Origin of the sequence: Tepidimonas ignava (assembly GCF_004342625.1) — a bacterium.
Taxonomy (GTDB): Bacteria; Pseudomonadota; Gammaproteobacteria; order Burkholderiales; family Burkholderiaceae_C; genus Tepidimonas; species Tepidimonas ignava.
Window position 1 is genome coordinate 56,097 of sequence record NZ_SMAH01000010.1, and the last position, 54,114, is coordinate 110,210.

The 54,114-nt window shown below is 69.6% G+C and carries 53 protein-coding genes, 2 tRNA genes and 1 pseudogene (2 of these 56 running past the window's edge); 29 read left to right on the forward strand and 27 right to left on the reverse strand.

Features of this window, described 5'->3' with window-relative positions; genetic code table 11:
* Positions 1-128: the 3' portion of an Asp-tRNA(Asn)/Glu-tRNA(Gln) amidotransferase subunit GatB gene (gene gatB, locus EDC36_RS08740; protein WP_132962877.1), read on the forward strand. Its footprint begins 1,366 nt before the window's first position; only the last 128 of its 1,494 coding nucleotides appear in the window; its start codon lies beyond the left edge, outside the window; its stop codon occupies positions 126-128.
* Between the two features lie 22 nt (positions 129-150).
* Here gatB and EDC36_RS08745 read toward each other — a convergent pair whose 3' ends face one another.
* The 6 genes from EDC36_RS08745 to EDC36_RS08770 form a co-directional block, all read right to left on the reverse strand.
* On the reverse strand, positions 151-780 hold the full coding sequence (locus tag EDC36_RS08745) for a DUF4124 domain-containing protein (RefSeq protein ID WP_165902841.1): 630 nt from the start codon (positions 778-780) through the stop codon (positions 151-153).
* 114 nt (positions 781-894) lie between these two features.
* Entirely contained in the window at positions 895-1,611 is a 717-nt protein-coding gene (gene pyrE, locus EDC36_RS08750) for an orotate phosphoribosyltransferase (RefSeq protein ID WP_132962879.1), read from the reverse strand.
* Between the two features lie 54 nt (positions 1,612-1,665).
* Positions 1,666-2,049 (reverse strand): fluoride efflux transporter CrcB, encoded by a 384-nt coding sequence (gene crcB / locus EDC36_RS08755; RefSeq protein WP_390616985.1) that lies wholly within the window; start codon positions 2,047-2,049, stop codon positions 1,666-1,668.
* The gene (locus EDC36_RS08760) at positions 2,046-2,972 is read right to left on the reverse strand and encodes a 5'-nucleotidase (RefSeq protein ID WP_132962880.1); all 927 of its coding nucleotides are present in this window, start codon (positions 2,970-2,972) and stop codon (positions 2,046-2,048) included. The genes crcB and EDC36_RS08760 overlap by 4 nt, the downstream gene beginning before the upstream one ends.
* 31 nt (positions 2,973-3,003) lie before the next feature.
* Positions 3,004-3,780 carry an SAM-dependent methyltransferase gene (locus EDC36_RS08765; protein WP_132962881.1) on the reverse strand — a complete coding sequence of 259 codons (777 nt, stop codon included), beginning with the start codon at positions 3,778-3,780 and terminating at the stop codon, positions 3,004-3,006.
* Positions 3,777-4,379: a Maf family nucleotide pyrophosphatase gene (locus EDC36_RS08770; protein WP_132962882.1), complete on the reverse strand. Its 603-nt coding sequence runs from the start codon at positions 4,377-4,379 to the stop codon at positions 3,777-3,779. The genes EDC36_RS08765 and EDC36_RS08770 overlap by 4 nt, the downstream gene beginning before the upstream one ends.
* A 34-nt stretch (positions 4,380-4,413) precedes the next feature.
* Here EDC36_RS08770 and EDC36_RS08775 point away from each other — a divergent pair, with 34 nt between their 5' ends.
* The 8 genes from EDC36_RS08775 to EDC36_RS08810 all read left to right on the forward strand — a co-directional run bounded on the left by EDC36_RS08775 (position 4,414) and on the right by EDC36_RS08810 (position 12,282).
* Positions 4,414-4,836: a Rieske (2Fe-2S) protein gene (locus tag EDC36_RS08775; RefSeq protein ID WP_132962883.1), complete on the forward strand. Its 423-nt coding sequence runs from the start codon at positions 4,414-4,416 to the stop codon at positions 4,834-4,836.
* Positions 4,833-5,843: a S49 family peptidase gene (locus EDC36_RS08780; protein ID WP_132962884.1), complete on the forward strand. Its 1,011-nt coding sequence runs from the start codon at positions 4,833-4,835 to the stop codon at positions 5,841-5,843. Before EDC36_RS08775 ends, EDC36_RS08780 begins: the two co-directional genes overlap by 4 nt.
* On the forward strand, positions 5,834-7,084 hold the full coding sequence (locus EDC36_RS08785; RefSeq protein ID WP_243646538.1) for an FAD-dependent monooxygenase: 1,251 nt from the start codon (positions 5,834-5,836) through the stop codon (positions 7,082-7,084). Before EDC36_RS08780 ends, EDC36_RS08785 begins: the two co-directional genes overlap by 10 nt.
* A gap of 2 nt (positions 7,085-7,086) precedes the next feature.
* Positions 7,087-8,088, forward strand: a complete 1,002-nt coding sequence (locus EDC36_RS08790; RefSeq protein WP_132962885.1) for a Bug family tripartite tricarboxylate transporter substrate binding protein — start codon at positions 7,087-7,089, stop codon at positions 8,086-8,088.
* Between the two features lies 1 nt (position 8,089).
* Positions 8,090-9,709 (forward strand): thymidine phosphorylase family protein, encoded by a 1,620-nt coding sequence (locus tag EDC36_RS08795; protein WP_132962886.1) that lies wholly within the window; start codon positions 8,090-8,092, stop codon positions 9,707-9,709.
* 2 nt (positions 9,710-9,711) lie between these two features.
* Positions 9,712-10,617 (forward strand): ribose-phosphate diphosphokinase, encoded by a 906-nt coding sequence (locus tag EDC36_RS08800; RefSeq protein WP_132962887.1) that lies wholly within the window; start codon positions 9,712-9,714, stop codon positions 10,615-10,617.
* A gap of 76 nt (positions 10,618-10,693) precedes the next feature.
* Positions 10,694-11,245, forward strand: coding sequence for a peptide-methionine (S)-S-oxide reductase MsrA (msrA, locus tag EDC36_RS08805; RefSeq protein WP_132962888.1), 552 nt, complete (start codon positions 10,694-10,696; stop codon positions 11,243-11,245).
* A 74-nt stretch (positions 11,246-11,319) separates the two neighbouring features.
* Entirely contained in the window at positions 11,320-12,282 is a 963-nt protein-coding gene (locus EDC36_RS08810; protein WP_132962889.1) for an AEC family transporter, read from the forward strand.
* Positions 12,283-12,343: 61 nt separating this feature from the next.
* Here the strand turns inward: EDC36_RS08810 and EDC36_RS08815 are convergent, their stop codons facing one another.
* Together EDC36_RS08815 and EDC36_RS08820 are read right to left on the reverse strand one after the other, a co-directional pair.
* On the reverse strand, positions 12,344-12,802 hold the full coding sequence (locus tag EDC36_RS08815) for a hypothetical protein (RefSeq protein WP_132962890.1): 459 nt from the start codon (positions 12,800-12,802) through the stop codon (positions 12,344-12,346).
* Between the two features lie 5 nt (positions 12,803-12,807).
* The gene (locus tag EDC36_RS08820) at positions 12,808-13,368 is read right to left on the reverse strand and encodes a GNAT family N-acetyltransferase (RefSeq protein WP_132962891.1); all 561 of its coding nucleotides are present in this window, start codon (positions 13,366-13,368) and stop codon (positions 12,808-12,810) included.
* Positions 13,369-13,476: 108 nt separating this feature from the next.
* On the opposite strand from EDC36_RS08820, the gene rpsP reads away from it, so the two are divergent.
* From rpsP to rplS, 4 genes are all read left to right on the forward strand, one after another.
* Positions 13,477-13,752, forward strand: coding sequence for a 30S ribosomal protein S16 (gene rpsP, locus EDC36_RS08825; RefSeq protein WP_132962892.1), 276 nt, complete (start codon positions 13,477-13,479; stop codon positions 13,750-13,752).
* A gap of 16 nt (positions 13,753-13,768) precedes the next feature.
* On the forward strand, positions 13,769-14,359 hold the full coding sequence (gene rimM / locus EDC36_RS08830) for a ribosome maturation factor RimM (RefSeq protein WP_132962893.1): 591 nt from the start codon (positions 13,769-13,771) through the stop codon (positions 14,357-14,359).
* Positions 14,360-14,398: 39 nt separating this feature from the next.
* Complete coding sequence (gene trmD, locus EDC36_RS08835) at positions 14,399-15,202, forward strand: tRNA (guanosine(37)-N1)-methyltransferase TrmD (RefSeq protein WP_132962894.1); 804 nt, start codon at positions 14,399-14,401, stop codon at positions 15,200-15,202.
* Between the two features lie 132 nt (positions 15,203-15,334).
* Positions 15,335-15,691 (forward strand): 50S ribosomal protein L19, encoded by a 357-nt coding sequence (gene rplS / locus EDC36_RS08840; protein WP_132962895.1) that lies wholly within the window; start codon positions 15,335-15,337, stop codon positions 15,689-15,691.
* 81 nt (positions 15,692-15,772) lie between these two features.
* Here the strand turns inward: rplS and EDC36_RS08845 are convergent, their stop codons facing one another.
* Both EDC36_RS08845 and EDC36_RS08850 read right to left on the reverse strand, forming a co-directional pair.
* A complete protein-coding gene (locus EDC36_RS08845; protein ID WP_132962896.1) occupies positions 15,773-17,566 on the reverse strand; it encodes a putative bifunctional diguanylate cyclase/phosphodiesterase in 1,794 nt (597 codons plus the stop codon).
* 18 nt (positions 17,567-17,584) lie between these two features.
* Positions 17,585-18,901, reverse strand: coding sequence for a PAS domain S-box protein (locus EDC36_RS08850; protein ID WP_165902842.1), 1,317 nt, complete (start codon positions 18,899-18,901; stop codon positions 17,585-17,587).
* A gap of 129 nt (positions 18,902-19,030) precedes the next feature.
* Here EDC36_RS08850 and EDC36_RS08855 point away from each other — a divergent pair, with 129 nt between their 5' ends.
* Positions 19,031-20,377: a DUF3422 family protein gene (locus EDC36_RS08855; protein WP_132962898.1), complete on the forward strand. Its 1,347-nt coding sequence runs from the start codon at positions 19,031-19,033 to the stop codon at positions 20,375-20,377.
* 61 nt (positions 20,378-20,438) lie between these two features.
* On the opposite strand, the gene EDC36_RS08860 is transcribed toward EDC36_RS08855, so the two are convergent.
* The 4 genes from EDC36_RS08860 to ftsY form a co-directional block, all read right to left on the reverse strand.
* On the reverse strand, positions 20,439-21,068 hold the full coding sequence (locus EDC36_RS08860; RefSeq protein WP_243646540.1) for a c-type cytochrome: 630 nt from the start codon (positions 21,066-21,068) through the stop codon (positions 20,439-20,441).
* Positions 21,069-21,200: 132 nt separating this feature from the next.
* A complete protein-coding gene (locus EDC36_RS08865) occupies positions 21,201-22,484 on the reverse strand; it encodes an NAD(P)/FAD-dependent oxidoreductase (protein WP_132962933.1) in 1,284 nt (427 codons plus the stop codon).
* Positions 22,485-22,503: 19 nt separating this feature from the next.
* Positions 22,504-22,803 (reverse strand): c-type cytochrome, encoded by a 300-nt coding sequence (locus EDC36_RS08870; protein WP_132962899.1) that lies wholly within the window; start codon positions 22,801-22,803, stop codon positions 22,504-22,506.
* Between the two features lie 202 nt (positions 22,804-23,005).
* Positions 23,006-24,169: a signal recognition particle-docking protein FtsY gene (gene ftsY / locus EDC36_RS08875; protein ID WP_132962900.1), complete on the reverse strand. Its 1,164-nt coding sequence runs from the start codon at positions 24,167-24,169 to the stop codon at positions 23,006-23,008.
* 31 nt (positions 24,170-24,200) lie between these two features.
* Between ftsY and EDC36_RS08880 the strand changes: the two genes are divergently transcribed.
* Genes EDC36_RS08880 through EDC36_RS08900 form a run of 5 tightly spaced genes read left to right on the forward strand, consistent with a single transcriptional unit; the run spans position 24,201 to position 28,399 of the window.
* On the forward strand, positions 24,201-25,649 hold the full coding sequence (locus EDC36_RS08880; protein ID WP_243646541.1) for a M16 family metallopeptidase: 1,449 nt from the start codon (positions 24,201-24,203) through the stop codon (positions 25,647-25,649).
* Positions 25,646-26,998 carry a M16 family metallopeptidase gene (locus EDC36_RS08885; protein WP_132962901.1) on the forward strand — a complete coding sequence of 451 codons (1,353 nt, stop codon included), beginning with the start codon at positions 25,646-25,648 and terminating at the stop codon, positions 26,996-26,998. Before EDC36_RS08880 ends, EDC36_RS08885 begins: the two co-directional genes overlap by 4 nt.
* Entirely contained in the window at positions 26,995-27,606 is a 612-nt protein-coding gene (gene rsmD, locus EDC36_RS08890) for a 16S rRNA (guanine(966)-N(2))-methyltransferase RsmD (RefSeq protein ID WP_185971221.1), read from the forward strand. The genes EDC36_RS08885 and rsmD overlap by 4 nt, the downstream gene beginning before the upstream one ends.
* Positions 27,603-28,106 carry a pantetheine-phosphate adenylyltransferase gene (gene coaD, locus EDC36_RS08895; protein ID WP_132962903.1) on the forward strand — a complete coding sequence of 168 codons (504 nt, stop codon included), beginning with the start codon at positions 27,603-27,605 and terminating at the stop codon, positions 28,104-28,106. The genes rsmD and coaD overlap by 4 nt, the downstream gene beginning before the upstream one ends.
* A 23-nt stretch (positions 28,107-28,129) precedes the next feature.
* Positions 28,130-28,399 (forward strand): YfhL family 4Fe-4S dicluster ferredoxin, encoded by a 270-nt coding sequence (locus EDC36_RS08900; RefSeq protein ID WP_132962904.1) that lies wholly within the window; start codon positions 28,130-28,132, stop codon positions 28,397-28,399.
* 6 nt (positions 28,400-28,405) lie between these two features.
* Here EDC36_RS08900 and pth read toward each other — a convergent pair whose 3' ends face one another.
* From pth to EDC36_RS08935, 7 genes are all read right to left on the reverse strand, one after another.
* Positions 28,406-29,032: an aminoacyl-tRNA hydrolase gene (pth, locus tag EDC36_RS08905; protein WP_132962905.1), complete on the reverse strand. Its 627-nt coding sequence runs from the start codon at positions 29,030-29,032 to the stop codon at positions 28,406-28,408.
* Between the two features lie 100 nt (positions 29,033-29,132).
* Positions 29,133-29,759, reverse strand: a complete 627-nt coding sequence (locus tag EDC36_RS08910) for a 50S ribosomal protein L25/general stress protein Ctc (protein ID WP_132962906.1) — start codon at positions 29,757-29,759, stop codon at positions 29,133-29,135.
* 93 nt (positions 29,760-29,852) lie between these two features.
* The gene (locus EDC36_RS08915) at positions 29,853-30,848 is read right to left on the reverse strand and encodes a ribose-phosphate pyrophosphokinase (RefSeq protein ID WP_132962907.1); all 996 of its coding nucleotides are present in this window, start codon (positions 30,846-30,848) and stop codon (positions 29,853-29,855) included.
* Between the two features lie 28 nt (positions 30,849-30,876).
* A tRNA-Gln gene (locus EDC36_RS08920) sits at positions 30,877-30,953 on the reverse strand.
* Between the two features lie 92 nt (positions 30,954-31,045).
* Positions 31,046-31,912 carry a 4-(cytidine 5'-diphospho)-2-C-methyl-D-erythritol kinase gene (locus EDC36_RS08925; RefSeq protein ID WP_132962908.1) on the reverse strand — a complete coding sequence of 289 codons (867 nt, stop codon included), beginning with the start codon at positions 31,910-31,912 and terminating at the stop codon, positions 31,046-31,048.
* Between the two features lie 15 nt (positions 31,913-31,927).
* Entirely contained in the window at positions 31,928-32,422 is a 495-nt protein-coding gene (locus tag EDC36_RS08930) for a lipoprotein insertase outer membrane protein LolB (RefSeq protein ID WP_132962909.1), read from the reverse strand.
* Positions 32,419-33,846, reverse strand: a complete 1,428-nt coding sequence (locus tag EDC36_RS08935; RefSeq protein ID WP_132962910.1) for a tetratricopeptide repeat protein — start codon at positions 33,844-33,846, stop codon at positions 32,419-32,421. Before EDC36_RS08935 ends, EDC36_RS08930 begins: the two co-directional genes overlap by 4 nt.
* Positions 33,847-33,867: 21 nt before the next feature.
* Here EDC36_RS08935 and mutM point away from each other — a divergent pair, with 21 nt between their 5' ends.
* Complete coding sequence (gene mutM / locus EDC36_RS08940; protein WP_132962911.1) at positions 33,868-34,677, forward strand: bifunctional DNA-formamidopyrimidine glycosylase/DNA-(apurinic or apyrimidinic site) lyase; 810 nt, start codon at positions 33,868-33,870, stop codon at positions 34,675-34,677.
* Positions 34,674-35,780 carry an A/G-specific adenine glycosylase gene (gene mutY, locus EDC36_RS08945; RefSeq protein ID WP_132962912.1) on the forward strand — a complete coding sequence of 369 codons (1,107 nt, stop codon included), beginning with the start codon at positions 34,674-34,676 and terminating at the stop codon, positions 35,778-35,780. The genes mutM and mutY overlap by 4 nt, the downstream gene beginning before the upstream one ends.
* Here the strand turns inward: mutY and rapZ are convergent.
* The 3 genes and pseudogenes from rapZ to EDC36_RS08960 form a co-directional block, all read right to left on the reverse strand.
* A pseudogene (gene rapZ, locus EDC36_RS08950) lies at positions 35,765-36,628 on the reverse strand (RNase adapter RapZ); the annotation flags it as partial. The gene mutY and the pseudogene rapZ overlap by 16 nt on opposite strands.
* On the reverse strand, positions 36,625-38,271 hold the full coding sequence (gene recN / locus EDC36_RS08955) for a DNA repair protein RecN (protein WP_132962914.1): 1,647 nt from the start codon (positions 38,269-38,271) through the stop codon (positions 36,625-36,627). The gene recN and the pseudogene rapZ, both read right to left, overlap by 4 nt.
* Before the next feature lie 25 nt (positions 38,272-38,296).
* Positions 38,297-39,211: an NAD kinase gene (locus EDC36_RS08960; RefSeq protein ID WP_132962935.1), complete on the reverse strand. Its 915-nt coding sequence runs from the start codon at positions 39,209-39,211 to the stop codon at positions 38,297-38,299.
* A 45-nt stretch (positions 39,212-39,256) separates the two neighbouring features.
* Between EDC36_RS08960 and hrcA the strand changes: the two genes are divergently transcribed.
* The 4 genes from hrcA (at position 39,257) to EDC36_RS08980 (ending at position 44,043) form a co-directional block, all read left to right on the forward strand.
* Complete coding sequence (hrcA, locus tag EDC36_RS08965; RefSeq protein ID WP_132962936.1) at positions 39,257-40,282, forward strand: heat-inducible transcriptional repressor HrcA; 1,026 nt, start codon at positions 39,257-39,259, stop codon at positions 40,280-40,282.
* A gap of 33 nt (positions 40,283-40,315) precedes the next feature.
* Positions 40,316-40,392: transfer RNA gene (locus tag EDC36_RS08970), tRNA-Ile, on the forward strand.
* Between the two features lie 375 nt (positions 40,393-40,767).
* Positions 40,768-41,913, forward strand: coding sequence for an ADP-ribosylglycohydrolase family protein (locus EDC36_RS08975; protein WP_132962915.1), 1,146 nt, complete (start codon positions 40,768-40,770; stop codon positions 41,911-41,913).
* A 240-nt stretch (positions 41,914-42,153) separates the two neighbouring features.
* Positions 42,154-44,043: a GmrSD restriction endonuclease domain-containing protein gene (locus EDC36_RS08980; protein ID WP_132962916.1), complete on the forward strand. Its 1,890-nt coding sequence runs from the start codon at positions 42,154-42,156 to the stop codon at positions 44,041-44,043.
* 266 nt (positions 44,044-44,309) lie between these two features.
* Here EDC36_RS08980 and miaB read toward each other — a convergent pair whose 3' ends face one another.
* From miaB to EDC36_RS08995, 3 genes are all read right to left on the reverse strand, one after another.
* Positions 44,310-45,638: a tRNA (N6-isopentenyl adenosine(37)-C2)-methylthiotransferase MiaB gene (gene miaB, locus EDC36_RS08985; RefSeq protein WP_132962917.1), complete on the reverse strand. Its 1,329-nt coding sequence runs from the start codon at positions 45,636-45,638 to the stop codon at positions 44,310-44,312.
* Between the two features lie 109 nt (positions 45,639-45,747).
* Entirely contained in the window at positions 45,748-48,453 is a 2,706-nt protein-coding gene (locus EDC36_RS08990) for a cation-translocating P-type ATPase (protein WP_132962918.1), read from the reverse strand.
* 69 nt (positions 48,454-48,522) lie between these two features.
* Positions 48,523-50,055, reverse strand: a complete 1,533-nt coding sequence (locus EDC36_RS08995; RefSeq protein WP_132962919.1) for a CYTH and CHAD domain-containing protein — start codon at positions 50,053-50,055, stop codon at positions 48,523-48,525.
* 44 nt (positions 50,056-50,099) lie between these two features.
* On the opposite strand from EDC36_RS08995, the gene argB reads away from it, so the two are divergent.
* The 4 genes from argB to EDC36_RS09015 form a co-directional block, all read left to right on the forward strand.
* Positions 50,100-51,002 (forward strand): acetylglutamate kinase, encoded by a 903-nt coding sequence (argB, locus tag EDC36_RS09000; protein ID WP_132962920.1) that lies wholly within the window; start codon positions 50,100-50,102, stop codon positions 51,000-51,002.
* 118 nt (positions 51,003-51,120) lie between these two features.
* Entirely contained in the window at positions 51,121-51,792 is a 672-nt protein-coding gene (locus EDC36_RS09005) for a TetR/AcrR family transcriptional regulator (protein WP_132962921.1), read from the forward strand.
* A gap of 39 nt (positions 51,793-51,831) precedes the next feature.
* Positions 51,832-53,640: an acyl-CoA dehydrogenase C-terminal domain-containing protein gene (locus EDC36_RS09010; RefSeq protein WP_132962922.1), complete on the forward strand. Its 1,809-nt coding sequence runs from the start codon at positions 51,832-51,834 to the stop codon at positions 53,638-53,640.
* A gap of 28 nt (positions 53,641-53,668) precedes the next feature.
* Positions 53,669-54,114 carry the 5' portion of a DUF2147 domain-containing protein gene (locus tag EDC36_RS09015; protein WP_390617001.1) on the forward strand. The gene runs 1 nt beyond the window's last position, so only the first 446 of its 447 coding nucleotides appear in the window; it begins with the start codon at positions 53,669-53,671; the stop codon is cut by the window's right edge — 2 of its three bases fall inside, at positions 54,113-54,114.

Below are 54,114 nucleotides of genomic sequence, written 5' to 3' on the forward strand. Positions count from 1 at the left end.
CCGAATACCGGGCGGGCAAAGACAAGGCGCTCAACGCCTTGGTGGGCCAGGTGATGAAGGCCACGCAAGGCAAAGCCAACCCGCAGCAGGTCAGCGAGCTGCTGCGCCAAGCCCTGGCCCAAGGCTGACCGCGCCGCCCGCGCTTAGTCGTCAGCGTGCCGGCGCCAGGGCGTCCGTGGGCGGTGCTGCCCACAGGCGCCGCAGCGTAGCCAGCTCGTCGTCGAAGCGTTGCACCACGCGGGCGTGCTCGCGCTGCAGGTCATCGATGTACTGCTGTTGCTGCTGGCGCTGGGTGGCGTTGTCGGCCAGGCGGCGCTTGAGGGCCGCCGGCGCACGCGTCGGGTCCTTACGGTAAAATTCCATCTCTTGCTGCAAACGCTGGGCTTCGTTGTCCAGCCGCTGCAGCTGTTGCTGGGCGGCCTGCAGGCTGGCCTGCAGCTGCGCCAGCGACGCTTCGCGGGCGCGTTGGTGGGCGGCCTCGTCGGGGTAGCGCATCAGCAGCAACTGCTCGCGCCGCTGCTGTTCGGCGGCTCGGGCCGCGGCTTCAGCCTGGGCGCGCTGCTGGGCCGCCAGCCGCTCGCGCTGCTCGGGTGTGGGGGGCGGCTCGATGACGCGGCGCACCGTGCCGCTGGGGCCCAGCTCGCGTTGCGCTCGGTCGCTGCATTCCGGGATCGGTCGATCCGACGACAGCAGCCGGCCCTGGGCGTCGGTGCAGGTGTAGATGGGCGTGCGTGTCGCGGCCGGGGCGTTTTGCGCCTGCACCGTGGGGGCTGCCAGCACCGCCGTGCCCACAAGGGCGACAGCGCGCCAGGCAACGCGGGGTGGCACGGGGGACGGGCGGCGTGACGGCATGGCAGCGGCAGCGTGGACCCGGCCATGCTCACGGGGGCTCCCTCACCCCACACCGTAGCGCGCGCGGTACTGCAGGACGCGCTCGCGGTGCTGCGCCATGTCCGGGTGTTGTTGTGTTTGCAGATACTGCAGCAAATCGTCCAGTCTGGCAATGGCGCACACGGCCAGGCCCAGCTCGCGCTGCACGTACTGCACGGCGCTGTAGGGTACGTCGCGCACGGTGCCGTCGGGCGCCACCTCGGTGGCCATCTCCTGTCGGTCCAGCGCGATGGCCAGCGCATGCGGTGTGGCGCCAGCGCCACGGATCAGCGCGATCGATTCGCGCGCCGCGGTGCCCGCGCTCATGACGTCGTCGACGATCAACACCCGGCCCTGCAGGGGCGCGCCGACCAGGGTGCCGCCTTCGCCGTGGTCCTTGGCTTCCTTGCGGTTGTAGGCAAACGGCTTGTTGTGGCCGCGGCGCGCGAGCTCCACCGCCAGCGCCGCCGCCAGCGGGATCCCTTTGTAGGCGGGGCCAAAAATCATGTCAAACGCCACGCCGCTGGCCAGGATGCGGTCGGCGTAAAACGCCGCCAATTGCCCGAGCTTGGCGCCGTCGTCAAACAGCCCGGCGTTGAAAAAGTACGGGCTCAGGCGGCCGGCCTTGGTTTTGAACTCGCCAAAGCGCAGCACGCCGCAGGCCAGCGCGAACTGCACGAAGCGCTGCGCCAGCGGGTCGGGGTTGGCGTGGGGGGCGCTGGGTGGGGTGGAGGTGGTCATGGTCGTGTCGGCACGGGGGGCAACGGGCCGCCATTGTAGGCAGGCGCCACGCCGTCAGCCGCGCAGGGTGGCGTAGGTGGTCCAGCCCAGTGCCGTCAACAGCAGCGAGCCGCCCACGTGCAGGCCGATGGCGGCCAGCGCCCACGGCAGGCGGCCCTGTTGCAGCAGCGTCACGACTTCGATCGAAAAGCTGGAAAACGTCGTCAACCCCCCCAGCAGGCCGGTGACGACGAACAGGCGCCACGGCGGCGCGATGGCCGGGTGGTGCATGAAAAAAGCCACCGCCACCCCGATCACGTACGCCCCGATCCAATTGGCCGCCAGCGTGCCCAGCGGGAGGTGCGGCAGCACCGCGTTGAGCGCCAGCCCCAGCCACCAGCGCAGCAGCGCCCCCAAGGCGGCCCCCGTGGCCACGGCGACGATCGAGGCGGTGATCATGCCGTGCCCTCCCGCGGCGCCGCAGGGGGCGGGTTGGCCACACCACCCGCGACGTGGCCGGCCGGCACGTGCTCGGCGGCGCTGGCCACGTGGCGCGTTTGGTCGTCGAAGAAAAAGTCGGGCTCGAACTCGCGCAAAAATGGGCCTTTGTCCAGGCCGCCCAGGAACATCGCCTCGTCGACCTCGATGTTCCAGTCCATCAGGGTGCGGATGGCGCGTTCGTGCGCCGGGGCGCTGCGCGCCGTCACCAGCGCGGTGCGGATGCGCATGGTGGCGCTGCCCGCTTGTTGCAGCCGGTGCAACGCCTGCAGCAAGGGCTTGAAAGGGCCGCCGGGCAGCGGCACGCTGGCGTGGCGTTGTTCGTGGTCTTGGAAGGCGTGCAGGCCCTGGGTTTGGTACACGCGCTCGGCTTCGTCAGAAAACAGCACCGCGTCGCCGTCGAAGGCAATGCGCACCTCGCGCGGGTGGGCGTCGCTGGCGCGGGGCGCGTGCGGGTACACCTGCGCGGCCGGAAAGCCCGCCGCCAGCGCCGCGCGCACATCCTCGATGTTGGCCGACAGAAACAGGTGCGCCCCCAGCGGGCGCAGGTAGCGCCACGGCGGCGCGCCGCGCGTGAACACGCCGCGTTGGATCGGCAGCGCGTCGTGCCCCGCGGAGCGAAACACCCGCAGGCCCGACACCGGGTCGTTGCGCGACAGGATCACCACCTCCACGCGCGTCACGCCATCGGCGTTGAACGCCAGCAGCTTGCGCACCAGCGAATGCGCCACGCCGGGTTGCGCCGGCTGCTGCAGGCGCTGCAACTGCAGCGCCATGTAAGCGCGGTCGTCGCCTTGCTCGAAGACGCGGTTTTCTTCTTCGAAGTCGAACAGCGCGCGCGACGAGATCGCGACGACCAGACACTCGGCAGGCAGCGTGCTCATGGTCGCGATTCTGGCACGGCTGGCCGCTGCCTCACGCCCCCAGCACAAACACCGCCGGCTGCTGCAGCGGCAGGGTCGGGGGATGGCGGCGCCACTGGGCCACGGTGGCGGCGTGCACGGCCTGCTGCGGCAGGCCCAGCGCGCAGGCCACCGCCAGCCGGGTGTCGGGGCGCAACGTCTGCAGCGCCACCTGCAGCAGCGCCGCGTTGCGGTAGGGGGTTTCGATGAAGATTTGCGTCTGGCGCTGCCGCGCCGCGGTGGCCTCCAGCGCACGCAGCGCCCGCACGCGCTGCGCTGCGTCGATCGGCAGGTAGCCGACGAACGCGAAGTGCTGACCCGGGCAGCCGCTGGCGGCCAGCGCCAGCATCAGCGACACCGGCCCGACGAGCGGCTCCACCCGCAGCCCCAGTCGATGCGCGGCACGCACCACGGCGCTGCCCGGGTCGGCGATGGCGGGCATGCCCGCCTCGCTCAGCAGCCCCACGTCGTGGCCTTGCAGGGCCGGCGCCAGCAGCGCCTCGGCGGCGGTGTCGGCGCTGCGGTCGGCGTCGCCGTGCTTGTGCCAGGCGCGCGGCAGCTCGGTGATGCATTGCTGCTGCAACGGGGCGGCCAGCGGCACCACGGCGTCGACCCGCTTCAGAAACGCGCGGGCGCTGCGTGCGTTTTCGGCCAGCCAGTGCGTCAGCCCCGCGGCGCGCTGCAACGTGGCGATGGGCAGCGCGGCCCGGATGTCCGGCGGCGGCGCGCAGCCCAAGTCCAGCGGCGTGGGCACGAGCACCAAGGCGCCGGGCCTGCGCGGCGCGCTCATGGCAGCACCACCCCGGCGCCACGCAGCAGCCGCGCGGTGCGGATCAGCGGCAGCCCCACCAGCGCCGTGGGGTCGTCGCTGACGATGGCGTCCAGCAGCGCGATGCCCAGTCCCTCGCTTTTGGCGCTGCCCGCGCAGTCGTAAGGCCGCTCGGCGAGCAGGTAGCGCTCGATGGTGGCGTCGTCCAGGGCACGAAACTGCACCTGCACCACCGCCACATCGTCGGCGGCGTAGCCGCTGTCCAGGCAGCGCACGGCCAGCGCCGTGTGGAACCGCACCGTGCGACCACTCATCGCACGCAGCTGCGCCACCGCCCGCGCGTGGTGGCCCGGTTTGCCCAACGCCACCCCGTCCAGGTCGGCCACCTGGTCGCTGCCCACGACGATGGCCTGCGGGCGCTGGCGCGCCACGGCGTCGGCTTTGGCCGCGGCCAGGCGGCGGGCCAGGGCGGCCGGGGCCTCGCCGGCGTGCGGGGTTTCGTCCACCTGCGGGGCGACGGTTTCGAAAGGCAGCCGCAGCCGGGCCAGCAGCTCGCGCCGGTAAGGCGAGGTGGAGGCCAGCACCAGCGGCCGTGGTAACGGGTTGAAGCTTGCTTGCATGCAGGTATTGTCGCTGCACGCTATGCTTGCCGGCATGGTCGCGCGTTCGCTTCCTCCAGCGTCCGATCCCACCGATCCTGACAGCGCCTGGCATCCGCTGTGCGCCAGCGACGCGCTGCGCGACAGCGGCGACGCGGTGCCGTTCGATGTGCGCTGGCGTGGCCAGACCTGCCGCGCGTTCGCTGTCCGCTACCAAGGGCGGGTGTACGCCTACCTCAACCGCTGCAGCCACGTCGGGCTGGAGCTGGACTGGTTGCCCAACCGGGTGTTCGACGCCACCGGCACCCTGCTGGTGTGCGCGGCGCACGGCGCGCTGTTCGATCCGGCCAGCGGCCGCTGCGTCGGTGGGCCTGGCCGCGGGCCGTTGGTGCCGGTGGCGGTGCGCGAAGACGCGGGTGTGGTCTTTTGGCGGTCACAATACGACCTGCAACCGGTGATTTGGGATACCCCCGCATGACGTCCCCCGACCCAACGAACACCACGCCCCCACACGAAGGCGCAGCCGCCACCGTGCCGCCGTCGTCCCAACCCGCCCCAGGTTGGGAGCGCGCGCTGCTGGAAAAAGTCCTGCTGGCCCAGTTGGCCGAGCAACGCGCCGCGCGCCGCTGGCGCAACGTCTGGCGCAGCGTGTGGCTGGCGCTGGTGCTGCTGGCGGGCTGGCTGGTGTACAGCGACACCGTGCTGCCCACCAAACCCAAAAGCACGCCGCACACGGCGCTGGTGGAAATCCGTGGCCCCATCGGGCCCGAGGATGAGGCCAACGCTTCGGCCCTGGTTGGCGCGCTGCGCGCGGCGTTCGAAGACCCCGGCGCGCAGGCCGTGGTGTTGCTGATCGATTCGCCGGGCGGCAGCCCGGTGCAGGCCGGCATCGTCAACGATGAAATCTGGCGCCTCAAGAACAAACACGACAAGCCCGTGTACGCCGTGGTGGAAGAGACCTGCGCCTCGGCGGCGTACTACATCGCCGCGGCGGCCGACCGCATTTACGTGGACAAAGCCAGCCTGGTGGGCAGCATCGGGGTGTTGATGGACGGCTTTGGCTTCACCGGGTTGATGGACAAGCTCGGCGTCGAGCGCCGCTTGCTGACGGCGGGCGAGAACAAGGGCTTTCTCGACCCCTTCAGCCCGCAGACCCCGGCGCACCGGGCCCACGCGCAGCGCATGCTGGACGACATCCACCGTCAGTTCATCGAGGTGGTGCGCAAAGGGCGTGGCGATCGCCTCAAGGAAACGCCTGAGACCTTCAGTGGCCTGGTGTGGACGGGCGAGCGCGCCGTCGAGCTCGGGTTGGCGGACGACTTCGGCAACGTGGACTACGTGGCGCGCGAGGTGGTGCAGGCCGAAGACATCATCGACTACACCCAGCGCGAGAGCGTGGCGGAGCGGCTGGCGCGGCGCTTTGGCGCCGGCGCCGCCGAGAGCCTGTTGCACCTGGCGCGTGGCGCCTGGCCGGCATGGCGATGACCGCCGGGAGGGCCGCCCAGGAGCGGCTGTTGATCGTGGGCGGCGGCATGGCCGGCCTGGGCGCGGCGCTGGCGTGTGTGCAGGCGCGGCCCGATGTGCCCATCACCCTGCTGGAGCAAGCGCCGGAGTTTTCCGAGGTGGGGGCGGGCATCCAGCTTGGCCCCAACGCCGTGCGCGTGCTGCGCGATTGGGGGCTGGAGCCCGCGCTGGCCGCGGTGGCGGCGTTTCCCGCCACGCTGCAGGTGCGCCGCGCCGCCGACGGCGCCGGGCTGGCGACCCTGCCGTTGGGCGAGCAGGCCCGTCGGGCCTACGGGGCGCCTTACGTCACCATCCATCGCGCCGATTTGCACACCCTGCTGCTGCAGGCCTTGCGGCCGCACGGGCAGGTCGCGCTGTACACGGGGCAGCGCGTGCAGACGCTGCACAGCGACGCCCACGGCGTGCTGGCCACCGGCAGCGACGAACAAACCTGGTCGGCCCAGGCTGCGCTGCTGGCCGACGGCGTCTGGAGCGTGTTGCGCCAGCAGGTCGTGGGCGACGGCCCTCCGCGCTTCAGCGGGCATTTGGCCTACCGTGGGCTGCTGCCCATGGACGAGGCGCCGCCCAGCGTGGCGCGCGACGCTGTGGTGGCCTGGCTGGGCCCGCGGCTGCATGGGGTGCACTACCCCGTGCGCGCGGGACGCTGGCTCAACGTCGTCCTTGTGGTCGAAGGCCCGCTGCCCGACGGCGACGTGACCGGCTGGGACCACGCCGCGCAGCGCCGCGCGCTGCAGCAGGCGCTGGGGCCGGTGCACCCGGCGTTGGCCGCGCTGGTCGAGGCCGTGCCGCAATGGCGTCTGTGGCCGCTGTTTGGCCGCGCGCCCATGCGCGGCGCGCACGAGCACGCCCAAGGTCGGGTGGGGTTGCTGGGCGACGCCGCGCACCCCATGCGCCCGTACCTGGCCCAAGGTGCGGCGATGGCGCTGGAGGATGCTTGGACGCTGGCGCAGCTGTTGCCCCCAGCCCGGCAGCCGATCGATTGGCCGGCCGTGCTGGCCGCATGGGCGCGTGTGCGCTGGCCGCGCAACGCGCGCGTGCAGGCCCGCTCACGCGCCAACGGGGTGATTTTCCACGCCACGGGGGCGCTGCGGTTGGGGCGCGACGCGGCGCTGGCGCTGCTTGGGCCACGGCTGTTGGACCAGCCGTGGCTGTACGGTGGCCCGCCCCGGCCGACGGCGTGGCGCCGCCAGGAGGGGCGCTGACCATGGGTGGCCCATGTCGCGCAGGTCTGACCCGCCGGCACAGCTTGCGCCTGGGGTTGGGGCTGGCGGCCGCGATCGCCGCACCGGCCTGGGCCGGCCCACGCGCGTCCGCTTGGCCGCAGCGGCCCTTGCGGCTGGTGGTGGGGTTCCCGGGCGGATCGTCGGCCGACGAAATCGCGCGCACGCTGGCCGAGCCCTTGGGCGTGGTGCTGGGGCAGCCGGTGCTGGTGGACAACCGCCAAGGCCACAGCGGTCTGCTTGCGGCCCAGCTGGTGGCGCACAGCGACGACGACCACACGCTGGGCTTGCTGCTCAACCTGCACCTGACGGTGGCGCCGTGGTTGCATGCCGACGCCGGCTACGACCCCGCGCGTGACGTCCAGCCGGTGGCGCTGGCGGCCAGCACCCCGTTGCTGTTGTGCCTCAACCCCGACCTGCATGTGCGCGGGGCACCGGCGTTGCAGGCGGCGCGCCAGGCTGGGGCGGCGTGGCGCTACGGCAGCCCGGGCGTGGGCTCGCCGTTTCACCTGGCCATGGAGCTGCTCAAGGCGAGCGCCGGCTGGCAGACCGAGGGGGTGGCCTACCCCGGCAATGCCCAGGTGGTCAACGCGCTGCTGGCGGGCGAGGTGCACCTGGCCATGCTGCCGCCGGCGCTGGTGCGGCCGCTGTGGCGTCTGGGCAAATTGCCGGTGCTGGGCGGCACCGGCCCCGGTGTGGCGGCGTTGCTGCCCGGCGTGCCGGTGCTGGAGTCCTTGGGCGTGCGGGGTTTCCAGTACGATCACTGGTACGCACTCGCGGCGCCGCGGGGGTGGCCGGCGGCCCATGTCGAGCGCGTGGGGCGCGCGGTGCGGCTGGCGCTGCGCACGCCGGCGGTGCAAGCGGCGCTGCAGCGCCAGGGCTGGCTGCCGGGCAGCGGCGACACGGCGGCGCTGCTGCGCCGCATCGACCTGTTCACCCAGCGTCTGCGCCCCTTGCTGGAAACCGCACCCTGGAGAGGGCCCTGACATGAACCCCAGCACCCCGCCCGCCGATGATCCGGGCCTCAAACTTTCACCCTGCCCGCCGGTCGAGCACGCCAACGATGGCCGGGTGCCGCTCAAGCTGCGCCGCGTCGCCATCGACACCTACCGCGAAAACGTTGCCTACCTGCACCGCGACTGCGACGTCTACCGCGCCGAGGGTTTCCAGGCGCTGTCCAAGGTGGAGGTGCGCGCCAACGGGCGGCGCGTGCTGGCCACGCTCAACGTCACGCTCGACCCGCGCATCGTCAAGTGCGACGAAATCGGGCTGTCGATGGAAGCGTTCGCCCAGCTCGGCGTCGAGCCGGGCCATCCGGCCACCATCGAGCAGGCCGAACCGCCGGCCTCGATCGCCGCGCTGCACCGCAAGATCAACGGCGAGCGGCTCGGGCGCGAGGACTTCCGCGCCATCGCGCGCGACATCGCCGAGCACCGCTACTCCAAGGTGGAGCTGGCCGCGTTCGTCGTCGCCACCCACGCCAGCGAGCTCGACCGCGAGGAGGTCTACTTCCTCACCGAGGGCATGATCGAAGCCGGCCAGCGCCTCGACTGGCGCGAGCGCCTGGTGGTGGACAAGCACTGCATCGGTGGCATCCCCGGCAACCGCACCTCGATGCTGGTGGTGCCGATCGTGGCCGCGCATGGGCTGGTGTGTCCCAAGACGTCGTCGCGCGCCATCACCTCGCCGGCCGGCACCGCCGACACGATGGAGGTGCTGGCCGAGGTGGAGCTGCCCATCGAGCGGCTGCAGGAGATCGTGCGCGCGCACCGGGCCTGTCTGGCGTGGGGCGGCACCGCCCAACTGTCGCCCGCGGACGATGTGTTGATCGCCGTCGAGCGGCCGCTGTCGCTGGACTCGCCGGCGCAGATGGTGGCCTCGATCCTGAGCAAAAAAGTGGCCGCCGGCTCCAACCACCTGGTGCTGGACATCCCGGTGGGGCCCACCGCCAAGGTGCGCTCGATGCCCGATGCGCAACGCCTGCGGCGGCTCTTTGAGTACGTGGCGCGGCGCCTGGGCCTGTCGATCGACGTCGTCATCACCGACGGGCGCCAGCCGATCGGCCAAGGCATCGGCCCCGTGCTGGAGGCGCGCGACGTCATGCGCGTGCTGCAAAACCACCCGCTGGCCCCGATCGACCTGCGCCAAAAGGCGCTGCGCCTGGCCGGGCGCTTGCTGGAGTGCGACCCCGACATCCGTGGCGGCGACGGCTACGGCATCGCGCGCGACATCCTCGACTCAGGCCGCGCGCTGGACAAGATGCTGGCCATCATCGAAGCGCAGGGTGCGCGTCCCTTTGATCCGGAGCACCCACCGCTGGCGCGTCACACGTTCGACGTGCACGCGCCAGCCGATGGCGTGGTCACGGGCATCGACAACGTGCAAATCGCCCGCATCGCCCGCCTGGCCGGCGCGCCCAAGGTGGCCGGCGCCGGCGTGGACCTGATGCGCAAGCTGGGCGATGCGGTGCGCGCCGGCGACGTGCTGTACCGCGTTTACGCCGAGTACCCGGCCGACGTGGAATTTGCCCGCGCCGCCACCGAGCGCGCCAGCGGCTACACCATCGGCGCGCCGCACCAGGTGCCGCAGGTTTTTGTGGAGTTTTGACGATGCCGATGCTGCTGTGCATGGACGACGAGCAGCCCGCCGCGCAGCGTTTGCTGGCGGCCCTGCAGGCACGGGATCCCGCGGCGGGCGAGCCATGGCGGCTGGGCGTGATCGAGCGCCACCGCTTCCCCGACGGCGAGCTGCGCGTGCGCCTGCCGCCCGCGCTGCCGCCCGCGGTGGCGGTGTACCGCAGCCTGCACCAACCGAACGAAAAACTGGTCGAACTGCTGCTGCTGGCGCCGGCGGCGCGCGAGCTGGGCGCGCAGCGCCTGTGGCTGGTGGCGCCGTACCTGGCGTACATGCGGCAGGACATGGCGTTCAGCCCGGGCGAGGTGGTCAGCCAGCGGCAGGTCGGGCGCTGGCTGGCCAGCGTGTTCGACGGCCTGATCACGGTGGATCCGCACCTGCACCGCGTGGCGACCTTGGCCGCAGCGGTGCCGCTGGCCCACGCGCAGGCGCTCAGCGCCGCGCCGTTGTTGGCGCAAACCGTCGCGGCACGACGTCCGGGTGCGCTGCTGCTGGGGCCGGACGAGGAATCCGAACAGTGGGTGCGCCAAGCCGCCGCGGCGGCGGGACTGCAGGCGGCCGTGTGCCGCAAAGTGCGCCACGGCGACCGTGACGTGCAGGTGCAGCTGCCCCCGCTGGACGTACGTGGCCGCGCCGTCGTCATCGTCGATGACATGGCCAGCACCGGCCGCACGGTGGCGCAGGCCGCCGCGGCGCTGCGCGCCGCCGGGGCCGCCTCGGTGGACGTGGCGGTGACGCACGCGCTGTTCGTGGGGGACGCGCTGGCCGCGCTGCGCGCCGCCGGCGTTGGCGAGGTCTGGAGCACCGACAGCGTGCCCCACGCTAGCAACGCCGTGTTCTTGGCGCCGCTGCTGGCGGACGCGCTGCAGCGTTTGGCTTGACACAGCCGACCCCAGCGGCGCTGCGGTGATCGCGCGCGGCCGTGCGGTAGGCCGCCTTCGCCGGCACAATGCATCCATGGCCAACATGATCGAAACCCTGGCGCTGGCGGGCGGCTGTTTTTGGTGCACCGACGCGGTGTTTCGGCGTGTGCGCGGGGTGGTGGCGGTCGAATGTGGCTACAGCAACGGCCAAGCCACCCAACCCAGCTATGAAGAAGTCTGCACTGGGGCCACCGGCTGCGCCGAAGTCGTGCGCATCGAGCACGACCCGGCGCTGGTGGACACGCGCACGTTGCTGGAAATCTTTTTCGCCACCCACGACCCGACCACCCCCAACCGCCAGGGCGCCGACGTCGGCACGCAGTACCGCAGCGGCGTCTACTGGACTCTTCCCGCGCAAGCCGAGGTTGCGCGTGCGCTGATCGCCGAGCTCGACGCCCAGGGGGCGTTCGGGGCGCCCATCGTCACCGAGGTTGAGCCGCTGCGGCACTACTGGCCGGCCGAGGCGTACCATCAGGACTATTTCGCCCGCCATCCCCACCAAGGGTATTGCCAGGTCGTCATCGCGCCCAAGGTGGCCAAGCTGCGCCGGCGGTTTGCACACCTGCTGCAGCCCGAGGGCGCCTGAGCCGCGGCTGCGCGCTGACCCGTGTTGTCGCCTGCGAGCAGCCAGGCGGCGACAAGCCCTCTACACTGTGGGGCGTGAGCGTTGCCGACCATCCCGTGTTTCAGGCGCTGGTGCCTGTGTTTTTGTTGATCGCCGCTGGCGTGCTGGCAGGTCGCCGCGGCTGGGTCGGCCCCGGGGCCGTCAAGGAGCTGTCCAACCTGGTCTTTTTGCTGCTGATCCCGGCGCTGCTGTTTCGCACGATGAGCCAGGTGCGCCTGGAGACGCTGGACTGGCGGCCGATCGCGGCGTACTTCAGCGCCGTGCTGCCTTGGTTCGGGTTGCAGATCGCGTGGTGGGGCGTGCACCCGCGCGGCGTCGTGCTGGCGTTGGGCGGGACGTTTTCGAACCTGGTCATGATCGGCATTGCCCTGATCAGCCTGGCCTACGGGCAGGCGGGTGTGGTGACGCTGCTGACGCTGATCGCGGTGCACGCGCTGATCCTGCTGACCATCGCCTCGGTGGTGTTGGAGCTGGCGCAGGCGCGCGCCGACGACCCCGGCGGGGCGATGAACCGTGGGCGTGTGCTGCGCGCCGCGTGGGCGGCGGTGCGCGGCTCGGTCATCCACCCGATTCCGTTGCCGATTGCTTGCGGGCTGGCCTGGGGGGCGCTGGGGTGGCACCTGCCGGCGGTGGTGGACCGGCCGCTGCAACTGCTGGGCCAGGCGTTTGGGCCGCTGTCGCTGGTGCTGGTGGGCATCAGCCTGGCGCACACCCAACTGGCGGGGCGCTGGGGCGCGGCGCTGAAGGTGGCGCTGGCCAAAAACCTGGTGCTGCCGGTGCTGGTGGCGGTGTCGGCGTGGTTGTGGGGGCTGCGCGGGCTGCCTTGGACGGTGCTGGTGGTGGCCGCCGGCGTGCCGGTGGGCGCCAACGTCTTTTTGTTCGCGCAGCGCTACCGCGTGGCGCAGGACGAAGTCACCGCCGCCACCGCGGTGTCCACCGCGCTGGCGGTGCTGACGCTGTCGGTGTGGATGCTGGTGACGGGCGCCCTAGCCGCTTGAGGCCCGTGGGCGCGCCCGCTGCGCACGCCGCGGCGGGCGGCGACCACCGCCCGCGCGCCGGTCACTGGCTCAGCAACAGGCCTTGCTCGACCTGGTATTCGAAGTAACGCTGAAAGCTGAACGCCAGGCTGGCCATCAGCGCCGTGGCGCCCACCATCAGCGCCAGCACCATGGCCAGCACCGTCAGCCAGCCGGTGTGCCCTGCCGGGTGGTCAGGGGGCAGGGTAGGGTTGTGGCGCGCGTTCCAGCGTTCGGCCGGCTGCAGCCCCATCACGATGGCGCTGAGCGCCGCCACCACCAGCGCCAGGCCCAGCAGCGGCAGCAGCACCCACGACAGCTTGTCGTCCTGCCCATAGTCCAGCACGCGCTGCACGCCCCACAGCCCCAGCGCCGTCGGGATCGCGTGCGCCCAGCCCAAGGCGTCGGTCCAGCCGTGCAGGTACAGCCGGTGCCAGCCCAGCGGGCCGCCCAGCACGGCCAGCCACGCGGCCAGCGTTTTGTGGCGCGTTCGGGTGTTCATCGTCGTCATGCCGTGGTACCGGGGTGGGGGGACGGCTCGTCGGCGGGCGGGGTGCGGTCGCCCCAGCCCAGCGCGCGCTCCATCAGCACGATGTCGAGCCAACGGCCGAATTTCCAACCGCACGCCCGCACCACACCCACGCGCTCGAAGCCCAACGCCGTGTGCAGCCCGATCGAGCCGGCGTTGGCCGAGTCGCCGATCACCGCCATCACCTTGCGAATACCGCGCTGTTCCAGCTGGGTCAACAGTTCGGCCAGCAGCGCGCGCCCAAGCCCCCGCCCGGCCATGTCGTGCGCCACGTAAATCGAATCCTCGACCGAGTAGCGGTACGCCGGTCGCGGCTTGAACCAGTTGCCGTACGCGAACCCCACGACGCGGCCATCCCACTGCGCGACCAGCCACGGCAGGCCCTTGCCCAGCACGTCGGCGCGTCGTGCGGCCATCTCGGCCACGCTGGGGGGCTCGGTTTCGAACGTGCCGGTGCCGTTCAACACGTGGTGGCCGTACAGCGCCGCGATGGCGGGCACATCGTCGTCGCGGCTTGGTCGAATCAGGGGGTGGTTCATGGGGGCTTGGTTATAATGGCGGGTTTGCAACGTTTCGCTGGCCGGGTGGCCAGTCGTCGTGTCTCAGGCGTTGCCTCAACCGTCATCGACAAGTTTCAAGGATAACCCATGGTCGTCATCCGACTCGCCCGTGGCGGCTCGAAGGCCCGCCCGTTCTACCACATCGTCGTCGCTGACAAGCGCTGCCGTCGTGATGGTCGCTTCATCGAGCGCATCGGCTTTTACAACCCGATTGCCCGCGGCCAGGACGTGCCGCTCAACATCGCGCAAGACCGCTTGGCGTACTGGCTCAGCGTCGGTGCGCAGCCCTCGGACACCGTGGCGCGCCTGATCAAGCAAGCGCCCAAGGTGGCCCCTGCGGCCGCCGAAACGGCCGCAGCCTGAACGCACCCCTGGTGCGATGCAGCCCGACACCGCGGTGCCTTGGCAGGCCTGCGCGCTACCGCCGGATGCGGTGGTGCTGGGGCACGTGCACGATGCTTGGGGTGTGCGTGGCTGGGTGCGGGTACGCGGTGTTGCGCAGGGCGGGGCGGTGTTGGCCAGCGCGCGTCGCTGGTACCTGACGCCGCCCACCGAAGGGCCCCACGCCGTGCGCTTCGATGCCTTTGCCGCGCCGGTGCAGGTGCGGGTGCGGCAGGTGCGCCGCCACGGTGACGCCTGGGTGGCCAGGATCGAAGGCGTCGATGACCGCAGCACCGCCGAGCGCCTGCGCGGTGCCGTGGTGCAGGTGGCGCGGGCCGATTTTCCGCCCACCGACGACCCGGACGAGTTTTACTGGGTTGACCTGATCGGCCTGGACGTCGTCAACCGTGAGGGCGTGCACCTGGGGGTGGTGCACGAGTTGCTCAGCACCGGCCCGCACGCCGTGCTGTGCCTGAGCGCCGACGAGGGTCGGGTGCAGCGCATGATCCCGTTCGTGTCCGCCTACGTGGACGCGGTCGATCTGGCGGCACGCCGCATCACGGTGGACTGGCAGCCCGACTACGATTAAGCCCCGCCCAGGCCCCATGCGCTGCCAAGGGCGTGCCCGATGCGCTTCGACGTCATCACCCTGTTCCCGGAGCTGATCGAGCCCTGGCTGGCCACGGGCGTGACGCGCCGCGCGTTCGCCAGCGGCGCGGTGCAGGTGCGCTTGTGGCCGCTGCGCGACTTTGCCGACGGACCGTACCGGCGCGTCGACGACCGTCCCTTTGGTGGCGGCCCTGGCATGGTGATGCTGGCCGAGCCGCTGCGCCGCTGCTGGGAAGCCGTGCGACGCGACCGCGGCCTGCCCGCCGTGCGGCCCACTGGGGTGGCGGTGGACGTGCCCACCGTGTTGTTTTCGCCGGCGGGGCGGGTGCTGGACCACGCGGTGGTGGCCGAGTACGCGGGGCCTCAGGGGCCGGGCGCGATCTTGGTGTGTGGCCGCTACGAAGGGGTCGACGAGCGCTTTGTGCAGGCCTGCGTGGACGTGGAATTGAGCCTGGGCGACTTCGTGCTGTCGGGCGGCGAACTGGCGGCGCTGGCGCTGCTGGACGCCGTGGCGCGGTTGCAGCCCGGCGTGTTGGGCGACGCGGCCAGCGCCGCGCAAGACAGCTTCCACCCCGGGGTGGACGGCTTGCTGGACTGCCCGCACTACACCCGCCCGGATGTGTGGGATGGCCCCCATGGCCCCCAGGCCGTGCCCGCGGTGTTGTTGAGCGGTCACCACGCCCACATCGAGGCCTGGCGGCGCCAGCAGCGCTTGCTGCGCACGGCGCGTGCGCGGCCCGATGTGCTGCAGCGCGCCCGCGCCCGTGGGGCGCTCAGCGCCCAGGACTTAGCGTGGTTGGCCGCGCAAGGCTATAATATCTAGTTTGATCCTCTGGCTGGCTTTGGGCGCAGGGCGTTCCAAGCGTGTGGGCTGGGCAGGCCGCCAACGGCGGCTTGGCCGCAAGTGGGCCCATGTGTGCACGGTGCGGCGCAGCCACGATCATGGTGAACCGTCATGAACCTGATCCAAATCCTCGAGCAGGAAGAAATCGCGCGCCTGAACAAGACCATCCCCGAGTTCAACCCGGGCGACACGGTGGTCGTCAACGTCTACGTGATCGAAGGCAACAAAAAGCGCATCCAGGCTTACGAAGGCGTTGTCATCGCCAAGCGCAACCGCGGCTTCAACAGCAGCTTCATCGTGCGCAAGCTCTCCAACGGTGAAGGCGTCGAGCGCACCTTCCCGCTGTACAGCCCGCTGATCGCCAGCATCGAAGTCAAGCGCCGTGGCGCCGTGCGCCGCGCCAAGCTGTACTACCTGCGTGGCCGCACCGGCAAGTCGGCCCGCATCAAAGAAAAAGTGGGCGGCTGACGCTAACCGCGCGTGCCCGCGTGCATCGGGCACGCCACCATCCACCGCTCGGGGTGCCTTGATGGCACCCCGTTGCGTTTGTCAGCCCGCCCACGATGTTTGACCCCAGATGCTGATCGGAGGACTCGGGGGGAGTGAGGCTTGGGTATCGGACCACTCCGACGCCGCAAGAGGTTGCGCCAGGCGAACCTGCAGGGCTTCCAAGGCTGCAATCCAAGCGGCGTGTCCTTGTTGCAGGGCGTCGCGGGTCGCCGTGTCCGACGGTTGACGCCGTTGCGCGGCGGCTTGGTTGGCGATTCGGTGAAACGCTTCGTGGGCCTGATGCAGGTCCATCACTTCAGGCCACGATTTCGCTCCTCGGGGCAGTATCTGGTCGAGCAGCTCGGTCACGGGGCAACGTGCATGCTGGGGCACGGGTTCGCCCATCAAGGCGCGCGCCATCACGATGCGGTGCTCGATTTCCACCTGCGCCAAGGCCCGTGACCAGGGTGAGCGGGCCAACGGTGCCCAGTGCAGCCACTGCTGAGGCGCTTGCCAGTGGCGCACCCATGACGTCCAAGTGTCCACGGGCATGGCACGGGCGATACCCCAGCCTTGGGCCACGTCAGCGCCCAGCCGCAGCAGCAAAGTGCCGTGCTCCAAGGTCTCGACCCCCTCGCCAACCACCTGCAAGCTGAACGCGTGGCCCAACGCCACGATGCCTTCAATGATGCGCAGGTCGCTGGGATCGACAAAGACATCGCGCACAAACGATTGGTCGATTTTGACCACATTGGCGGGCAAGCGCTTCAGGTACGCCAGCGATGAATAGCCAGTGCCGAAATCGTCGATGGCCACACCCACCCCCAGTGCGCGGCAGCGTTGCAACAGCCGCTCCAGCGTATCGATACCATCCAAGGCGCTCGATTCGACGATTTCCAGCTCGAGCCGTTGCGGCAAGACTTCGGGGTATTGCTGCAACGCCGCTTGCAGGCGCTCGCCAAACCCGGGGTCACGCAGCTGCCGCGCCGCCACGTTGATGGACAGTGTGTAGTCATCCATGCCCGCAGCACGCCACTGCGACAGGATGCGCAGCGCTTCATGCAGCACCCAATCGCCCAACTCAATCATCACGTCTTCGTGCTCGATGGCGGGCAAAAAGCGCCCTGGCAGGCGCAAACCATCGGTGGGGTGACGCCAACGCAGCAGCGCTTCGGCGCCCTGTACCGCGCCGTCGTGCAGCCGCACGCGTGGCTGCAAGTGCAGTTCAAAATTGCCCGCGGCCAACGCACGGCGCACCTCGGCCAACAGCTCGGCGTGGGCCGCGGCGGCCCGGTCCTCGTGGGGATCGAACAGCACCCAGCGGTTTTTACCGTCGCGCTTGGCCCGGTACAGCGCCTGGTCCGCGTGGCGCAACAGCACCTCGGCATCGACGCCATCGTCGGGGTACAGGGTCACCCCGATGCTGGTGCTGAGTTGCAGCCGCGCGTCGAGCGTCACCAGCGGCTCCGAGCACGCGCTCAACAGCCGCTCGACGATGGGTTGCCAGCGTGCACCGGGCTCCAGATCCGCCAACACCACCACGAATTCGTCGCCGCCGACCCGGGCCAGCGTGTCACCTTCGCGCAGCACCCGTTGAAGACGCTGGGCGACCTCACGCAGTGCAGCGTCGCCGATCGGGTGGCCGTGGTTGTCGTTGATGTCCTTGAAACCGTCCAGGTCAAGGTAGGCGATGACGACCTTGCGTTGCTGGCGGTGGGCGTGGGCGATGGCCAGCGCCAGGCGGTCGGTCAACAGCGCCCGGTTGGGCAAACCCGTCAAAGAGTCATGGAACGCCTGGTATTCGAGGGCCTGCTGCTGCGCTTTGATGGCCGAAATGTCCTGCGCCACCGCCACGTAGCGGATGATCTGTCCCTAGGCATCGCGTACGGCCGAGATCGTCTCCACCACGGGAATCTCGCGCCCGTCCCGGTGCCGCCACCAAGCCTCGCCGCGCCAGCGGCCCTCGCGCAGCAGGGTGCGCTGCACGCGGGCCCAGGTCAAGGAGCCGAGCCGGTCTGCCGGTCGCCAAGGCAGCCGCCCGCGCCCAATCAGCTCCTCGCGGCTGTAGCCACTGAGTTGCAACATGGCCTCGTTGGCTTCCAGCACCACCCCACGCTCGTCGGTGACGACGATGGCTTCACCCGCGTCCTGAAAGACGCTCAGTGCGATGGCGCGTGATTCTTCCAGCGCGACTTGGCTGCTGACGTCGCGCACCACGCCTGCCAGCCGTAGCGCCCTGCCTGTGGCAGGGTCTCGTGCCGTGACGCGCCCCCACACTTGCAGCCAAAGCCAGTGGCCATCGCTGTGTCGTACCCGAAAGCGCAGGTCTGCGGCCTCGGTCTTGCCCTTGAGGTGATCGACCAGCGCCTGCCGCAGGGCCGGCACATCACCAGGATGCAGCCGCTCGACCAGCTCCGCCGCGCGCCATGCCGGGGTATCGCCTTCCAGACCCAGCAGGCGGCCCAGCCGATCATCCAGCGCGATGCGATCGCGCTGCAAATCCCACTGGGCAAGCCCCAAACGCGCACCCCGCAGCACATCCTGCAGTTGGGTGGCCAGTTCACGCTGGCGCTGGTTACCGAGGCGCAACTGCCGCAGCAACACGAGCAACACCAGGGTCGCCAAGGCAGACGCGCCCAGCGCCATCATCAGCATCCGCGCCCGCTTGCGCTCGGCCGATAGCAGTTGGTCGGTGCGTTGGGCCACAAGGTTTTCCAGCCGGGTTTGGTAGCGCTGCAACTCGCGCTCCAGCGTAACGCTGCGGCTCTCGGGCAGCAACAGCGAGAGCAACAGGACACGCCCCTGGGGGCCGGGGATGGGCGAGCTGTGCACTTCGACGGTGACGACCTCGCCAGAGGCCAAGCGGTGCGGGAATAAAAAGTAGCCGCGTTTTTCCTGTTGGGCGCGCGCCATTTCAGCCCGGATCTCAGCCTCGGACAGCTGGTTGATCTGCTGGATGTTGACGCGCCCCAGCGCCATGTCGGGGTATCCGTACAGCTCGACCGCCGCCGCATTGGCTTCGAGGATGGTGCCGTCCGCCGGATCGATGACCCATGCAGGCACGCTGTGACGCATCAGCGCCTCAGGCAACCAGCGGGCGTGCGCCGGGCCGCACACCAGTGCGGCCAGTAGCGTCAACAGGACCCAGGGCCGGCCCAACACGACCGAGACCGCGGCCCAACGATGCATCGCCGACATCAGGCTTACGGGTTGAGTGTGTGGGGGGCGGCATGCTGCCGCCCCTGGGTGGGTGATGGGGATACATCGTACCCGCGCCGTCGTCCAACGAGCAACCTATTCATGTGCTAATGTTGCTCTATGTCACACGACTGGCCTGCGCCCCCACTTTCAGATTCGCCAGTGCTACCCCCTGACGATGAACGTCGCCGCGTGTTGCACGAAGAAATCCACGCTCGCCCGCCGGCGCGTATCCGGTTGCCGGCGCTGGTGGTGTACGTCGCGGTGCTCAACGACGGTGTCAGTCGTGCCGAGGAGCTGGAGCACTTGCGTCGGCTGCCGGGGCAGCAGGGGTTGGGGCCTGACGACCTTGAGCGCAACTTTGTGCGCCTGCGCTTCGGTGGCGGCTACACGCTCAAGTGGGAGCGCCACACCGAGTTCACGCGCTATTCGTTGGTGCAGCCGCTGCCCGAGGGCGCAGGCCTGGGGGCGCGCGAGCCGGTGCTGCAGCCCCATCCGTTGCTGCCGCCGGGGTGGCTGGCGACGATTCCCGGGCGCACCCTGTGCGCGGTGGAGTTGGCCATCGACCCGCAGCGGCTGAACGATCCCGTCGCGCTGTTGGAGCGTGCGCGCCCGTGGTTCGGGGGCCGCCCGGTGGTGGCGTCGCTGCTGGGGCAGCCGTCGCACTCGATGGTGGTGACGGACTTTCACCTGCGGCCCGACGGTTTTGAACGCATGCTGGTGCTGGCGCCGCCCACGACGAGCGAGACCCGCGCCGGCCGCATCACGGCGCGTTTGCTGGAGCTGGAAACCTACCGCATGATGGCGTTGCTGGGGCTGCCGGTGGCCAAGACCCTGGCCGGACCGCTGGCCGAAGGCGAGGCGGAACTGGCGCGTCTGACCGCGGAAATGCAGGCCAAGGCCGCCTCCGACCAGGTGCTGCTGGACGCGCTGGTGGCGCTGGCGGCGCGCATCGAGCACCACATCGCGGGGCACGGCTACCGCTTTTCGGCCACGCGGGCCTACGAACGCATCGTGCAGCAGCGCGCGGCCGAGCTGCGCCAGCAACCCATCCCGGGCACGCAAACCATCAGCGAGTTCATGCAGCGCCGCTTCGCTCCGGCCATGGCGACCGTGGCTTCGGTGGAGCAGCGCCTGGCGGCGTTGTCGCAGCGTGTGGCGCGCGCCAGCGCGCTGCTGCGCACGCGCGTGGACATCGCGCGCGAAGAACAAAACCGCCAGTTGCTCGAAAAACTCACCCGCGGCCAAACGTTGCAGCTACGCCTGCAAACCACCGTGGAAGGGTTGTCGATCGCCGCGATCTCGTACTACGTGATCAGCCTGGTGCTGTACGGCGCCAAGGCGCTGAAGTCGGCCGGTGTGCCGCTGCATCCTGAGCTGACCGCCGGTGCGCTGATGCCGCTGGTGCTGTGGGCGGTGTGGCGCACCACCCGGCGCATCCACGCCAAGTTGCACGACGCGCCCTGAGCAACGGGCCGGCTGCCCCTGCCTGCCCAGCCGGGTGTCAACCCGGGCCGTGGCCGCCTGGTTATTTGGAGCCGAGGTACTCGGCCACCGCCGCCATTTCGAGCTCGGTCATCTTCTCGGCCACGGTGTGCATCACGACGTTGTCGTTGGTGCGTTGACGCTTGTTGAATTGCTTGAGCTGCGTGAACAGGTAGCCAGGCAATTGCCCTGCCAGCCGTGGCAGGTTGGCCGCACCGTAGCCGTCGGCGCCGTGGCACGACGCGCACGCCGGCACACCGCTGAACTTGTTGCCGTTGTGGTACAGGTACTTGCCCACCAACGCCAGTTGCGGGTCCTTGGCTTCTTCCCGTGTGGTGGGCATTTTTTCGTAATAACGCCCCAGCGCCACCATTTCGTCGTCGGTCAGCTTGGCCACCATTTCGGCCATCGCGGTGCTTTTGCGCTCGCCGCTTTTGAAGGCACGCAACTGCTTGGTGATGTACTCGCTGTGCTGCCCCGCCAGACGCGGAAAGATTTCGCTGGTGGATTCGCCGTTTTCGCCGTGGCACATGAAGCACACACCGTTGGCGATTTTGCGTGCGCGGGCTTCGTCGGCTTGGGCATGGGCCATGTGCGCCGCCGCCAACGCCACCGCGGCCACGGCCCACCGCCGCAGGCCGCCGAAAGAAGGGGATCGAACCATGGTGGTCATGTCAAAGATCCGGCGATTGATTCAGTCAATACTGATAAAACAATGTATACCGGGGTCAAAAGCCCCGCGCACCGTGGGGTTGGTGGCCAGCGGCTCACCCACCCCGGACGGTGCCGGGGCTGCCCAGGGACGTCACGCCAGCGTGTCGGCCCAGATGTTGCGCGCCCACGCCAACGCGTAGCGGCCTTCCAGCTCGCTGGCGCGCGCCGAGACCCCGCCCGAGCCGGGCACCGTCAGCATCGTCTTTTTCTCCGGGTCGTAGCGGTGCACGCTGGCCACGTGCACCACGTCTTCGTCGGTGACGAAGCTGTAGCAGGTGTTGGCGTACAGCGGCGTCTTGGGCGGTTCCTGACCCAGCAGCAGGCTGACCACCGCCGCGGCGCAGGTCTTGCCGTGCTGGTTGGCCATGTGGCCCGATTTGGGCATCGCAGGCGCGATCTGGATCGCATCACCCAGCACGTGCACGTTCTTGACCGCCTTGGACTCGAAGGTCAGGAAGTCCACCTCGCACCAGCGCTTGTTGGCGGTGGCCAAACCGGCTTGCACCGCGATGTCGCCCGCGCGCATGTTGGGCACGACGTTGGCCACGGCCGCCTTGAAGTCTTCGTTGAACTCGAACTTGAGGGTGTTGGTGGCCGCATCCACGTCCACGACGCGGTGCTTCGGACGGTACTCGATGATGCCTTTGTAGTGCTCGTCCCAGGCTTTGAGGAACAAGGCCTTCTTGGACTGAATGTCCTCGTTGGCGTCGAAAATGATGACCTTGCTCTTGGGCTTGGCCTTCTTGAAGTAGTGCGCCACCATGCAGGCGCGCTCGTACGGCCCCGGCGGGCAGCGGTACGGCGCCAGCGGAATCGACAGCGCGTACACGCCGCCGTCGGGCATGGCTTCGAGCTGCTTGCGCAGCGCCACCGTTTGCGGGCCGGCTTTCCAGGCGTGCAGCACCTTGTCCTGCGCGCCGGGCTTGCCCATGCCGGGCAGGGTCTCCCACATGAAATCGATCCCCGGCGACACGATCAGGCGGTCGTACTTGAGCTCGCCGCCGCTGGCCAGCTTGACCACGCGCTTGTCGGGGTCGATGGCGGTGGCGCGGTCACGCACGATCTTGACGCCGTGGCGCTTTTCCAGGTTGTCGTAAGGGATCGTGATGTCTTCGATTTTTTTGATGCCGCCGATGACCAGGTTGGAAATCGGGCATGAGATGAAATTGGCGTTGGGCTCGATCAGCGTGACCTGCACCTTGCCTTCGGAGAACAGGCGCGTGTATTTGGCCGCGGTGGCGCCGGCGTAGCCGCCGCCGATGACGATGACGTGCGGGCCGCTGGCCGACCCGGTGGTGGCGCAACCCGAAAGCAGCCCCAGCGAACCCAAGGCCGAACCGGCCGCGACGGTGGAGACGAATTGGCGACGTTGCATCATGGCGTGGACTCCCGGGTTACTTCTTTTGAGCGGCAAAGTACGCGGCGATGGCGCGCAGCTCGTCGTCGCTGTAGCCTTTGGCCAACTGGTGCATGATGGTGGCAGGCTTGCGGCCGGCCTTGAAGTCCAGCAGCTTTTGCGTCAAGTCATCTTTGTCCTTGCCGGCCAGGGCCTCCATGCCGGGTTGGGCGTGGCCGTTGGTGCCGTGGCAGTTGGCGCAGGCTGCGGCCCAGACCTTGACCTGGTCGACCGCGTGGGCCGACACGGCAGCGGCGCTCAGCAGCGCGGCGGTGAGTGCATAGCGTATGGTTTTCATGCGTGTGACGCTCCTCGCTGGGGTTGGGGATGGGGCTCTGGATGGGGGTGCATCGAGCCGTCTGTTTGTATCACGATGTGCTGATATTCGGAATCAGGGTTTTTGCGGGGGCAGCACCCCTTGGCCACACGGGGGACGATAGCGTGCCCCGTACCGGGGCGCGATCGGGATAAACCCCGAGCGGCGCTGGGCGGGGCGCCTCTTACGCCAGCAACGCCTGAGCGAACTCGCGCGCGTCAAACGGTTGCAGGTCTTCCAGCCGCTCACCCACGCCGATGAAGTACACGGGCAGGGTGCGCCGCTGCTCGCGCGCCCACTGTGCGATCGCGCACAGCACGCCGCCCTTGGCGGTGCCATCCAGTTTGGTGACGATCAGGCCGGTGAGCTGCAGCGCGGCGTCGAACGCCTTGACCTGCGCCAGCGCGTTTTGGCCGGTGTTGCCGTCGATGACCAGCAGCACCTCGTGCGGCGCACCGGCCTGCGCCTTGGCCACGACCCGCTTGACCTTGCGCAGCTCCTCCATCAGGTGCAGTTGCGTGGGCAGCCGCCCCGCGGTGTCGACGATGACGACGTCCTTGCCACGCGCGCGCCCGGCGCTGACGGCGTCGAACGCCACCGCCGCCGGGTCACCGCCCTCCTGCGCCACGATGTCCACCCCGTTGCGCTCGGCCCAGGTGCCGAGCTGCTCACGCGCGGCGGCGCGGAAGGTGTCGGCGGCCGCCAGCAGCACCGTGGCGCCGTGCTGCGCCAAATGCCAGGTCAGCTTGCCGATGGTGGTGGTCTTGCCCGCACCGTTGACGCCGGCCACCATCCACACCGTGGGGCCGTCCGCTTGGGCGCCAACCTCCAGCGGCTTTTGCAGCGGCGCCAGCCATTCGGTCAGCGCGTCCGCCAGCAGGGTGCGCACCTGGGCGGCGTCGGTGGCGCCGGCGGCCTTGACGCGGCGCTGGAGGTCGCTCAGCAGGTGTTGCGTGGCCTGGGTGCCGGCATCGGCCAACAGCAGGGCGGTCTCCAGCTCCTCGTACAGGGCATCGTCGATGCGTGCGCCTGCGAACACCGCCGTCAGCGCCGAGCCGGTCTTGCGCAGCCCGTCACGCAAGCGCGTCAGCCAACCTTGGCGCGTGGCGGCACTGGCGTCGGGCGAGGGTTCCGGCGACGCCCCAGGGGTCGCTGGCACGGGGACGGTGTCGGCCGCCGCAGCGGGTGCTGCGGGCGGGGCGGGTGGCGCGACGGGGACGGTCGCTGCGGCGGGTGCCGGTTCGGTTGGCGGCGCGGCCGGCGCTGCCGGGGCGTCGTCCGCGGGCGGCGCGACAGGGGCCGGCGGCTTGGCGCCACCGAAGAACTTTTCTTTCAAAAAACGGAACATAGCGGGCACTGCCTAGAATGGGCGCCATTCTATGAAAGTGTTGAACCCGTTACGACCATCGATGCGCCAGCGCGGACGCGCATGGCTCGCGGCCGCCGCCGTGGCGTGCGCCGTGGCGTGCGCCGTGGTGGGGCCGGGGGCGCCTGCGTGGGCGGCGCCAGCCGAGCCGGCGGCGGTCGTGGACCAAGCCGCCCGTGTCCACACCGCCACGCTGCCCAATGGGCTGACCGTGATCGTGCAGCCCGACCGACGCGCCCCCACCGCCGTGATGATGCTGTGGCTGCGCGTGGGCGCGATGGACGAAAGCGACCGTGAAGCGGGCGTGGCGCACGTGCTGGAGCACATGATGTTCAAAGGCACCCCCCGGCTGGCGGAAGGGGAATACTCGCGCCGCGTGGCCGCCCTGGGCGGACGCGACAACGCGTTCACGAGCCGTGACGTCACCGTGTACCACGTGCAGGTGCCCGCCGACGCGCTGCGCGAGGCCATGGCGCTGGAGGCCGAGCGCTTTGCGCACAACGCCTGGAGCGCGGAAACGTTGCAGCGCGAACTCGCGGTGATCCGCGAGGAGCGGCGCCAGCGCATCGAAGACGAGCCGCAGGCGCGTTTTTATGAGCAGTTCATGGCCACCGCGCTGCTGGCGCACCCGTACCGGCGGCCGGTGATCGGCTGGATGGCCAACCTGGAGGCGCTGGACGCGGCCACCGTGCGGGGGTTTTACCAGCGGTGGTACGCGCCCAACAACGCCGCCCTGGTGGTGGTGGGTGACGTGCAGCCGCAGCAGGTCGTGGCCTGGGCGCAGCAGACCTTCGGCGCGCGGCCGGCCCGGGTATTGCCGGCTCGGGCGCCCGATGCCGAGCCCGAGCAACGCGGCCTGCGGCGGTTGCAGTGGCACGACCGTGTGCGCCAGCCCAGCGTGTTGCTGGGTTGGCGTGTGCCCAAGCTGCACCACCCCGATGACCCCAGCTCCGAGGCGCGCGACGCCCTGGCCCTGGCGCTGCTGGCTGGGGTGCTGGACGGGCACAGCGCCGCGCGGCTGGAGCGTGCCCTGGTGCGCACGGCGGACCCCGCGGCGCGCCTGGCCGACAACGTCAGCGCCGGCTACGACCTGTCGGCGCGGGGGCCGGCGCTGTTTCTCGTCTCGGCCACCGTGCGCCCCGGGGTGGCGCCGCAACAGGTCGAGCAGGCGCTGCGGGCCGAAATCGAGCGCATCGCGCGCGACGGCGTCAGCGCTGCGGAGCTGGACCGCGTGCGCAACCAATGGGCGGCGCAGCAGGTGTTCGCGCTCGACTCGCCTTTTGCGCAGGCGCGCGAGCTTGGTGAGCACTGGGCGCTGGGCTGGCCGCTGGACGCCTCGGCGCGGCTGCTGCAGCGCATGCCAACCATCACCCCGGCCGACGTGCAGCGCGTGGCGCAGCGCTATTTTGGCGACGCCACGCTGACCGTCGGCTGGCTGCTGCCGCAGGAGGACGCGCGATGACGCCGCGGCAGCGTGGATGGCGCGCCGCGCTTGTGGCCCTGTGCGGCGCGTGGTTGGCTGTGGTGATGGGGACCGTGCAGGCCGCGCCGACCATCGAACATTGGACACGCCCGGACGGGGCCCGCGTGTACCTGGTGCCCACCGACGCGCTGCCGATGCTGGACCTGCGGCTGGAGTTCGACGGCGGCAGCCGCCGCGACCCCGCGCCCCAGGCGGGCCTGGCGGCCGCGACCGCGCTGATGCTGGGCAAGGGCACCCAGGCTTGGGGCCGGGCCCCCGAGCGCCGCGAGGACGCGCTGGCCGAGGCGTGGGCCGACTTGGGCGCGCAGTGGTCGGCCACCGCGACGTTGGACCGCTTCAGCATCGCGCTGCGCACGCTCACGCGCCCCGACGTGCTGCACGCCGCCGTGGCCTTGCTGGCGCAACAGCTGGCCGCGCCCGCGTTCGACGACGGCGTCTGGCAGCGCGAGCGCCAGCGCCTGGTGGCGGCGTGGCAGCAAGCCCAGGCGCAGCCGGAAGCGCGCGCGCAGCGCCTGTTTGCCCAGGGCGTGTACCGGGGGCACCCCTACGGGCGCGAAGCCACGCCGCAGACCTGGGCCGCCATCGACGGCGCGGCCATGCGCGCCTTTTGGCAGCGGCACGCGCGCGTGTGCGACGCACGCTTGACGCTGGTGGGCGCGGTGTCGCGCCAGCAGGCCGACGCGCTGGCCGACACGCTGCTGGCCGGGCTGGCGGCGCATGGCTGTGCGCCGCTGCCGCCCGTGCCGGAGGTTGAGCCGCTGGCGCAGGCCACCCAAGTGCGCGAGCCGTTTGCGGGCGCGGCGCAGGCGCATATCCTCATCGGTCAACCCGGCGTGGCGCGCCGCGACCCGGACCACCTGGCGCTGCAGGTGGCCAACCACATCGTGGGCGGAGGCGGCTTCACCTCGCGCCTGATGCACGAGCTGCGCGAGCGCCGTGGCCTGACCTACGGCGTGTACAGCTACTTCGTCGCCGGGCGCCATGCCGGCGCCTGGACCGTGGGCATGCAGACCAAGCCCGAGCAGGCCGACCAGGCCGTGGCGCTGATCCACGAGGTGTTGCAGCGCTTCACCCGTGAAGGCCCCACCGTGCAAGAGCTCGCCGAGGCCAAGCGCAGCCTGGTGTTGGGCCACGCGCTCAAGCTCGACACCAACCGCAAAATCGCCGACCAGGTGGCGGCGCTGGCCTGGAACGATCTGCCGCTGGATGAGCTGAGCACATGGCCGGCGCGCGTGCAGGCGCTGACGCGCGAGCAGGTGATGCAGGCCTGGCGGCGGGTGATCGACCCGCAGCGCCTGGTGACGGTGGTCGTGGGGGCGGCGCCATGACGGCGCCCAGCCCGGCCCGCCGCAGCGGCCCGCCGGGCGAGGTGCGCATCATCGGTGGACGCTGGCGCCGCAGCCGCTTGCCGGTGCCGGCGGTGCCGGGCCTGCGCCCCACGCCCGACCGTGTGCGCGAAACGTTGTTCAACTGGCTGGGGCAGGATTTGCACGGCTGGCGCTGCGTCGACGCCTTTGCCGGCACCGGTGCGCTGGGGCTGGAAGCCGCCTCGCGCGGCGCGGCGCCGGTGGTGCTGATCGAGCGCCACGCGGCGCTGCTGCGTACCCTGCAGCAGCACGTGCAGCGCCTGCAGGGCGCGGCCGACGTGGTGCAGTTGCGCGCCGGCGATGCGCTGGCGCAGATGGCGGCGCTGCCGGCCGCGGCGTGGGACTTGGTGCTGCTGGACCCACCGTTCGACGGCGGTGCGGCGCTGTTCGAAGCGGCGCTGGCCCAGGCGCGGCGGCTGGTGCAGCCGCGGGGCTGGGCGTACCTGGAAGCCCCTCAGCCCTGGGACGACGCGGCGCTGGCGGCGCTTGGCTGGCAGGTCCACCGGCGGCTGCGGGCCGGCCAGGTGCACGCCCACCTGTTGCGCGCGGCGGATAATGCGGCCCCATGAACGCTGCAACGCCCAACCCCCGTGTGGCCGTCACCAGCGGCACGTTCGACCCCATCACGCTGGGGCACGAAGACGTGATCCGGCGCGCGGCCGAGCGCTTCGAGCGCCTCATCGTCGCGGTGGCCATCGCGCACCACAAAAAGACGCTGCTGAGCCTGGACGAGCGCATCAGCCTGGCGCGCGAGGTGCTGCGCGATTGCCCCAACGTGCAGGTGTTGCCGTTCGACGGGCTGATCATGGACTTTTGCCGCCAGCAAGGGGCGGCCACCGTCGTGCGCGGCATCCGCAACGTCACTGACTTCGACTACGAAGCGCAGATGGCCGCCATGAATGCCAAGCTTGCCCCCGAGGTGCACACGGTCTTTTTGCTGCCGCAGCCCGCGCTGCAGTGCATTTCGGGCACATTGGTGCGTGAAATCGCGCGGCTGGGTGGCGATGTCAGCCAGATGGTCAGCCCGGTGGTCGCCCAGCGCCTGCGCCAGGCCTGCGCGCGCACGTGAGCCCGTGGCAGCGGGAGGACCCCATGGCCCTGATGATCACCGACGAGTGCATCAACTGCGACGTCTGCGAACCCGAATGCCCCAACCAGGCCATCTCGATGGGCGAGGACCACTACGTCATCGACCCGCAGCGCTGCACCGAGTGCGTGGGGCACTTCGACGAGCCGCAGTGCGTGCAGGTGTGCCCGGTGAGCTGCATCCCGGTCAACCCGGCCCACGTCGAGAGCCGCGAAACCCTGTGGCAAAAATACCGCCGGCTGCAGGCCGCCAAAGCGACCGTTGGCGGGGGGTGACGTTGATCACCCCGGCGTGCTGCCGGGCGCCTGGGGCGGGCGCGGCGGTTTGGGGCGCGGCGGCTGTGTGGTGTGGATGAGGCTGGTGGCCCTGGCCACGTCGCCGGCCAGCAGCAGCGGCAGGGCGTGGGCGGCGCGGTCGATGGCCGCGTCGATGGCCTGGCGCTGCTCCTGTGGCGGCTTGCGCAGCACCCAGTGCACCACCTCGGCTTTGACCCCGGGGTGGCCGATGCCCAGACGCAGCCGCCAATGGTCGGCGCTGCCCAGTTGCGCGTGGATGTCGCGCAGCCCGTTGTGGCCGGCGTGGCCGCCACCGCGCTTGAGCCGGGCGTCGCCGGGCGGCAGGTCCAGCTCGTCGTGGGCGACCAGGATCTCGTGCGGTGCGATTTTGAAAAACCGCGCCAGTGCCGCCACCGCCTGGCCGCTGCGGTTCATGTAGGTGGTGGGTTTGAGCAACCACAACGGTTGCCCTTGCACCTGGGTGCGCCCGACCAGGCCAAAGTAGCTGCGCTCGGGGTGCAGCGTCACGCGCAGGTCGGCGGCCACGCGGTCCAGCCACCACCAGCCCGCGTTGTGGCGCGTGTCCTCGTACTCCGGGCCGGGGTTGCCCAGGCCCACCAACAGCTTGAACATGGCGGCGCGGCTCCAGTGCGGCGACGATGTCGATCCGACAACCCGATCCTGCAACACAAAGGCCCGCACGGGGCGGGCCTTGGCTGCGCAGGGGGCAGGGTTATTTCTTGCCCTTCTTGCCCTTCTTGTCGTCGGCCGGTGCGGCGGTCGGGGCGGCCACCACTTCCTCGACCGGCTCCACCACGGTGGCGATGGTCGGGTTGGGCTTGCCGTGCGTGACGACCTTGACCCCAGGGGCCAGCTTCAGGTCGCTGACGTGCAGGCTCTGGCCCTTGTGCAGGTTGCCCAGGTCGACCTCGATGAAGTCGGGCAGCTGGGTGGCCAGGCATTCGATTTCGAGCTCGGTGGCCACGTGGTTGATCAGGCACTTGTCGGCCTTGACCGCGGGCGAGTTCTCCGCGTTGACAAAGTGCAGCGGCACCTTCTTGCGCAGGCGGGTGTTTTCGTCCACGCGCTGGAAGTCCACGTGCAACACCTGCGGCTTGAACGGGTGGTATTGCACGGCACGCAGCACGACCTTGGTGGTCTGGCCGCCCAGCTCCATCTCCAGGATGGAGGTGTGGAAAGCTTCCTTTTGCACCGCTTGCCACAGGGCGTTGTGGTCCAGCTCGATGGCTTGCGGCTCGGCGTTGCCACCGTAGACGATGCCGGGCACCTTGCCGGCGCGGCGCAGGCGGCGGCTCGCACCCGTACCTTGCGCTTGACGCTCGAAAGCGACGAATTTCATGCTTGCACTCCAACGTTGAACGGGGCGGCCGCGACCAGCGCGCCCCAGGCTTGAAACGGCGCAGCCGCACGCGACCGCGCCCCGAAAACACACTCAACCGGCCGAAACGGCGGCCTCCATCTCGGCAAACAGGTTCATCACCGACTCGCCGCTGGCGATGCGCGCGATCGTCTCACCGATCAGCGGCGCGACGCTGAGCTGGCGGATCTTGCCGCACGCGCGCGCCGCTTCGCTCAGCGGAATGGTGTTGGTCACCACCAGCTCGTCCAGGGCGTCGCCTTTGGCCACGCGCTCCACCGCCGGCCCGGACAGGATCGGGTGGGTGACGTAGGCAAACACCTTGGCCGCGCCGCGCGCCTTGAGCACCTCGGCCGCTTTGACCAGGGTGCCGGCGGTGTCCACCATGTCGTCCATGATGACGCAGTGGCGCCCCTCGATGTCACCGATGACGTGCATCACTTCCGACACGTTGGGCTTGGGGCGGCGCTTGTCGATGATGGCCATGTCGCAGTCGAGCTGCTTGGCCAGCGCGCGCGCGCGCACCACACCGCCCACATCGGGCGACACCACCAGCAGGTTGGGGTAATTCTTTTGCCGCAGGTCGCGCAGCAGCACCGGCGAAGCGTAGATGTTGTCGACCGGGATGTCGAAAAACCCCTGGATCTGGTCGGCGTGCAGGTCCATCGTCAGCACGCGCTCCACGCCCACCACCTGCAGCATGTTGGCCACCACCTTGGCGCTGATCGGCACCCGGCTGGAGCGCGGCCGCCGGTCTTGACGCGCGTAGCCGTAGTACGGGATGACCGCCGAGATGCGCGCGGCCGAAGCGCGCTTGAGCGCATCGACCATGATGACGAGTTCCATCAGGTTCTCGTTGGTCGGCGGGCAAGTGGGTTGGATGATAAAAACGTCGCGCGCGCGTACGTTTTGGCCGATTTCGACGGTGATTTCGCCGTCGGAAAAGCGGCCCACGTGCGCTTGCCCCAGCGTGGTGCCCAGATGCTGGGCGATTTCGGCCGCCAGCACCGGGTTGGCATTGCCGGTGAAAAGCATAAAGTCAGGCGTGTGCGCTGGCGTCGAGCGTTCCATGGTTCAACCGGCAATGGGAAAGAGGATTTGGCAGGGGAGGAAGGATTCGAACCCTCGCATGTCGGAATCAAAATCCGATGCCTTAACCAACTTGGCGACTCCCCTACACAGGTTGACCACTGGCGTGATCAACCTTGGTCGCTGCGCTGCAAAACAGCTTGTGTTTAGCAGCGAGACCTGCATTGTAGCACGGTTTTTTAGGCTTGGGCCAGGGGTAGCTGCGGCAAGGTGCGCCCAATGTGCACGCGCCACCCCGGCGGCCACGTCAGCCCGGCCACGGTGTGCTGCGCGGCGGCGTCGGGCAGCAACACAAAGACGGCGCTGCCTGAGCCGCTCATGCGCGGTTGCAAGCCGGCATCGGCCAGCCGTTGCAGGGCGGCGCCGATGGCCGGGCACGCCCGCACGGCGCTGGCTTGCAGGTCGTTGCCGCCCCCCAACGCGCCGGGCGCGGTGGGCCAGGCGGCTTGCACCTCAGGCCAGGTGGTGCGCGGGGTGTTGCGCGGCAGCGCCGGGTCGCCAAAGATGGCCGCCGTGGCCACGCCCTCGGGCGGCTTGACGACGACGATGGGCTGCGACGGCCACGCCACGGGTGTGACGCGCTCGCCAATGCCTTCCACCCACGCTGGGCCGCTGCCCAAAAAAAACGGCACGTCCGCGCCCAGCGTGGCCGCCAGCGCCGCCAACCGCGTGCGCGGCCAGTGTAGCCCCCACAGACGGTTGAGGGCGATCAGCACGGTGGCGGCGTCGCTGGAGCCGCCGCCCAGGCCCGCTTGCTGCGGGATGCGCTTGTCCAGCACGATGTGGGCGCCCAGCGCGCAGCCGCTGGCGCGCTGCAGCGCGCGTGCAGCGCGCAGGCACAGGTCGTCGGCGGGCAGCGCGTGGTCGCCGCGCAGGTCTTCGCGCGACAGCCCGCCGTCGTCGCGCCGTTCGATGTGCAGCGTGTCGTACCAGTCGATCGGCACAAACAGCGACTGCAGCTCGTGGTAGCCGTCGTCGCGCCGGCCGACGACGTGCAGCATCAGGTTGACTTTGGCGGGGGCGGGCAGGTCGAGCAAGCGGCGCATGCGCGGGCGGTGGTGTCAGGGCGATGGGGTCCAGGTCAGCCGCAGGTCGACCAGCGGTGTGGGGGCGGTGCGCTGCGCGTGCAGGCGCCCCGTGGCGGCGTCGTGGTGGATCCGCGCCCAGCCGGGCGCTTCGGTGGGACGGCCTTGCAGCCAGTCGAACAACGCAGCCAGCGGCAGCGCCGCGCCGGTCAGGGTCTCGGTCAGCACGGCCATGTCGGGGTAGGGTTCGCGCGCGGCGCCGGGGCGTTGCAGCCACGCCCCGCCCGCATCCCAGCCGACGTGGGCCAGCGCCTGCCCCAACGGGCTGCTGAGCAGCAGCTCGCCCGCCTGGGGGTCGCCGCGCAGCTCGAACAGCGCGTTGGCGCGCTGGGGCGGGTCACTGTGCACGGTCAGCGCCAAGCGCCCCGACCAGCGGCGGCCGGCGGCCTCCGGCGGCGGGGGAGGCGGGGTGGCGCAACCGGCCAGCAGCGCCGCCACCCACCCGAGCGCCCGGCGTCGGTCCCCCCTCATAGATCCTGCACGCCCAGGCGCCGCAACGTTTCGACGAGGGCGCGGTTGCGCGCGTCCAGCTCCAGACCCTGCCGCCAGACGCGCCGCGCTTCGTCGCGTTCGCCCAGGGTCCACAGCACTTCGCCCAGGTGGGCGGCGATTTCGGCGTCCGGCTTGAGCTCCATGGCACGTGTCAGCCAGCGCCGCGCTTCGGCCGTGTTGCCCAGGCGAAATTCCACCCAACCGAGGCTGTCGAGGATGTAGCCATCGTTGGGGGCGCGGCGCACCGCTTCCAGGATCAGGGCCTTGGCCTCGTCCAGACGGATGCCGCGCTCGGCCAGCGAGTAGCCCAGCGCGTTGTAGGCGTGCGGGTCCTCGGGCCGACGTTCGATGAGGGCGCGCAGCAGCCGCTCGGCCTCGTCATGGCGGCCCAGGCGCTCGGCGGTCAGCGCCAGCTCGTAGCCGAGGTCGGCATCGTCGGGGGCGCGCTGCGCCGCAGCCGTCAGCGCGTCGTAGGCGGCCGCGACCTGATCGGCGTCGCGCAGCAGGCGCGCGCGCAGCATGGCCACGCGCCGCAGGGTGTCGGGCTGGGTGACGTCGGTGGCGTCCAGCACGGCCAGCGCGGCCGGCAACTCGCCTTGCCGGGCCAGGCGTTGCGCCCAAGCCAGCCGAGCGGTGGGGTCGGCGTCGGGGCGGGCGGCGGTGGCCTCCAAGTGGCGCTGCACCAGCGCCGCCGCCTGCACGGGGGCGTGCGCGGCCAGCTCCACGGCCAGCAGCGCCGCCGCCGCCGACGTGGGGTCGGCCCGCAGCGCTTCGTCGGCAGCCAGCAACGCCTCGGCGTGGCGGCCTGCCTGCAGCAGCACGGCGCCCAGCGACGCTTGCGCGGTGGCGGCGGTGGCCGCATCGCGCAGCGCGTCTTGCAACGCGGTGCGGGCCGCGTCGACCGCGGCGTTGGCGTCCGCCGCGCGGTCCAGCAGCGCCGGCACCGCCGCCACGATGTCGCGTCGGCGCTCGGGGCTGGCAACGCGCAACCACGCCCGCACGGCTGGGCCGAGCTCCGCGGTGCGTTGCAGGCCCGCCAGCAACTGCGTGCGGATGCGGTGCGCGTCGTCGTCGGCGGGGTGCGCCTGGAGCCAGGCGCGCGCCGCGTCCAGCGCGGCGTTGGGGGCACGGCCGCTGAGCGCGATGTCGACCGCGCGCCGGTACAACTGGGGGTGTTGGGTGCGTTTGGCCGCATCCAGCACCAGCGAGTAGGCGGCCCCCGGGTCGTGACGGCGTTGCAGCTCGGCCAGCAGCAACTGGTACAGCAGCTCGGCGTCCATCGCGGCCGGGCTGGCCTGGGCAGGCGTGCCGGGGCTGGGCTGCGTGGGCGCGGCGGCACAGCCGCCCTGGCTCACACCCAACGCCAGCAGCGCAACCAACAACCAGGGACGGCAACGCATCATGCGGGCATCATAATCGACACCATGCCGGAGCTGCCCGAAGTCGAAGTCACCCGTCAGCGCATTGCCCCACCGCTGGTGGGGGCACGCATCGTGGCCGTGCGCCTGGGCGCGCCGCTGCGCTGGCCGCTGGGGGTGGCGCCCGAGCGGCTGCAGGGGCGCATGGTGCAGGCCGTGCAGCGGCGTGGCAAGTACCTGCTGCTGCAACTCGACGCGGGCGTGCTGGTGGTGCACCTGGGCATGTCGGGCTCGCTGACGTGGTGGCCGCAGGCGCCGGCGCCGGGGCCGCACGACCATGCGGACATCGTGACCGACCGGGGCACCCTGCGCTTGCACGACCCGCGCCGCTTTGGCGCCGTGTTGTACGCCGAAGGCGAGCACGACGCCCGCTTGCGCAAGCTGCTGGATGGCCTGGGGGTGGAGCCGCTGACCGCAGCGTTCACCCCGGCGGTGCTGGCCGCGGGTTTGCGGGGGCGGCGCGCCCCGATCAAACAGGTGCTGCTGGCCGGTGACGTGGTGGTTGGCGTGGGCAACATTTACGCCAGCGAGGCGCTGTTCGTGGCCGGCATACGCCCAACCACCCCCGCGGGCAGGCTGGGGCCCAGGCGCGTGCAGCGACTGCACGCGGCGATCCAGCAGGTGTTGCAGCGTGCCGTCGAGGTGGGCGGCAGTTCGGTGCGGGATTTCCACGTCAACGGCCAGTCCGGGCACTTTCAGAACGAGTTTTGGGTGTACGGCCGCGCCGATCAACCGTGCCGTGTGTGCGGCACCCCGGTGCGGGCGCTGCGGCAAGGTCAACGCTCGAGCTTTTTTTGCCCGCGCTGCCAACGATGACCCCGCCCGAGCCGACCGAGGTGTTTGCCCGCGTGGTGGCATGGCAGCGCCGCGCCGGCCGCCATGGGTTGCCGTGGCAGGGCACGCGCGACCCGTACCGCGTCTGGTTGTCCGAAATCATGCTGCAGCAGACCCAGGTGGCCACGGTGCTGCGCTACTACGAGCGGTTTGTGACCCGCTTTGCCAATGTGCAGGCGCTGGCCGCCGCACCGCTGGACGAGGTGTTGGCGGCCTGGAGCGGGCTGGGCTACTACCGCCGCGCCCGTTTGCTGCACCGGTGCGCGCAGGTGGTGGTGCAGCAGCACGGGGGGCGGTTTCCCTGTGACTTTGCCACGCTGCGCACCTTGCCCGGGATTGGGGATTCGACCGCGGCGGCGATCGCGGCGTTTTGCGCCGGCGAGCGCGTGTCCATTTTGGATGGCAACGTGCGCCGGGTGTTGATGCGGCTGTGGGCCGATGACCGCGACCCGGCCGCGGTGGCCACGCAGCGCGACCTGTGGACGCGCGCGCAGGGGCTGGTGCCGGCCACGGCGACGCCCGCTGACATGGCCGCCTACACCCAGGGGTTGATGGACCTGGGCGCCACCGTCTGCACCCGGCTGCGGCCGCGCTGCGACGCCTGCCCGCTGCTGGATCGGTGCCAAGCGCACCGGGCGGGCACACCCACCGCCTGGCCACGCCCGCGCGCCCGCGCCCCGCGGCGCACCGAGCGATGGTGGTTGTTGTTGCTGCGTCGCGACGACGGCGCGTGTTGGCTGCAACGTCGCGCCAGCGGCGGCATCTGGGGTGGGTTGTGGGCGCCGCCGGTGCTGACCGCGCCGCAGGGCGACCAGGGGCTGCGCGCCTGGCTGCAGCGCGCGGGCCTGACCGCCACCTGGGCGCCGCCCCAGCCGCATGCGCTCACGCACCGCGAGCTTGCGTTGCACTGGGTCGTGGTGCCGTGGACCGACGCTGCGGGCGCGGCGCTGGCGCACGTGCCCGGAGTGCAGGCGGATCAGGGTGCGTGGTGGTCGCCTGCCGAGGCGCTGGCGCTGGGGTTGCCCGCCCCGGTGCGCGGCTGGCTGGCGTCGGCGGCGGTCAGCCGCACGTCCAGCTCGCGGTGACGCCGCAGCACCGGCCAATGCGCGGCGAAGCGCTCGGCCAGCCGCTCGACCACGTAAACGGAGCGGTGCTGGCCCCCGGTGCACCCCACCGCCACGGTGACGTAGCTGCGGTGGTCGCGCAGCAGCGACGGCAGCCAGTGCTGCAAAAAGTCCCCGATGTGCGCCAGCATCGTGGCCACCTGCGGTTCGGCGCTGAGGTACGCGGCCACCGGCGCGTCCAGACCCGTGAGCGCGCGCAGTGGCGGCTCGTAGTGGGGGTTGGGCAGCATGCGCACGTCGAAGACAAAATCGGCGTCCAGCGGCACACCGCGTTTGAACGCAAACGACTCGAACACCAGCGACAAGGTTGTCGGCTGGGGTTTGACGAGCGCGCGTACCTCGCTGCGCAGTTGCGCCGCGCGCAACTGGCTGGTGTCGATGACCAGGGCCCCCTCGCGCAGCTCGGCCAGCAGTTCGCGCTCCAGGTGCAGCGCGTCCAGCAAGGCGCGGCGCTGGTCGGTGCTGCTGCGCACCGACAGCGGGTGCAAGCGCCGCGTTTCGGAGTAGCGGCGCACCAGCACGTCGTCGGTGGCGTCCAGAAACAACACCGTCAACGCCACCCCCTGTCCGCGCAGGGCCTGCAACCGCTGTGGCAGCCCTGGCAGCGACGAGGCGCTGCGCACGTCGATGGCCACGGCCACCTGCTGCGCGCCGTGCGCGCGCTCCACCGCCACAAACGCTTCGAGCAGTTCCGGCGGCAGGTTGTCCACGCAGTAAAAGCCCGCGTCTTCCAGCGCGTGCAGCGCCACCGACTTGCCCGAGCCGGACATGCCGGTGATCAGCACCAGTTGCAGTGTGGCGGTGGTCATGCTTGCAGCAGCTCCTGCGCGTGGGCCAGGGCGGCGGCCGAATCGTGCCCCCCCAGCATGCGCGCGATTTCGCGTGTGCGCGCCGGCGCATCCAGCGGGGTGACGGTGCTGACAGTGACGCCGTCCTGCGTGATCTTGGCGACGTGCAGGTGGTGGTGCGCACGCGCCGCCACCTGGGGCAGGTGGGTCACGGCCAGCACCTGCCGCTGGCTGCCCAGCTCACGCATCAGCCGCCCCACCGTGTGGGCGACGCTGCCGCCGATGCCGCTGTCGATTTCGTCGAAGATGAGGGTGGGCGCTTCGCCCAGGGCGCTGGTGACCACCGCGATGGCCAGCGCCAGCCGCGACAGCTCGCCACCCGAGGCCACTTTGGCCACCGGCCGCGGCGTGGCGCCGGCGTGGCCGGCCACCAGCAGTTCCACCCGCTCCAGTCCGTGGGGGCCAGGCTCGCCCAGCGGCTCGAGGCGAACCTCGAAGCGCGCGCCCTCCATGCCGAGGGTGGGCAGCAGCGCTTGGACCGCCTGGGTCAACTGCTGCGCCGCAGGGGCGCGCTGCGCGGACACCGCCTGGGCTGCCGCTTGGTAGGCCTGGCGCGCCTGGGCCGCGCGCGCGGCCAGCGCGTCCAGGTCAGCCGCTTCGTCCAACGCGCGCAGCTGCTGGCGCCACTGCGCCCAGCGCGCCGGCAACTCCGCGGGCGGGCAGCGGTGGCGGCGCGCCAGCGCCATCCAGCGCCCCAGCCGTTCGTCCAGCCGCGCCAGCGCGTCGGGGTCGAGTTCGATGTGGCCAAGCACCTGCTGCAACTCGTGGCAGGCATCGTCCAGGTGGGCCTGGGCCGACTGCAACACGGCGGCGATGTCACCGAAGCGCGGCTCGATGTGCGCCTGCGCCTGCAGCGCCCCGATGGCCTGCGCCACCAGGCGCGCGGCGCTGAGCTCGCGTCCGTCCAAAGCCTCCAGCGCCTGACCGGCGGCGTCCAGCAGCGCCTGGGCGTGCGCCAGCCGCGCGTGTTGGCGGTTGAGCTCGTCCCACTCGTCTTCGCCGGGCGCCAGCCGCGCCACCTCTTCGATCAGCCACTGCAGCCGCTCGCGCTCTTGCTGGGCGCTGCTTTGCTGACGTTGTGCCGCCTGCAGCGCATCGTCGGCGGCACGCCACGCGTCCCACGCGGCGCGCAGCGGCGCGGTGTCCACGCGCCCGTAACCGTCCAGCAACGCCCGCACGGCGTCGGGGCGGGTCAGGCTTTGCCACGCGTGCTGGCCATGGATGTCCACCAGCCACTCACCCAGCGCGCGCAGCTGGGCCGCGGTGGCGGGGCTGCCGTTGATCCAGGCGCGGCTGCGCCCTTGGGTGTCCACCACGCGGCGCAGCAGCAGCGGCTCGCCGTCGTCGCCCCCCAGGCCCTGCTCGGTCAGCCAGGCGCGCGCCGCCGCCGGGGCGTCGAATTCCCCGGCCACCTCGGCACGCGCGGCGCCTTCGCGCACGCAGCCGGCGTCCGCACGCCCCCCCAGCAGCAGCTGCAGCGCATCGATCAGGATCGATTTGCCCGCGCCCGTCTCGCCCGTCAGCGCCGTGAAGCCCGTCCCCAGCTCCAGGTCCAGCTCACGCACGATGACAAAATCCCGCAGCGCCAGCCGCAGCCAGCTCATGCCGTGCCTCCTTGCCGATGCGTGTTCACGCCACCACCCCTTCGTTCCAGTGCAGCTTGCCGCGCAGGGTGTCGAAGTAGTTCCAGCCCACAGGGTGCAGCAGCCGCAAGGTGTGCACCGAGCGGCGCACCACGATGCGGTCGCCGGCCAGCAGGCTGGTGAAGGTTTGCATGTCGAAGTGCGCGCTGGGCTCGCGCGCCGCCACCACCTCGATGGCGATTTCGCTGCTGGCCGGCAGCACCACCGGGCGGTTGGACAGCGTGTGGGGCGCGATCGGCACCATCACCCAGCCGTCGATACCCGGGTGCAGCAGCGGCCCGCCCGCCGACAGGGCGTAGGCGGTGGAGCCGGTGGGCGAGGCGATGATGAGCCCGTCGGCGCGCATGTTGGCCACGAAGCGGCCGTCCACCTCGACGCGCAGCTCCACCATGCTGGGCGCGCCGCCACGGTTGACGACCACGTCGTTCATCGCGATGGTCTCGAACGCGCAATGGCCGTCACGCCACACGCCCGCCGCCAGCAGCGCGCGACGCTCTTCGACGAACGCCCCATGCAACATGGGGCGCAGCACCGTCTCGAAGCCCTCGAACGCAATGTCGGTGATGAAGCCCAGCCGTCCTTGGTTGATGCCGATCAGCGGCACACCCCATGGCCCCAACTGCCGGCCGATGCCCAGCATCGTGCCATCGCCGCCCACCACCAACGCCAGTTGGCAGTGCTGTCCGATGCCCTGCACGTCGAGCACGCGGTCGCCCAGCGCCCCCACATGCTGCGCCGTGTCACGCTCCAGCGTGACCTCACAGCCCTGCGCGTGCAAAAAGTCCACCACCCGCGCCAACACCGCGCCGCTGCCGGCGGCGTTGGGTTTGCCCACCAGCGCCACATGCTCGAAGCACAGCGCCGACTCGGCCGGGGCAGGGGGTGGGCTGGGCGAAACCATACGATTCATGCTCAAATTACAACATGTCTTGCTGACCGTACCATGATGTTGGACGAGCGCTCAAAACTGTTGCTCAAAGCGTTGGTGGAACGCTACATCGCCGAGGGCCAACCGGTGGGCTCGCGCACGCTGTCCAAGGCGGCGGGGCTGGACCTGTCGCCGGCAACGATCCGCAACGTCATGAGCGACTTGGAAGAGCTGGGTCTGGTGACAAGCCCGCACACCTCGGCCGGCCGCATCCCCACGCCGCGCGGTTACCGTTATTTCGTCGACACCATGCTGACGGTGCGGCGTGCCGAGCTGTCGGCGCTGCAGGGGCTGCCCGGCGCCGAGACGTTGGTGGCCGACCAGCCCCGCCAGGTCATCAACCAGGCGGCGCAGTTGCTGTCGCAACTGTCGCATTTTGTGGGCGTGGTGCGTGTGCCCAAGCGGGCGGTGGTGTTTCGCCACATCGAGTTTTTGCGTCTGTCGGAGCGGCGCGTGCTGGTGATCCTGGTCACGCCCGAGGGCGAGGTGCAAAACCGCATCCTGCACCCCAGCGCCGAAATCACGCAGGACCAGCTGCAGGCCGCGGCCAACTACCTCAACGCCCACTGCGCGGGGCTGACGCTGGACGCCGTGCGCGAGCGCCTGCGCGGCGAGGTCGAAGCGCTGCGCGGCGAGATCGCGGCGCTGATGGTGCGCGCCGTCGAGGCCAGCTCCGAAGATGCGCAGCAGGACGACGTCGTCATTGCGGGTGAGCGCAACCTGCTGGAGGTGGACGACTTTGCGCGTGACATGGACAACCTGCGCCGGCTGTTTGGCCTGTTCGAGCAAAAGACGCACATCATGCGGCTGCTCGACATCTCGGCGCAGGCCGACGGGGTGCGCATCTTCATTGGCGGCGAAAGCCAGGTCGTGCCGTACGAAGAGCTGTCGGTGGTCAGCGCCCCGTTCGAAGTCGACGGCCAGGTGGTCGGCACGCTGGGCGTCATCGGCCCGCAGCGCATGCCCTACGAGCGCATGATCCAAATCGTCGACATCACCGCCAAGCTCGTCGGCCAGGCGCTGGGGCAGACCCGCGGGGAGTGACCCCCCGAGGCAGCCTACAATCGCGCCTGCGGTGGGCCGTTAGCTCAGTCGGTTAGAGCAGGGGACTCATAATCCCTTGGTCGCAGGTTCGAGCCCTGCACGGCCTACCATCGCGCGCCAGTCTCCATCTCGTGATGGCCACGCCCAGCCAGTAATTTTATTAGGCGGGCGCTTTTCGGCTGTGCGGTACCTGGTTTGACGTCGGTCGCTTCCTGCAGCGCGTAGCGCTTGCTCTGCGAGCGCAAAGTTTGCTCGCTGACGCGGTACGTGTTGGCGCCTTCGGCCACGGGGAATGGGCCGCCTGTCGCGGGATCTCAACCATCTGCGTTTCAGTGAATCTGAACTTGGCGCTCAGACTCCTCTCCTTGGTCAGGGTCCGCGCTGTCAACTTTGACTGAATCGCCAATCGCCTGGCGGACCAGCTCCGAGCATCCGCTGCTGCAGTAAAATGCGTGCACGTGTCTAAGTTGATAGGGAGGCATGATATGACGATCAAGACCAAAAAAACCAAAGATCCGGCCAGCAAACCACGCTCTCAGGCACGGGTTCCCGATGCTCTGGACCGCTTTCTCGGTTGTTTGCTTGGAGGGGCCGTGGGTGACGCTTTAGGCGCTGCGGTCGAGTTCATAGACAAAGCCCAAATCACCGCCAAGTTTGGGCCAAATGGTATCACCGACTATGCGCCGGCCTTTGGCGGGTTAGGTCGTATCACCGACGACACGCAGATGACATTGTTTACTGCGGAAGGATTGTTGCGGACGTGGGTGCGCGGCTGCATGCGCGGCCTGGCCAGCCACGTGGATGTTACGGCCTATGCCTACCAGCGCTGGCTTTGGACGCAAGGCGAACTAAGGGATTACGATACGTCGGTGTTGAGCGGCTGGCTCGTCACTCAGCCAGCACTTTATGCCCGGCGTGCGCCAGGTGCGACATGTTTGGCAGCCCTGAAGGAGTCGCGCATCGGCGAGGCGGCGCGCAACGACAGCAAGGGGTGCGGGGGTGTGATGCGCGTCGCTCCGGTGGGCTTGTACATGGCCCGAATGGCACATGCCACCTTTGATGATGTCTTTGATATGGCTGTCGAGCTGGCCGGGTTGACGCATGGGCACCCGACAGGGCAGCTGGCCGCTGGCGCATTTGCGGCGCTGGTGTTTGGTTTGGCGCGCGGACAGGGGCTTCAGCAAGCACTGGACGAGGCGCTGAAATTGCTGGCGCGTCACAAGCATCACGACGAAACGCTGCGGGCTTTGCGGGCGGCGGTGGTTCTTGCAGCAAGCGACGTACCTCACGAGCAAGCGATCGGGGAGCTAGGCCAAGGCTGGGTGGCTGAGGAGGCCTTGGCCATTGCCACGTACTGCGCTTTGGTCTCACAAGGCTTTGAGCACGGCGTCGTGCTGGCCGTCAACCATGACGGTGATTCGGACTCCACGGGCTCAATGACCGGTCAACTGCTTGGGGCTCTTTTAGGCGTGACGGCCATTCCCGAGCGGTGGCTGCAGCCATTGGAGTTGCGCGACGTGATCGCCGAAGTGGCGCTGGACCTGTACACGTATCCCGACTGGACTATTGGCGAGTACGCTCCGATAACACCGGAAGCAGCGAAGATTTTGGCCCGTTACCCGGGTTATTGAACACCGCATGCGGTTGCAGTGGTGTGTCAGCCTCGGGCCGGCAGCCGCACCAACCGCTCTCAAACCAGTGTCGCTCCGAATGCCAAAGGTGTCGGTGCAACAAAGGGGTTGCACAGCCTCCGCAAACGCTCAAGATCGCCTTCCAATACGCTCACTGGCAGCGGCGCGCATACATGCCAGCCCTTGGGGCGTGGTGCGAGTGGGTGTTCAGATCCAACTCAAAAACCAAGGAACCCAACCATGGCCGGCTCGACCTTCAAGACCAACCCCATCGATCTGCTCGAACTGCTGGAGGATTGCCACCGTGGCAAGTTGCAGCTGCCGGACTTTCAGCGCAGCTGGGTGTGGGACGAGGATCGCATCAAGAGCCTGATAGCCTCGATCTCGCGTGCCTTTCCCGTAGGCGCATTGATGACGCTGGAAACGGGTGGCGAGGTGAACTTCAAGCCGCGTCCGGTGGAGGGCGCGCCGGCCGAGGCGAAGCATGTGGCGCCGCAATCGCTGTTGCTGGACGGCCAGCAACGCATGACCTCGCTCTATCAGGTGACGCTGCGCGGCAAGGTGGTGGAGACGGTCACGCCAAAAAACAAGAAGGTGAAGCGCTGGTTCTACATCGACATACGCAAGGCGCTGGACCCGACTGTTGACCGAGAGGAGGCCATCGTCGGCGTGCCGGAGGATCGGATCATCCGCACCGACTTCGGCCGCGAAGTGGTTCTTGACCTGTCCACCCCCAAGCAGGAGTACGCGGCGTTGATGTTCCCGCTGACGCAGGTTTTCGACTGGGATCGCTGGCAGGACGGCTTCGACGACCACTGGCGCGGGGAGGAGCACGCCGGCATGCGCGAGACTTTCCGGGCCTTCAAGCGCCAGGTGCTGGAAAACTTCAAGTCCTACCGTGTACCGGTGATTTCGCTGGACCGCTCCACGTCCAAGGAGGCGGTGTGCGTGGTCTTCGAGAAAGTGAATACGGGCGGCAAGCCGCTGGATGCCTTCGAACTCGTCACGGCGATGTATGCGGCGGAAGGCCACGAGCTGCGCAAGGACTGGTATGGCGACGACGAGCACAAGGGCCGGCACCGGCGTTTCGCGGACACGCTGCGCCCGGCGGATTCCGAGGCTGGCATCCTCGCCGGGGTGAGTAACACCGACTTCCTGCAGGCGATTTCGCTGTTCTACACCCGTGAGCGCCGGCGCGAGGCGGAGCTTGCCGGCAAGACGGGCAAGGAGCTGCCGGCTGTGATCGGCAACCGCCAGGCGCTGCTGAATCTTCCGCTGGCTGCATACAAGAAATACGAGAAACAGGTGGAGCACGGTTTCGTGCAGGCGGCGAAGTTTCTGCACATGCTGCACATCTACCGGCTCTTTGATCTGCCCTATCAGTCGCAGATTGTGCCGCTGGCGGCCATCATTGCTGACATTGGGGAGGCGTGGGAACACGAAGCCAACCGAGCCAAGCTGGTGCGCTGGTATTGGAACGGGGTGTTTGGCGAGCTGTACGGCTCGGCGGTGGAGACGCGCATTGCCCGCGATTTCATGGAGGTGCCGCGCTGGCTGCAGGGCGGGCCGGAACCGTCCACGGTGAGCGAAGTCATCTTCCGTGCCGATCGCCTGAGGACCATGCGCATGCGGCTGTCTGCGGCCTACAAGGGCGTGAACGCGCTGCTGATGAAGGAGGGCGCGCAGGATTTCCGCTCCGGGCAAAAGTTCGACCACACCGTGTTCTTCGGCGAGAACGTGGACATCCACCACATCTTCCCGCAGGACTGGTGCAAGAAGCAGGGTATCAAGCCGGCGGTGTACGACTCCATCATCAACAAGACGCCGTTGTCGTACCGCACAAATCGGATCATTGGTGGTGTCGCGCCGTCGGAATACCTGGCCAAGCTGGAGAAGGGAGACAGACAGACCCCGGGTATCGAAAGGGCGCGGCTGGATGCTTACCTCCGCTCGCACCTGATCGATCCGGACATCCTCCGCCGCGATGATTTCGATGCCTTCATGGCGGATCGGCAAATGCGCCTGCTAGGCCTGATCGAGCAGGCGACAGGTAAACCTGCCTACACGGGCGATGTGCCGGAGGAAGGTGTGGACGTCAGCCCCGATGAGGACAACGTCGAGGCGGATTGAATCATCCCGGCTTTTGAGGAGGCCCCGACCCTTGGGTAGATGGAGCTATGGACAAGCCACCGAAGTTCTTGCCCGGGGTCTTCGAGCGTGCCGTGTGCATGGTGCAAGAGCGCCGGGGAAATTACCCCCTGTGGGCGGCGATGGCATCGATTGCCTCCAACTCCAAGCGTGGAGGCGTGCCGCGGACGTCGCTCGAATAGGGGGCAAACGCCGCGAGGTCGATACCGTCCGGCGTGCGTGATTGACCAACAGCAGGTACGGGGCGCTTACACCGCCTCGCGCACCACCACCTCCCCCCGCAGCGAGTGAGGCAAGGCCTGGGTGATGCGCACGTCGATCATCTGACCCACCAGGCGCTGGCCGTTGGGGCCGCCGTCGAAGTTGACGATGCGGTTGCACGCGGTGCGGCCCATGAGCTCGTGCGGGTTTTTCTTCGAGGGGCCTTCGACCAGGATGCGCTGCACGGTGCCGACGCGGCTGGCGCTGATGCGCGCGACATTGGCTTCCAGTGCCTTTTGCAGGGTTTGCAGCCGCTGCAGCTTGACCTCGTGCGGGGTGTCGTCGGGCAGGTTGGCCGCCGGGGTGCCAGGGCGCGGGCTGAAAATGAAGCTGAAGCTGGCGTCGAAGCCGACGTCCTCGACCAGCTTCATCAGCTTGGCAAAGTCCTCGTCCGTCTCGCCGGGGAAGCCGACGATGAAGTCGCTCGAGAGGCTGATGTCGGGCCGCACCGCGCGCAGCTTGCGAACGGTGCTTTTGTACTCCATCGCGGTGTAGCCGCGCTTCATCGCCATCAGGATGCGGTCGCTGCCGTGCTGCACCGGCAGGTGCAGGTGGCTGACCAACTTGGGGATGCGTGCGTAGGCTTCAATGAGGCGTGGCGTGAACTCGTTGGGGTGGCTGGTGGTGTAGCGGATGCGCTCGATGCCGGGGATGTCGGCCACGCATTCCAGCAGCAGCGCAAAGTCCTCGCCCTCGCCGCCGCGCCAGGCGTTGACGTTTTGGCCCAGCAACGTCACTTCCTTGACCCCCTGTTCGGCCAGGCTTGCCACTTCGACCAGCACATCCTCCAGGGGCCGCGACACTTCCTCGCCGCGCGTGTAAGGCACGACGCAGTAGCTGCAGTACTTGCTGCAGCCCTCCATGATGCTGACGAAGGCCGACGCACCCTCGACCCGCGCGGGGGGCAGGTGGTCGAACTTTTCGATTTCGGGGAAGCTGATGTCCACCTGCGGCCGTGCCTGCTGTTGGCGCTGACGCAGCAGCTCGGGCAAGCGGTGCAGCGTTTGCGGGCCAAACACCACGTCCACGTAAGGCGCACGCTTGATGATTTCGTCGCCCTCCTGGCTGGCCACGCAGCCGCCCACACCGATCAGCACGCCTTTTTTCTTCAAGTGCTTGACGCGGCCCAGGTCGGAAAAGACTTTTTCCTGGGCTTTTTCGCGCACGGAGCAGGTGTTGAACAGGATCAGGTCGGCCTGTTCGGGGTCGTCGGTGGGTTCGTAGCCCTCGGCGGCGGCCAGCACATCGGCCATCTTGGCCGAGTCGTACTCGTTCATCTGGCAGCCAAAGGTGCGGATGTAGACTTTTTTGCTCATGGCGGCGCTCGCAGCGGTTCGTGGTGTAGAGCCAGAGGCTGGGCAAACCCGCCATTGTACGCGCCCGTCCGCAGCCATCGCGGGCCGCGCCGTGCTGCCGCGCGCAGTGTCACGGCCGCCAACGGCGCAGCACGGCTTTTTCCAGCTCCAGCACCAGCAGCACCGCCAGCCCCACCGCGGCGCTGATGGCCAGCCACGGCAGCGGCAGATCGGCGCTGCCAAACCAGGTGTGCATGAACGGGGCGTAGGTGAACAGCGCCTGCAGCCCGCATGCCGCGGCCACCGCCGCCAGCACCCGCGGCGTGCCGCGCGCCCCCGCCCACGTGAAGGACGCTGCCTTGAGGTAGCGCACGCTGAAAAGGTAGAAGATTTCCATCGCCACCAGCGTGTTGACCGCCAGCGTCTGCGCCCACGGCGCGGGGTGCCCCGCGTGCAGCGCCCAACCGTAGGTGCCAAAAATGCCGGCGGCGAACAACACCGACACCAGCCCCACCCGCCACAACACAAACGGTGTCAGCATCGGCTCGGACGGCGAGCGGGGCGGGCGGCGCATCACGTCGGGTTCGGTGGGCTCGAACGCCAGCACCATCGCCAGCGCGATCGAGCTGACCATGTTGACCCACAAAATCTGCACCGGTGCGATGGGCAGCGCCAGCCCGAACAGCACAGCCACCAACAGCGACACCGACTCGCCGCCGTTGATCGGCAGCAAAAACGTGATGACCTTGCGCAGGTTGTCGTAAACCGTGCGGCCCTCTTCGACGGCATGGGCGATGGTGGCGAAGTTGTCGTCGGTGAGCACGACGGCCGCGGCCTGTTTGGCGGCTTCGGTGCCGTGGCGGCCCATGGCCACCCCGACGTCGGCGGCTTTGAGGGCGGGCGCGTCGTTGACGCCGTCGCCGGTCATGGCCACGACGTGGCCCTGCCCCTGCAGCGCCCGCACCAGACGCAGCTTGTGGTGTGGCGCCGCACGGGCAAAGACGTCAACCTCGCGCACCGCCTGCTGCAGCGCGCTGTCGTCCATGGCTTCGATGGCTTGGCCCGTCAGCACCGTGGGGCGCTCGCTCAGCCCAAGCTGCGCGGCGATGGCACGCGCCGTGGTGGCGTGGTCACCCGTGATCATGATGACCCGAATGCCCGCAGCACGGCACTGCGCGACGGCGGTCTGCGCCTCGGGGCGCGGTGGGTCGATCAGGCCCACCTGGCCGACCAGCGTGAGGCCATGTTCGGCCAGCGCCTCCGGGGTGAGCGTGCGCCGCGCCGGCCACACCGCGGTGGCGATGGCCAACACGCGCCGGCCTTGGGTGGCTTGGGTTTCGGCGTGCGCCAGCCACGTGTCGGCGTCCAGCGGCGTGGGGTGGCCATCGGCGTCCAGGGCCTGCCGGCACAGCGCCAGCACGGCCTCAGGCGCGCCTTTGACCCACACCCGCACCCGCTCGCCCAGCGGGTGGCCGGTGGCCATCCAGCGGCGCTGCGAGTCGAACGGCAGCACGGCGCACCTGGGTTGTTCCTCGCGCAGTGTGTGCGGCTCCAGGCCGGCTTTCATCGCCAGCGTCAGCAAGGCGCCCTCGGTGGGGTCGCCGCTCAAACGCCAATCGCCGGTCTCGCTGGGCACGAGTTCGGCGTCGTTGCACAGCGCCGCACCCTCGGCCAGTGCCAGCAGGGTGGGCGCTTCGCGCCACAGTTCGGCTGGCTGCAGCACCTGGTCGTCGCGCACCAAAGCCCCCTGCGGCGCGTAACCGCTACCTTGCACCTGCACCACGCCGCCGGCCAGCACCACCGCTTGGACGGTCATTTCGTTGCGTGTCAGTGTGCCGGTTTTGTCCGACCCAATCACGGTGACACAGCCCAGGGTCTCCACCGCCGGCAGGCGGCGCACGATCGCACGGCGCTGCGCCATGCGCTGCACCCCGATGGCCAGCGTCACCGACAAAATGGCCGGCAGTCCCTCGGGGATGGCCGCCACGGCCAGGCCCACCGCCGCCATGAACGTGTCCAACGCTGGCAAGGCGCGCAGCCCCCAGCCAACCCCGAACAGCACGACGGCCGCGGCCAGCACCGCCAGGGTGATCCAGCGGCCCATCTGCGCCATCTGGCGCACCAACGGGGTGGTGGTTTCGCCCACCGACTCCAGCAGCCGGCCGATGCGGCCCATTTCGGTCTGCATGCCGGTGGCCACCACGACCCCGACACCTTGGCCGCGTGTGGCCAGGGTGCCCGCGTAACCCATGCTCGCGCGATCGCCCAGTTCGGCATGGGCAGCCACGGGTTCACGTTGTTTGGGCACCGGCACGGACTCGCCCGTCAGGGCCGATTCGTCAACTTCCAGCTCGTGGGTGCGCAACCAGCGCAGGTCGGCCGGCAGCCGGTCGCCCGCGTTGACCTGCACCACGTCGCCGGGCACCACGTGGGTGGCGTCGATGTCGATCAAGCGCCCATCGCGCCACACCTGGGCGTGGGGCGTCAGCAGCGCACGAATGGCCGCCAGCGCCCGTGCGGCTTTGCCTTCCTGCACCAGGCCGATGCCGATGTTGAGCGCCACCACCGCCAGGATGACCGCCCCATCGATGACATGGCCCAACGCCAGCGTGACCGCGGCCGCCACCAGCAGCACGACGATCAACAGGTTGGCCAGTTGCCGCAGCACCCGCCGCCACCACGGGGTGGGCGGAGCATCCTGCAGCCGGTTGGGGCCATGCTGTTGCAAGCGCGCCACAGCTTCGGCTTGGTGCAAACCATGCGCCTGGGTGCGCAGGTGGGCCAGCACGGCGTCGGGGTCCAGGCTGTGCCAAGGGGGCGGGGGGGCGTTGTCCATGTTGTGAGTGTGGGTATACGCGGTTTCGATGACCGCCGCACCTCAAGGGTTCCCGCGCTGGCGGCGGGTTTACGTGGCGTCCCGAAGGGGGTGCTGGGCGGCGGCCACGCCACGCAGAAAACCCACCAACCCCGGGTGGGCGTGCACGGCGGCCAGCAGCTCGGCCGCGCGCAGCGTGTCGCGCCAGCGGCCGAGCCGCTCTTGCCAGCCCCGCGCGCGGCGCTGCCAGCGCTGGGTTCGCGCCGCCGCTTTGGCCGGCAGCACCGCTGCCGCGGCTTCACTTGCGTAACGCAGACGCTTGGCCAGCAAGCGGGCGGCGTGCAGCGCCTCAATGGCGGCGGCCGCGTCAGCGGGGGGCTGCGCCAAGGCGCGCGCCAGCCGCTTGCGCCACCGTTGCAACCGCTCAAACGCCCACTGGGGCGAGGGCGCTGTGGCCGTGTCGTCGCGCAACTGCACCACCCAGGCCGCCAGCGCCTGCAGCGGCGCCACCGTGGCCGGGTCGGCCAGCTGGGCGCGCAGCGTCTGGCGCTGCACCCGCGCCGCCTGGCGCAGCCGGCGCAGGGCGCGCTGCAGCGTCCGGGCGCGTTGCGGGTGGACAGTCGCGTCTTCCACGTAGGCCGCGGCCCAGGTCGGCATGGTCTCGGTGGCGGCCACGTCCCAGTCGCGCAGCGCCCCCAACGTGTGCAGCAGGGGTTGCAGCGCGGTGGCCTCGGGTGGCGAATCGGGCAACCACGGTCGCACCAGCCGCAACACGCTGCGCCAGCGCCGCCAGCCGACGCGGGCCTGGTGAATCAACTCGGGGTCGTCGCTGCTGGCGGCTGCGGCCAGGTTGTCGCACAACTGCCCCAGCGCGTCGCTGAGCGCCGCGCGCGCCAGCACCATCGGCGCGGCCGACGGCGGCAGCGCCAATGAGCGCGCGCGCACCGGGGCGTGGTGGCTGCCCGCCGCCAGGCGCTGCGCCTGTTCGGCCTTGCTGGCGCGTGCCGGCAGCAGCGGCAACACCTGTCCCAGCGCGGCAGCCACCGACCACAGCGCGTCGGGCGCGCCCTGCAGCAGTTCCAGCTCCAGCTCCAGCAGCGGGGCGCGCCGGCCTGGGGCGCGCAGCTCGCCCACATCCAGGGCGACCTCCACACGCGCGCCGCCGTGCAGATGCAGCGTCCAGGTGGTGCGCCGGCACCGCGTCTCGTACTGCACGCTCAGTTGGTCCCAGGGCGCAGCATCGCCCGCCAGGGTGGCCAGCGGGGTGAGGTCCAAGGCCGCCCGGTTCAGCCGCGGGCGCTTCAGCGGCGTGGTCCACTCGCCCCGCACGCTCAGGGCCGCCTCGCCTTGGCCTGCGGTTTTGAGCGTTTGCTCCCACCGCGGCTGGCCCGTGGGCGTGCGTCCGTCGGTGGCCAGCGTTTGGGTCTGGCGCAGCCGCAGCGCGCAGCGCTGCTCGCGCAGCCAGCCGTCGGGCGTGTCGAGGTAGCGGTTGACCAGCCGCACGTGGGTCATGGCACGGCGCCGCAGCAGCGGGTGGCGGCGCAGCAACGCCAGCGCCCGCTCACCGTCCACGCCGGGCAGTGCGAACTTGAGTTCGATCTCTTGCGGCACAATGACCTCCATGCACGCTGCAAGCGTGGCCCCATCGTAACCCGTGATGCCCTGCCATGAGTCACACGCCCCGTGATCTTTCGCACCTGCAACCGAGCGACCGCGCCGAAGTGCTGGCGCAAGCGTTGCCCTACATCCGCCGCTACCACGGCAAAACCATGGTCATCAAGTACGGCGGCAACGCCATGACCGACCCCGAGCTGCAAGCGGCGTTTGCCGAGGACGTGGTGCTGCTCAAGCTGGTCGGCATCAACCCGGTGGTGGTGCACGGCGGCGGGCCGCAGATCGAAACGCTGCTCAAGCGCCTGGGCAAGGAAGGCCGCTTCGTGCAGGGCATGCGTGTGACCGATGCCGAGACCATGGAGGTGGTCGAGTGGGTGCTGGCCGGCGAGGTGCAGCAAGATATCGTCGGCCTGATCAACCGCGCCGGTGGCAAGGCGGTGGGCCTGACCGGGCGCGACGGCGCGATGATCCGCGCGCGCAAGCTGCGCATGGTGGACCTGAACGACCCCAGCGTCGAGCACGACATTGGGCAGGTGGGCGACATCGTGTCGATCGACCCGTCGGTGGTGCGCGCGCTGCAGGACGATCAGTTCATCCCGGTGGTCAGTCCGATTGGCTTTGGCGAGCGCAACGAGAGCTACAACATCAACGCCGACGTCGTGGCGGCCAAACTGGCCACGGTGCTGCAAGCGGAAAAGCTGCTGATGCTGACCAACATTCGCGGTGTGCTCGACAAGCAAGGCCAGTTGCTGCCGGAGTTGACCCCGCGGCGCGTGGACGAACTGGTGGCCGATGGCACCATCAGTGGCGGCATGATCCCCAAAATCGCCGGCGCGCTGGATGCGGCCAAAAGCGGCGTCAAGGCGGTGCACATCATCGACGGCCGCGTGCCGCACGCCATTTTGCTGGAGGTGTTGGGCGACCAGCCCTTTGGCACGATGATCCGGTCGCATTGACGCCACCCGCAGCGGCGGCGACGGCTGCGACCTAGGGTTTACCCTGATGGTTGGCCGTTGACAGGCGGTGGTTTGCCTCTAGAATAGAACGACCGTTCGTTTTATTTTGGAGGTACGCATGGCCGACACCGCCCAGGCTGAGTCCGCCGACGTCGCGGCGGCAGCGCAGCGTCGGCGTCGCCCGACGCGCGCGCCCCACAAGGGCCAGCAGACCAAGGCGGCCATCGTCGATGCGGCGCTGGCGCTGGCCTCGCAAGTGGGGCTGGAGGGCCTGAGCATCGGCGCCATCGCCGAGCTCATGGGCATGAGCAAGTCGGGCGTGTTCGCCCACTTTGGTTCGCGCGAGGAGTTGCAAATCTCGGTGGTGCGCGAGTACCACGAGCGCTTCGAGCGCGAAGTGTTTCGCCCGGCGCTGGCCGCCCCGCGTGGCTTGCCACGGCTGCGCGCGCTGTTTGACCACTGGATGCGCCAGACCTCGCTGGAGATCGACTCGGGCTGCATCTACATCAGCGGTGCGGTGGAGTTCGACGACCGCCCCGGCGCCGTGCGCGATGCGTTGGTGGCCACCGTCAACACTTGGCAGGCGGCCGTGCGCAAAGCGGTGCAGATGGCTATCGACGAAGGTCATCTGCGCGCCGACGCCGACCCCGCGCAGGTGGCGTTCGAAATCCACGGCCTGATCCTGGCGCTGCATTACGAGGCGCGTTTTCTGCGCAACCCCGACGGCCTGCGCCACGCCCGCACCGGTTTCGACAACCTGATCGCCCGTTACCAGGCGCCGCGCGCCTGAGCCATTCACCCCACATCCGTTTTGTCAAGGAGACCCACGATGCCCCAGTACAACCCGCCCCTGCGCGACATGCAATTCGTGTTGCACGAGGTGTTTCGCGTCGTCGATGCACTCAAGGTGTGCCCGCCGCACGCCGAGGTCGACGCCGACACCATCAACGCCGTGCTGGAAGAGGGTGGCAAGTTCGCCGCCGAGGTGACGTTCCCCCTCAACATCACCGGCGACGCCGAAGGCTGTCGCCTGGACAAATCCACGCACGAGGTCACCACGCCGACCGGCTTCAAGGCCGCGTACGAGCAGTACGTCGCTGGCGGCTGGCCGGCGCTGAGTTGCGACCCGGCTTATGGCGGGCAGGGCTTGCCGTTCGTGGTCAACCAGTGCTTTTACGAAATGCTCAACAGCGCCAACCAGGCCTGGACGATGTACCCGGGTCTGAGCCACGGCGCCTACGAGTGCCTGCACGCCCACGGCACCGAGGAGCAAAAGCGCCTGTACCTGCCCAAGCTGGTCAGCGGCGAGTGGACCGGCACCATGTGCCTGACCGAGCCGCACTGCGGCACCGACCTGGGCTTGCTGCGCACCAAGGCCGAACCGCAACCTGACGGCACCTACAAGCTCACCGGGCAAAAAATCTTCATCAGCGCCGGCGAGCACGACATGGCGTCCAACATCGTGCACCTGGTGCTGGCGCGGCTGCCCGACGCACCGGCGGGCACCAAGGGTATCAGCCTCTTTGTCGTGCCCAAGTACAAGGTCAACCCGGATGGCTCGCTGGGCGAGCGCAACGCCATTTACTGCGGCGGCCTGGAGCACAAGATGGGCATCCACGGCAACGCCACCTGCCAGATGATTCTGGACGGCGCGGTGGGCACGCTCGTGGGCCAGCCCAACAAGGGCCTGCAGGCCATGTTCGTGATGATGAACGCGGCCCGCTTGGGGGTGGGCAACCAATCGGTGGGCCTGACCGAAGTGGCGTTCCAAAACGCCCTGGCCTACGCCAAGGATCGGTTGCAGATGCGCAGCCTCTCGGGCCCCAAGGCCAAAGACAAGCCGGCCGACCCCATCATCGTGCACCCGGACGTGCGCCGCATGCTGCTGACCGCCAAGGCTTACGCCGAAGGCGGCCGTGCGCTGTTGATCTACTGCGCGCTGCTGCTGGACCATGAGCTGCACCACCCCGATGAGCAGGTGCGCAAGGACAGCGCCGAGCTGCTGGCGCTGCTGACCCCGATCGCCAAGGCGTTCTTGACCGACAACGGCTTTGTGGCGGTCAACGAGTGCCTGCAGGTGTTCGGCGGGCACGGCTACATCAAAGAGTGGGGCATGGAGCAGTTCGTGCGCGATGCCCGCATCAACATGATCTACGAAGGCACCAACACGGTGCAGAGCCTGGACCTGCTGGGCCGCAAGGTGCTGGCCAACAACGGCGCCACGCTGAAAAAGTTCGGCAAGTTGGTGCAGGCCCTCATCGAAGAGGAGGGCGTCAACGAGAAGATGAGCGAGTTCATCAACCCGCTGGCGCAGTTGGCCGAGCAAATGACCAAGTTCACCACCGAAATCGGCTTCAAGGCGCTGCAAAACCCTGACGAAGCCGGTGCGGCCGCGGTGCCGTACCTGCGTGTGGCCGGGCACCTGGTGTTTGCGTACTTCTTCGCGCGCATGGCGTCGGCGGCGCTCAAGGCCATCGCCGCGGGCAGCACCGACCCCTTCTACCAAGGCAAGCTGCAAACGGCACGCTTTTACTTCGCGCGGCTGTTCCCCGAGACCGCCACGCTGATGCGTCAAGCCCGCGCGGGGGTGGCCAACCTGATGCAAACCGACGCCGCGCTGGGCGTGGAGGGGATTTGAGGCCAGCCCCACCCTGAGGAGACGACCGATGCACACGACACTGCGCACCCTGATGCCGGCCGCGTTGGCGGCGCTGGTGGCCCTGCCCGCGTGGGCGCAAATGACGCCGGTGGGCCGCTGGCACACCATCGACGACCAGACCAAAGAGGTCAAGAGCGAAGTCCTCATCACCGAGCACGACGGCGTGCTGACCGGCCGCATCGACAAGCTGCTGCGCAAGGGCGCGGACCCCAACCGTCGCTGCACCGAATGCACCGACGACCGCAAGGACCAGCCGATCCTGGGCATGGACATCATCCGCGGCGTGCGCAAGGTGCCCGGCAGAGACGTGTGGGAAGGCGGCAGCATCCTCGACCCCGAAACCGGCAAGACGTACAACGTGCGCCTGACGCCGGTCGAGGGCGGCGCCAAGCTGGAGGTGCGCGGCTCGATCCTGTTCATCGGTCGCACGCAAACCTGGGTGCGCGTGCAATA

What these genes read in the sequence shown, in the direction of transcription:
- pyrE (WP_132962879.1), bottom strand. Translation starts at nt 1,611, where the DNA reads ATGACCACCTCCACCCCACCCAGCGCCCCCCACGCCAACCCCGACCCG.
- crcB (WP_390616985.1), bottom strand. Translation starts at nt 2,049, where the DNA reads ATGATCACCGCCTCGATCGTCGCCGTGGCCACGGGGGCCGCCTTGGGG.
- EDC36_RS08760 (WP_132962880.1), bottom strand. Translation starts at nt 2,972, where the DNA reads ATGAGCACGCTGCCTGCCGAGTGTCTGGTCGTCGCGATCTCGTCGCGC.
- EDC36_RS08765 (WP_132962881.1), bottom strand. Translation starts at nt 3,780, where the DNA reads ATGAGCGCGCCGCGCAGGCCCGGCGCCTTGGTGCTCGTGCCCACGCCG.
- EDC36_RS08770 (WP_132962882.1), bottom strand. Translation starts at nt 4,379, where the DNA reads ATGCAAGCAAGCTTCAACCCGTTACCACGGCCGCTGGTGCTGGCCTCC.
- EDC36_RS08775 (WP_132962883.1), top strand. Translation starts at nt 4,414, where the DNA reads ATGGTCGCGCGTTCGCTTCCTCCAGCGTCCGATCCCACCGATCCTGAC.
- EDC36_RS08780 (WP_132962884.1), top strand. Translation starts at nt 4,833, where the DNA reads ATGACGTCCCCCGACCCAACGAACACCACGCCCCCACACGAAGGCGCA.
- EDC36_RS08785 (WP_243646538.1), top strand. Translation starts at nt 5,834, where the DNA reads ATGGCGATGACCGCCGGGAGGGCCGCCCAGGAGCGGCTGTTGATCGTG.
- EDC36_RS08790 (WP_132962885.1), top strand. Translation starts at nt 7,087, where the DNA reads ATGGGTGGCCCATGTCGCGCAGGTCTGACCCGCCGGCACAGCTTGCGC.
- EDC36_RS08795 (WP_132962886.1), top strand. Translation starts at nt 8,090, where the DNA reads ATGAACCCCAGCACCCCGCCCGCCGATGATCCGGGCCTCAAACTTTCA.
- EDC36_RS08800 (WP_132962887.1), top strand. Translation starts at nt 9,712, where the DNA reads ATGCCGATGCTGCTGTGCATGGACGACGAGCAGCCCGCCGCGCAGCGT.
- msrA (WP_132962888.1), top strand. Translation starts at nt 10,694, where the DNA reads ATGGCCAACATGATCGAAACCCTGGCGCTGGCGGGCGGCTGTTTTTGG.
- EDC36_RS08815 (WP_132962890.1), bottom strand. Translation starts at nt 12,802, where the DNA reads ATGAACACCCGAACGCGCCACAAAACGCTGGCCGCGTGGCTGGCCGTG.
- EDC36_RS08820 (WP_132962891.1), bottom strand. Translation starts at nt 13,368, where the DNA reads ATGAACCACCCCCTGATTCGACCAAGCCGCGACGACGATGTGCCCGCC.
- rpsP (WP_132962892.1), top strand. Translation starts at nt 13,477, where the DNA reads ATGGTCGTCATCCGACTCGCCCGTGGCGGCTCGAAGGCCCGCCCGTTC.
- rimM (WP_132962893.1), top strand. Translation starts at nt 13,769, where the DNA reads ATGCAGCCCGACACCGCGGTGCCTTGGCAGGCCTGCGCGCTACCGCCG.
- trmD (WP_132962894.1), top strand. Translation starts at nt 14,399, where the DNA reads ATGCGCTTCGACGTCATCACCCTGTTCCCGGAGCTGATCGAGCCCTGG.
- rplS (WP_132962895.1), top strand. Translation starts at nt 15,335, where the DNA reads ATGAACCTGATCCAAATCCTCGAGCAGGAAGAAATCGCGCGCCTGAAC.
- EDC36_RS08850 (WP_165902842.1), bottom strand. Translation starts at nt 18,901, where the DNA reads ATGCATCGTTGGGCCGCGGTCTCGGTCGTGTTGGGCCGGCCCTGGGTC.
- EDC36_RS08855 (WP_132962898.1), top strand. Translation starts at nt 19,031, where the DNA reads ATGTCACACGACTGGCCTGCGCCCCCACTTTCAGATTCGCCAGTGCTA.
- EDC36_RS08860 (WP_243646540.1), bottom strand. Translation starts at nt 21,068, where the DNA reads ATGACCACCATGGTTCGATCCCCTTCTTTCGGCGGCCTGCGGCGGTGG.
- EDC36_RS08865 (WP_132962933.1), bottom strand. Translation starts at nt 22,484, where the DNA reads ATGCAACGTCGCCAATTCGTCTCCACCGTCGCGGCCGGTTCGGCCTTG.
- EDC36_RS08870 (WP_132962899.1), bottom strand. Translation starts at nt 22,803, where the DNA reads ATGAAAACCATACGCTATGCACTCACCGCCGCGCTGCTGAGCGCCGCT.
- ftsY (WP_132962900.1), bottom strand. Translation starts at nt 24,169, where the DNA reads ATGTTCCGTTTTTTGAAAGAAAAGTTCTTCGGTGGCGCCAAGCCGCCG.
- EDC36_RS08880 (WP_243646541.1), top strand. Translation starts at nt 24,201, where the DNA reads ATGAAAGTGTTGAACCCGTTACGACCATCGATGCGCCAGCGCGGACGC.
- EDC36_RS08885 (WP_132962901.1), top strand. Translation starts at nt 25,646, where the DNA reads ATGACGCCGCGGCAGCGTGGATGGCGCGCCGCGCTTGTGGCCCTGTGC.
- rsmD (WP_185971221.1), top strand. Translation starts at nt 26,995, where the DNA reads ATGACGGCGCCCAGCCCGGCCCGCCGCAGCGGCCCGCCGGGCGAGGTG.
- coaD (WP_132962903.1), top strand. Translation starts at nt 27,603, where the DNA reads ATGAACGCTGCAACGCCCAACCCCCGTGTGGCCGTCACCAGCGGCACG.
- EDC36_RS08900 (WP_132962904.1), top strand. Translation starts at nt 28,130, where the DNA reads ATGGCCCTGATGATCACCGACGAGTGCATCAACTGCGACGTCTGCGAA.
- pth (WP_132962905.1), bottom strand. Translation starts at nt 29,032, where the DNA reads ATGTTCAAGCTGTTGGTGGGCCTGGGCAACCCCGGCCCGGAGTACGAG.
- EDC36_RS08910 (WP_132962906.1), bottom strand. Translation starts at nt 29,759, where the DNA reads ATGAAATTCGTCGCTTTCGAGCGTCAAGCGCAAGGTACGGGTGCGAGC.
- EDC36_RS08915 (WP_132962907.1), bottom strand. Translation starts at nt 30,848, where the DNA reads ATGGAACGCTCGACGCCAGCGCACACGCCTGACTTTATGCTTTTCACC.
- EDC36_RS08925 (WP_132962908.1), bottom strand. Translation starts at nt 31,912, where the DNA reads ATGCGCCGCTTGCTCGACCTGCCCGCCCCCGCCAAAGTCAACCTGATG.
- EDC36_RS08930 (WP_132962909.1), bottom strand. Translation starts at nt 32,422, where the DNA reads ATGAGGGGGGACCGACGCCGGGCGCTCGGGTGGGTGGCGGCGCTGCTG.
- EDC36_RS08935 (WP_132962910.1), bottom strand. Translation starts at nt 33,846, where the DNA reads ATGATGCGTTGCCGTCCCTGGTTGTTGGTTGCGCTGCTGGCGTTGGGT.
- mutM (WP_132962911.1), top strand. Translation starts at nt 33,868, where the DNA reads ATGCCGGAGCTGCCCGAAGTCGAAGTCACCCGTCAGCGCATTGCCCCA.
- mutY (WP_132962912.1), top strand. Translation starts at nt 34,674, where the DNA reads ATGACCCCGCCCGAGCCGACCGAGGTGTTTGCCCGCGTGGTGGCATGG.
- recN (WP_132962914.1), bottom strand. Translation starts at nt 38,271, where the DNA reads ATGAGCTGGCTGCGGCTGGCGCTGCGGGATTTTGTCATCGTGCGTGAG.
- EDC36_RS08960 (WP_132962935.1), bottom strand. Translation starts at nt 39,211, where the DNA reads ATGGTTTCGCCCAGCCCACCCCCTGCCCCGGCCGAGTCGGCGCTGTGC.
- hrcA (WP_132962936.1), top strand. Translation starts at nt 39,257, where the DNA reads ATGTTGGACGAGCGCTCAAAACTGTTGCTCAAAGCGTTGGTGGAACGC.
- EDC36_RS08975 (WP_132962915.1), top strand. Translation starts at nt 40,768, where the DNA reads ATGACGATCAAGACCAAAAAAACCAAAGATCCGGCCAGCAAACCACGC.
- EDC36_RS08980 (WP_132962916.1), top strand. Translation starts at nt 42,154, where the DNA reads ATGGCCGGCTCGACCTTCAAGACCAACCCCATCGATCTGCTCGAACTG.
- miaB (WP_132962917.1), bottom strand. Translation starts at nt 45,638, where the DNA reads ATGAGCAAAAAAGTCTACATCCGCACCTTTGGCTGCCAGATGAACGAG.
- EDC36_RS08990 (WP_132962918.1), bottom strand. Translation starts at nt 48,453, where the DNA reads ATGGACAACGCCCCCCCGCCCCCTTGGCACAGCCTGGACCCCGACGCC.
- EDC36_RS08995 (WP_132962919.1), bottom strand. Translation starts at nt 50,055, where the DNA reads ATGGAGGTCATTGTGCCGCAAGAGATCGAACTCAAGTTCGCACTGCCC.
- argB (WP_132962920.1), top strand. Translation starts at nt 50,100, where the DNA reads ATGAGTCACACGCCCCGTGATCTTTCGCACCTGCAACCGAGCGACCGC.
- EDC36_RS09005 (WP_132962921.1), top strand. Translation starts at nt 51,121, where the DNA reads ATGGCCGACACCGCCCAGGCTGAGTCCGCCGACGTCGCGGCGGCAGCG.
- EDC36_RS09010 (WP_132962922.1), top strand. Translation starts at nt 51,832, where the DNA reads ATGCCCCAGTACAACCCGCCCCTGCGCGACATGCAATTCGTGTTGCAC.